General features: G+C 72.5%; 53 protein-coding genes (2 of these 53 cut by a window edge). 37 read left to right on the forward strand and 16 right to left on the reverse strand.

Annotated features, from left to right (window positions below):
- The 11 genes in view from J2S63_RS14065 to J2S63_RS14115 are tightly spaced (at most 55 nt apart) and all read left to right on the forward strand, a layout consistent with a single transcriptional unit that may run on beyond the window.
- Positions 1-1,109: the 3' portion of a thiolase C-terminal domain-containing protein gene (locus J2S63_RS14065; protein ID WP_310303413.1), read on the forward strand. Its footprint begins 73 nt before the window's first position; 1,109 of the gene's 1,182 nt are visible here — the last part of the coding sequence; its start codon lies beyond the left edge, outside the window; its stop codon occupies positions 1,107-1,109.
- Positions 1,106-1,525 (forward strand): Zn-ribbon domain-containing OB-fold protein, encoded by a 420-nt coding sequence (locus tag J2S63_RS14070; RefSeq protein ID WP_310303416.1) that lies wholly within the window; start codon positions 1,106-1,108, stop codon positions 1,523-1,525. The genes J2S63_RS14065 and J2S63_RS14070 overlap by 4 nt, the downstream gene beginning before the upstream one ends.
- Positions 1,522-1,938 carry a Zn-ribbon domain-containing OB-fold protein gene (locus J2S63_RS14075; protein ID WP_310303418.1) on the forward strand — a complete coding sequence of 139 codons (417 nt, stop codon included), beginning with the start codon at positions 1,522-1,524 and terminating at the stop codon, positions 1,936-1,938. Before J2S63_RS14070 ends, J2S63_RS14075 begins: the two co-directional genes overlap by 4 nt.
- Positions 1,935-3,083: a thiolase family protein gene (locus J2S63_RS14080; protein ID WP_310303421.1), complete on the forward strand. Its 1,149-nt coding sequence runs from the start codon at positions 1,935-1,937 to the stop codon at positions 3,081-3,083. Before J2S63_RS14075 ends, J2S63_RS14080 begins: the two co-directional genes overlap by 4 nt.
- A gap of 16 nt (positions 3,084-3,099) precedes the next feature.
- Positions 3,100-4,401, forward strand: coding sequence for an acyl-CoA dehydrogenase family protein (locus J2S63_RS14085; RefSeq protein ID WP_310303424.1), 1,302 nt, complete (start codon positions 3,100-3,102; stop codon positions 4,399-4,401).
- The gene (locus tag J2S63_RS14090) at positions 4,398-5,474 is read left to right on the forward strand and encodes a phosphotransferase family protein (RefSeq protein WP_310303429.1); all 1,077 of its coding nucleotides are present in this window, start codon (positions 4,398-4,400) and stop codon (positions 5,472-5,474) included. Before J2S63_RS14085 ends, J2S63_RS14090 begins: the two co-directional genes overlap by 4 nt.
- Positions 5,475-5,518: 44 nt before the next feature.
- Positions 5,519-5,818, forward strand: a complete 300-nt coding sequence (locus J2S63_RS14095) for a hypothetical protein (RefSeq protein WP_310303432.1) — start codon at positions 5,519-5,521, stop codon at positions 5,816-5,818.
- A 25-nt stretch (positions 5,819-5,843) separates the two neighbouring features.
- Positions 5,844-6,911, forward strand: a complete 1,068-nt coding sequence (locus J2S63_RS14100; protein WP_310303435.1) for an acyl-CoA dehydrogenase family protein — start codon at positions 5,844-5,846, stop codon at positions 6,909-6,911.
- Positions 6,908-7,951: an alcohol dehydrogenase catalytic domain-containing protein gene (locus J2S63_RS14105; RefSeq protein WP_310303438.1), complete on the forward strand. Its 1,044-nt coding sequence runs from the start codon at positions 6,908-6,910 to the stop codon at positions 7,949-7,951. The genes J2S63_RS14100 and J2S63_RS14105 overlap by 4 nt, the downstream gene beginning before the upstream one ends.
- Before the next feature lie 55 nt (positions 7,952-8,006).
- Positions 8,007-8,789 (forward strand): SDR family oxidoreductase, encoded by a 783-nt coding sequence (locus tag J2S63_RS14110; RefSeq protein ID WP_310303440.1) that lies wholly within the window; start codon positions 8,007-8,009, stop codon positions 8,787-8,789.
- Positions 8,790-8,798: 9 nt separating this feature from the next.
- The gene (locus J2S63_RS14115; protein WP_310303443.1) at positions 8,799-9,263 is read left to right on the forward strand and encodes a nuclear transport factor 2 family protein; all 465 of its coding nucleotides are present in this window, start codon (positions 8,799-8,801) and stop codon (positions 9,261-9,263) included.
- Positions 9,264-9,269: 6 nt separating this feature from the next.
- On the opposite strand, the gene pntB is transcribed toward J2S63_RS14115, so the two are convergent.
- Genes pntB through J2S63_RS14135 form a run of 4 tightly spaced genes read right to left on the reverse strand, consistent with a single transcriptional unit; the run spans position 9,270 to position 14,040 of the window.
- Positions 9,270-10,697, reverse strand: coding sequence for a Re/Si-specific NAD(P)(+) transhydrogenase subunit beta (gene pntB / locus J2S63_RS14120; RefSeq protein ID WP_310306707.1), 1,428 nt, complete (start codon positions 10,695-10,697; stop codon positions 9,270-9,272).
- Between the two features lie 15 nt (positions 10,698-10,712).
- Entirely contained in the window at positions 10,713-12,263 is a 1,551-nt protein-coding gene (locus J2S63_RS14125; RefSeq protein WP_310303446.1) for a Re/Si-specific NAD(P)(+) transhydrogenase subunit alpha, read from the reverse strand.
- A gap of 32 nt (positions 12,264-12,295) precedes the next feature.
- Positions 12,296-13,069: an SDR family NAD(P)-dependent oxidoreductase gene (locus tag J2S63_RS14130; RefSeq protein WP_310303448.1), complete on the reverse strand. Its 774-nt coding sequence runs from the start codon at positions 13,067-13,069 to the stop codon at positions 12,296-12,298.
- On the reverse strand, positions 13,069-14,040 hold the full coding sequence (locus tag J2S63_RS14135) for a quinone oxidoreductase family protein (protein WP_310303450.1): 972 nt from the start codon (positions 14,038-14,040) through the stop codon (positions 13,069-13,071). Before J2S63_RS14135 ends, J2S63_RS14130 begins: the two co-directional genes overlap by 1 nt.
- A 78-nt stretch (positions 14,041-14,118) precedes the next feature.
- On the opposite strand from J2S63_RS14135, the gene J2S63_RS14140 reads away from it, so the two are divergent.
- The 11 genes from J2S63_RS14140 (at position 14,119) to J2S63_RS14190 (ending at position 25,181) form a co-directional block, all read left to right on the forward strand.
- Complete coding sequence (locus tag J2S63_RS14140; RefSeq protein WP_310303453.1) at positions 14,119-14,469, forward strand: helix-turn-helix domain-containing protein; 351 nt, start codon at positions 14,119-14,121, stop codon at positions 14,467-14,469.
- A 72-nt stretch (positions 14,470-14,541) separates the two neighbouring features.
- Positions 14,542-15,345: an alpha/beta fold hydrolase gene (locus tag J2S63_RS14145; protein ID WP_310303457.1), complete on the forward strand. Its 804-nt coding sequence runs from the start codon at positions 14,542-14,544 to the stop codon at positions 15,343-15,345.
- 127 nt (positions 15,346-15,472) lie between these two features.
- Complete coding sequence (locus J2S63_RS14150) at positions 15,473-16,252, forward strand: SDR family NAD(P)-dependent oxidoreductase (protein ID WP_310303460.1); 780 nt, start codon at positions 15,473-15,475, stop codon at positions 16,250-16,252.
- 70 nt (positions 16,253-16,322) lie between these two features.
- Positions 16,323-17,822 (forward strand): aldehyde dehydrogenase family protein, encoded by a 1,500-nt coding sequence (locus tag J2S63_RS14155; RefSeq protein WP_310303464.1) that lies wholly within the window; start codon positions 16,323-16,325, stop codon positions 17,820-17,822.
- 29 nt (positions 17,823-17,851) lie between these two features.
- The gene (locus J2S63_RS14160) at positions 17,852-18,349 is read left to right on the forward strand and encodes a nuclear transport factor 2 family protein (RefSeq protein WP_310303467.1); all 498 of its coding nucleotides are present in this window, start codon (positions 17,852-17,854) and stop codon (positions 18,347-18,349) included.
- Complete coding sequence (locus J2S63_RS14165) at positions 18,346-19,584, forward strand: cytochrome P450 (RefSeq protein ID WP_310303469.1); 1,239 nt, start codon at positions 18,346-18,348, stop codon at positions 19,582-19,584. The genes J2S63_RS14160 and J2S63_RS14165 overlap by 4 nt, the downstream gene beginning before the upstream one ends.
- A 1-nt stretch (position 19,585) precedes the next feature.
- The gene (locus J2S63_RS14170) at positions 19,586-19,837 is read left to right on the forward strand and encodes a ferredoxin (protein WP_310303471.1); all 252 of its coding nucleotides are present in this window, start codon (positions 19,586-19,588) and stop codon (positions 19,835-19,837) included.
- Positions 19,838-19,925: 88 nt separating this feature from the next.
- Complete coding sequence (locus tag J2S63_RS14175) at positions 19,926-21,401, forward strand: class I adenylate-forming enzyme family protein (protein WP_310303473.1); 1,476 nt, start codon at positions 19,926-19,928, stop codon at positions 21,399-21,401.
- Positions 21,402-21,517: 116 nt separating this feature from the next.
- Complete coding sequence (locus J2S63_RS14180; protein WP_310303476.1) at positions 21,518-22,222, forward strand: FadR/GntR family transcriptional regulator; 705 nt, start codon at positions 21,518-21,520, stop codon at positions 22,220-22,222.
- Positions 22,219-23,712: a long-chain-fatty-acid--CoA ligase gene (locus tag J2S63_RS14185; RefSeq protein WP_310303479.1), complete on the forward strand. Its 1,494-nt coding sequence runs from the start codon at positions 22,219-22,221 to the stop codon at positions 23,710-23,712. Before J2S63_RS14180 ends, J2S63_RS14185 begins: the two co-directional genes overlap by 4 nt.
- Positions 23,709-25,181: an AMP-binding protein gene (locus J2S63_RS14190; protein WP_310303482.1), complete on the forward strand. Its 1,473-nt coding sequence runs from the start codon at positions 23,709-23,711 to the stop codon at positions 25,179-25,181. Before J2S63_RS14185 ends, J2S63_RS14190 begins: the two co-directional genes overlap by 4 nt.
- A 250-nt stretch (positions 25,182-25,431) precedes the next feature.
- Here the strand turns inward: J2S63_RS14190 and J2S63_RS14195 are convergent, their stop codons facing one another.
- Positions 25,432-26,205, reverse strand: a complete 774-nt coding sequence (locus tag J2S63_RS14195) for an esterase/lipase family protein (RefSeq protein ID WP_310303484.1) — start codon at positions 26,203-26,205, stop codon at positions 25,432-25,434.
- A 74-nt stretch (positions 26,206-26,279) separates the two neighbouring features.
- On the reverse strand, positions 26,280-26,585 hold the full coding sequence (locus J2S63_RS14200; protein ID WP_310303486.1) for a hypothetical protein: 306 nt from the start codon (positions 26,583-26,585) through the stop codon (positions 26,280-26,282).
- A 207-nt stretch (positions 26,586-26,792) separates the two neighbouring features.
- On the opposite strand from J2S63_RS14200, the gene J2S63_RS14205 reads away from it, so the two are divergent.
- The 5 genes from J2S63_RS14205 (at position 26,793) to J2S63_RS14225 (ending at position 30,407) form a co-directional block, all read left to right on the forward strand.
- On the forward strand, positions 26,793-27,110 hold the full coding sequence (locus tag J2S63_RS14205) for a hypothetical protein (protein WP_310303488.1): 318 nt from the start codon (positions 26,793-26,795) through the stop codon (positions 27,108-27,110).
- Positions 27,103-28,224: an alpha/beta fold hydrolase gene (locus tag J2S63_RS14210; RefSeq protein ID WP_310303491.1), complete on the forward strand. Its 1,122-nt coding sequence runs from the start codon at positions 27,103-27,105 to the stop codon at positions 28,222-28,224. Before J2S63_RS14205 ends, J2S63_RS14210 begins: the two co-directional genes overlap by 8 nt.
- Positions 28,221-28,748, forward strand: coding sequence for a GNAT family N-acetyltransferase (locus tag J2S63_RS14215; protein ID WP_310303494.1), 528 nt, complete (start codon positions 28,221-28,223; stop codon positions 28,746-28,748). Before J2S63_RS14210 ends, J2S63_RS14215 begins: the two co-directional genes overlap by 4 nt.
- Before the next feature lie 94 nt (positions 28,749-28,842).
- Positions 28,843-29,178: a 2Fe-2S iron-sulfur cluster-binding protein gene (locus J2S63_RS14220; RefSeq protein ID WP_310303497.1), complete on the forward strand. Its 336-nt coding sequence runs from the start codon at positions 28,843-28,845 to the stop codon at positions 29,176-29,178.
- Positions 29,178-30,407, forward strand: coding sequence for an NAD(P)/FAD-dependent oxidoreductase (locus J2S63_RS14225; RefSeq protein WP_310303500.1), 1,230 nt, complete (start codon positions 29,178-29,180; stop codon positions 30,405-30,407). The genes J2S63_RS14220 and J2S63_RS14225 overlap by 1 nt, the downstream gene beginning before the upstream one ends.
- Positions 30,408-30,432: 25 nt before the next feature.
- Here J2S63_RS14225 and J2S63_RS14230 read toward each other — a convergent pair whose 3' ends face one another.
- The gene (locus J2S63_RS14230; protein ID WP_310303503.1) at positions 30,433-31,257 is read right to left on the reverse strand and encodes a FadR/GntR family transcriptional regulator; all 825 of its coding nucleotides are present in this window, start codon (positions 31,255-31,257) and stop codon (positions 30,433-30,435) included.
- 63 nt (positions 31,258-31,320) lie between these two features.
- Here J2S63_RS14230 and J2S63_RS14235 point away from each other — a divergent pair, with 63 nt between their 5' ends.
- From J2S63_RS14235 to J2S63_RS14260, 6 genes are all read left to right on the forward strand, one after another.
- A complete protein-coding gene (locus J2S63_RS14235; protein WP_310303505.1) occupies positions 31,321-32,352 on the forward strand; it encodes an enoyl-CoA hydratase/isomerase family protein in 1,032 nt (343 codons plus the stop codon).
- Positions 32,339-33,523 (forward strand): CoA transferase, encoded by a 1,185-nt coding sequence (locus J2S63_RS14240; protein WP_310303507.1) that lies wholly within the window; start codon positions 32,339-32,341, stop codon positions 33,521-33,523. Before J2S63_RS14235 ends, J2S63_RS14240 begins: the two co-directional genes overlap by 14 nt.
- On the forward strand, positions 33,520-34,923 hold the full coding sequence (locus J2S63_RS14245; RefSeq protein WP_310303510.1) for an amidohydrolase family protein: 1,404 nt from the start codon (positions 33,520-33,522) through the stop codon (positions 34,921-34,923). Before J2S63_RS14240 ends, J2S63_RS14245 begins: the two co-directional genes overlap by 4 nt.
- Before the next feature lies 1 nt (position 34,924).
- Complete coding sequence (locus tag J2S63_RS14250; protein WP_310303512.1) at positions 34,925-36,130, forward strand: acyl-CoA dehydrogenase family protein; 1,206 nt, start codon at positions 34,925-34,927, stop codon at positions 36,128-36,130.
- A gap of 110 nt (positions 36,131-36,240) precedes the next feature.
- Entirely contained in the window at positions 36,241-36,579 is a 339-nt protein-coding gene (locus J2S63_RS14255; protein ID WP_310303515.1) for a DUF6907 domain-containing protein, read from the forward strand.
- Positions 36,580-36,622: 43 nt separating this feature from the next.
- Positions 36,623-37,087 (forward strand): acyl-CoA thioesterase, encoded by a 465-nt coding sequence (locus tag J2S63_RS14260; protein ID WP_310303517.1) that lies wholly within the window; start codon positions 36,623-36,625, stop codon positions 37,085-37,087.
- A gap of 74 nt (positions 37,088-37,161) precedes the next feature.
- On the opposite strand, the gene J2S63_RS14265 is transcribed toward J2S63_RS14260, so the two are convergent.
- Positions 37,162-37,332, reverse strand: coding sequence for a hypothetical protein (locus tag J2S63_RS14265; protein ID WP_310303520.1), 171 nt, complete (start codon positions 37,330-37,332; stop codon positions 37,162-37,164).
- Between the two features lie 230 nt (positions 37,333-37,562).
- On the opposite strand from J2S63_RS14265, the gene J2S63_RS14270 reads away from it, so the two are divergent.
- Positions 37,563-38,807, forward strand: coding sequence for a DUF1206 domain-containing protein (locus J2S63_RS14270; protein ID WP_310303522.1), 1,245 nt, complete (start codon positions 37,563-37,565; stop codon positions 38,805-38,807).
- Here J2S63_RS14270 and J2S63_RS14275 read toward each other — a convergent pair whose 3' ends face one another.
- Positions 38,808-42,305: a fibronectin type III domain-containing protein gene (locus J2S63_RS14275; protein WP_310303524.1), complete on the reverse strand. Its 3,498-nt coding sequence runs from the start codon at positions 42,303-42,305 to the stop codon at positions 38,808-38,810.
- Positions 42,306-42,481: 176 nt separating this feature from the next.
- Between J2S63_RS14275 and J2S63_RS14280 the strand changes: the two genes are divergently transcribed.
- Positions 42,482-43,561, forward strand: a complete 1,080-nt coding sequence (locus J2S63_RS14280; RefSeq protein ID WP_310303526.1) for a hypothetical protein — start codon at positions 42,482-42,484, stop codon at positions 43,559-43,561.
- An 18-nt stretch (positions 43,562-43,579) separates the two neighbouring features.
- Here J2S63_RS14280 and J2S63_RS14285 read toward each other — a convergent pair whose 3' ends face one another.
- Both J2S63_RS14285 and J2S63_RS14290 read right to left on the reverse strand, forming a co-directional pair.
- A complete protein-coding gene (locus J2S63_RS14285; RefSeq protein ID WP_310303528.1) occupies positions 43,580-43,963 on the reverse strand; it encodes a hypothetical protein in 384 nt (127 codons plus the stop codon).
- Entirely contained in the window at positions 43,960-46,218 is a 2,259-nt protein-coding gene (locus tag J2S63_RS14290; protein WP_310303530.1) for a GH25 family lysozyme, read from the reverse strand. The genes J2S63_RS14285 and J2S63_RS14290 overlap by 4 nt, the downstream gene beginning before the upstream one ends.
- A 157-nt stretch (positions 46,219-46,375) precedes the next feature.
- On the opposite strand from J2S63_RS14290, the gene J2S63_RS14295 reads away from it, so the two are divergent.
- Positions 46,376-47,116: an SDR family NAD(P)-dependent oxidoreductase gene (locus J2S63_RS14295; protein ID WP_310303531.1), complete on the forward strand. Its 741-nt coding sequence runs from the start codon at positions 46,376-46,378 to the stop codon at positions 47,114-47,116.
- Positions 47,117-47,153: 37 nt separating this feature from the next.
- On the opposite strand, the gene J2S63_RS14300 is transcribed toward J2S63_RS14295, so the two are convergent.
- Positions 47,154-49,256 carry a GAF domain-containing SpoIIE family protein phosphatase gene (locus tag J2S63_RS14300; RefSeq protein WP_310303533.1) on the reverse strand — a complete coding sequence of 701 codons (2,103 nt, stop codon included), beginning with the start codon at positions 49,254-49,256 and terminating at the stop codon, positions 47,154-47,156.
- Between the two features lie 223 nt (positions 49,257-49,479).
- Between J2S63_RS14300 and J2S63_RS14305 the strand changes: the two genes are divergently transcribed.
- The gene (locus tag J2S63_RS14305) at positions 49,480-50,778 is read left to right on the forward strand and encodes an ATP-binding protein (RefSeq protein ID WP_310303535.1); all 1,299 of its coding nucleotides are present in this window, start codon (positions 49,480-49,482) and stop codon (positions 50,776-50,778) included.
- A gap of 10 nt (positions 50,779-50,788) precedes the next feature.
- On the opposite strand, the gene J2S63_RS14310 is transcribed toward J2S63_RS14305, so the two are convergent.
- The 4 genes from J2S63_RS14310 to J2S63_RS14325 all read right to left on the reverse strand — a co-directional run.
- Positions 50,789-52,573 (reverse strand): serine hydrolase, encoded by a 1,785-nt coding sequence (locus J2S63_RS14310; protein ID WP_310303537.1) that lies wholly within the window; start codon positions 52,571-52,573, stop codon positions 50,789-50,791.
- Positions 52,574-52,688: 115 nt separating this feature from the next.
- Entirely contained in the window at positions 52,689-54,242 is a 1,554-nt protein-coding gene (locus J2S63_RS14315) for a SpoIIE family protein phosphatase (protein ID WP_310303539.1), read from the reverse strand.
- A complete protein-coding gene (locus tag J2S63_RS14320) occupies positions 54,239-55,621 on the reverse strand; it encodes a sensor histidine kinase (protein ID WP_310303541.1) in 1,383 nt (460 codons plus the stop codon). Before J2S63_RS14320 ends, J2S63_RS14315 begins: the two co-directional genes overlap by 4 nt.
- Positions 55,618-55,845, reverse strand: partial view of an ATP-binding protein gene (locus J2S63_RS14325; protein WP_310303543.1) — the 3' end only. Its footprint extends 831 nt past the window's final position; the window shows 228 of its 1,059 coding nt (coding positions 832-1,059); the start codon falls outside the window, past its right edge; it ends in the stop codon at positions 55,618-55,620. Before J2S63_RS14325 ends, J2S63_RS14320 begins: the two co-directional genes overlap by 4 nt.

Consider the following 55,845-nt stretch of genomic DNA (forward strand, 5'->3'; position numbering starts at 1 on the left):
CGCCGCTCACCCTCGCCGCGCAGGCGGCGCACGCCGCGCTCGCCGACGCGGGGCTGACCGCGGCCGACGTCGACGGCATCGTCCGCTGCGACATGGACACGATCTACCCCGCTGCCCTGGCCGAGGCACTCGGCGTGCCGGACCTGGGCTACTGGGGTGACGCCGGGCCCGGCGGCTCGGGCCCCGCTGCCATGGTCGGGCAGGCGGTCGCCGCGATCGAGGCCGGCCTGGCCACGACCGTCGTGGTCTTCCGCGCCCTCAACGGCCGCAGCGGCCTGCGCTACGGCAAGGGCGCCGCGACCGACGTGCGCGCCGGCGGCGAGGCGTCCTACGAGGACCTCTACCTGCCCTACGGCATGCAGACCGCCGGACAGTTCTTCGCCCTGCTGGCGCAGGACCACATGAACCGCTACGGCAAGACCCAGGAGGGTCTCGCCGAGATCGCGCTGGCCTGCCGCGAGCACGCCAACGCCAACCCGGCCGCACAGTTCCACGACCGCACGATGACCGAGGAGTCCTACTACGCCTCCCGCATGCTGTCGACGCCGCTGCGGCTCTTCGACTACTGCCTCGAGAGCGACGGCGCCGCCGCAGTCGTGGTCACCTCGGCGGAGCGGGCCGCGGACCTGCGCCAGAAGCCGGCGTACGTCGCGTCCGTCGCGCAGGCGGCCGGTCCCGAGCCCCAGCCGGGGTTGATGTTCCCGATGCTGACCCGCACCGAGATGCTGACCACCCCCGCGGTGGACTGCGCCCGCCGGCTCTTCGGCCGCGCCGGGCTGACGGCCGCCGACGTGGACGTCGCCCAGATCTACGACTGCTTCACGATCACGGTGCTCCTCCAGCTCGAGGACTACGGCTTCTGCGGCCGCGGGGAGGGTGGGGAGTTCGCGGCCGCAGGACACCTCAGGCTGTCCGGCGACCTGCCGATCAACACCAGCGGCGGCCACATGTCGGAGGCCTACATCCACGGCATGAACCACGTGGTCGAGGGAGTCCGCCAGGTCCGCGGGACCTCGACGGCCCAGGTCCCCGGGGCCCAGGTCTCGCTCGTGACCAGCGCCCCGCCGCCCGGCGCCAGCGCCCTGCTGCTCACCGCGGAGGCGTCATGACCGAGCGTGTCCTGCCCGTCCTCGACGACCCGGAGACCGCGGGCTTCTGGGCCGCCGCCGCCGAGCACCGCCTCGTGGTCCGCGCGTGCGCGGCCTGCGGCAAGGAGCATCACCTGCCGCGCGCGTTCTGCGCCGACTGCGGCACGGTGAGCGACCACTGGGTCGACGTGCCCCCGCGCGGCCGGCTGGTCTCGTGGACCACGGTGCAGCACCAGGTGCACCCGGGCTACCCGACGCCCTACACCGTGCTGCTGGTCGAGCTCGAGGACCGTCCCGGCATGCGCATGGTCGGGCAGCTGCCCGGTCAGCCGGTCACGCCGCTCACGGCCGGTCAGCCGGTCGAGGCGTGGTTCGAGCACGTCGACGACACCGTGCTGCCGCAGTGGCGACCGACCGAGGGGGAGTGGTCGTCATGAGCGCCACCCGTCTGATCGACCCGACCCTGTTCAGCGAGGACGGCAGCGCGCTGGTCGGCAGCGTCTGCGCGGACTGCGGCACCACCGCCTTCCCCGCCCAGCGCAGCTGCTCGCGCTGCAGCGGTGACGACGTCTCGGAGACGGTGCTGCCCCGCGAGGGCACGCTCTGGGCCTACACCGTCCAGGCCTTCGAGCCCAAGCGGCCGTTCCGCCACGACGGTGAGTTCGCGCCCTTCGGCCTCGCCTACGTCGACCTGGGCCCGGTCCTCGTCGAGTCCCGGCTGACCGTGGCCGACGTCGCGGCGCTCAGCCCCGGGCTGCCGGTCCAGCTGGTCACCGAACCGCTGTTCACCGACGACGACGGCACCGTCGTGCACGGCTTCGCCTTCGCACCGCTGGAGGACGCACGATGAGCGACGACGTGGTGATCATCGGTCTGGGCATGCACCGCTTCGGCCGCACCGACGGGACGAGCGGTCGCCAGATGGGCGTGCACGCGACGCGGGCCGCCCTTGCGGACGCCGGCATCACCTGGCCCGACGTGCAGTTCGCCTTCGGCGGCAGCTATGCCTCCGGCGACGCCGACACCCTGGTCTCCGACCTCGGCCTGACCGGACTGCCGTTCGTCAACGTGCGCAACGGCTGCGGCACCGGCGGCTCCGCCCTGATCAGCGCACGCAACGCGATCGCCTCTGGGGTCCACGACCTCGGCCTCGTCGTCGGGTTCGACAAGCACCCGCGCGGCGCCTTCACCGAGGACCCCGCCAACCTCGGCCTCGGCCGGTGGTACGGCGAGAGCGGCCTCATGGTGACCACGCAGTTCTTCGCGATGAAGATCCAGCGCTACATGGCCGAGCACGGCATCACCGACCGCACGCTGGCGAAGGTGGCGGCCAAGGCGTTCCGCAACGCGGAGCACAACGAGCACGCCTGGCGCCGGACCCCGATGACCGAGGAGCAGATCCTCGCCGCGCCGATGGTCAACCCGCCGCTGACGCAGTACATGTTCTGCTCGCCCGGCGAGGGCGCGGTGGCGCTGGTCCTGGCCAGTGCCGAGAGGGCGCGCTCGCTCGGCGTCACCGGCGTACGCCTCGACGCGGTGGAGCTGCGCACCCGCCGCTTCGGGTCGTTCGAGGTCTACAGCCCGTGGCTGTCGCCCGAGCGCGCGGACGGACCGACCAGCCAGGCGGCCCGCGCTGCCTTCGAGTCGGCGGGCATCGGGCCCGACGACGTCGACGTCGCGCAGGTCCAGGACACCGAGTCGGGCGCGGAGATCATGCACCTCGCCGAGACCGGGCTGTGCAAGGACGGCGAGCAGGAGCGGCTCTACGCCACCGGCGCGCTCGAGATCGGCGGCGTGCTGCCGGTCAACACCGACGGCGGCGTGATCGCCAACGGCGAGCCCATCGGCGCCACCGGTCTGCGTCAGGTCCACGAGGTGGTCCTGCAGCTGCGCGGCGGCGCCGGTGTCCGGCAGGTCCCCGACTCGCCCAAGGTCGGTTTCACCCACGTGTACGGCGCACCGGGCCTGAGTGCCTGCGCCGTGCTGAGCGTCTGAGAGAGAAGAGAGCACCATGAGCTGGGGATTCGAGACCGACCCGGAGTACGCCGCACAGCTGGACTGGGTGAGCGAGTTCGTCACCGCCGAGGTCGAGCCGCTGGACCAGGTGATCGACCACGCCTGGAACACCCGCGACCCTCAGCGCAACAAGCTGATCCGGCCGCTCCAGCAGCGGGTCCGCGAGCAGAAGCTGTGGGCCTGCCACCTCGGCCCCGAGCTCGGCGGCCCGGGCTACGGCCAGCTCAAGCTCGCGCTGCTCAACGAGCGCATCGGCCACACGCACTCGGGTCCGGTGGTCTTCGGCAACCAGGCGCCGGACAGCGGCAACGCCGAGATCCTGGCCCACTTCGGCACCGACGACCTCAAGAAGCGCTACCTCGAGCCGCTGCTGGAGAACGAGATCGCCTCGAGCTACTCGATGACCGAGCCGACCGGCGGCTCCGACCCGACCGACTTCCGCACGCGCGCCGTCCTCGAGGGCGACGAGTGGGTGCTCAACGGGGAGAAGTGGTTCTCCTCGCACGCCAACTTCGCGGAGTTCCTCATCGTGATGGCGGTCACCGACCCCGACGCGCCGCCGCACCAGCGGCTGTCGATGTTCGTCGTGCCGACCGACACCCCCGGCGTCGAGATCGTGCGCCCGGTGGGCGTCTTCGGCCACGACGAGGAGGAGGGCACCCACCCCTACCTGCGCTACACCGACGTCCGCATCCCCGCCGACCACATGCTCGGGGGGCGCGGCGAGGGCTTCCAGGTCGCGCAGACCCGTCTCGGCGGAGGCCGCATCCACCACGCGATGCGCACGGTCGGTCTGGTCCGCAAGTCGCTCGACATGATGCTCGAGCGCGCGGTCTCGCGGACCTCCGGCGGCCGCCCGCTCGGCGAGCGCCAGCTGGTCGCCGAGATGATCGCCGACTCCCACATCCAGCTCGAGCAGTTCCGGCTGCTGGTGCTGCAGACCGCGTGGCGCATCGACCGCTACCAGGACTACCGCAAGGTGATCGTGGACATCGCCTCGGTCAAGGCGGCGATGCCCAAGGTGCTCCTCGACGTGGCCGGCCGCGCGATCCAGATCCACGGCTCGCTGGGCATCTCCGAGGAGATGCCGTTCGGCAAGTGGGCACTGGAGAGCTACCACATGGGCCTCGCCGACGGCGCCACCGAGCTGCACAAGCTGCAGATCGCCAAGCGGCTGATGCGCGGCGTCCAGCCCACGACGGGGCTGTTCCCCAGCACGCACCTCCCGACGATGCGCGCCGCCGCCGAGCTGAAGTACGGCGACCTGCTGCTCGCCGACGACCCGGTGGACGCATGAGCGGCGAGGTGCGCGAGGAGCTCGCGCCCGTCCGGCCGGGGGAGGACCTCGACTGGGTGGCCCTCGAGGCCCACCTGCGGTCCCACCTGCCCGAGGACCTCGCCCACGTCGCGGAGGCCGAGGGGTTCGAGGTGCTGCAGTTCCCCAACGGCTCGGCCAACCTCACCTACCGCGTCGTGCTCGGCGACACGCCCCTGGTCGTACGACGGCCGCCGTTCGGGCAGATCGCGGTCGGCGCCCACGACATGGGCCGTGAGTACCGCGTGCTGTCGCGTCTGCACGCGAAGTACCCCCGCGCACCCCGCGGACTGCTGTTCTGCGAGGACACCGAGGTCGTGGGCGCACCCTTCCTGGTCTCGGAGTACCGCTCCGGGCTGGTCGTGTGGGACTCCGTCCCCGACGCGCTGCGCACCGTCGACGAGCCCGGCCGCGCGATCGGCCTCGCCGTCGCCGAGGCGCTGGCCGACCTGCACGAGGTCGACCCCGACGACGTCGGCCTGGCCGACCTCGGCCGCCCCGAGGGCTACCTCGGACGGCAGGTGGCCGGGTGGACCAAGCGCTGGGCGGCCGTGGCCTCGCAGCCCGAGGGCCCGGTCTGGGAGGTCGGCGAGAAGCTGGCCGCCACCCTTCCCGAGACCCGCGTCACCGGCTTCGTGCACAACGACTTCAAGATCGACAACTGCCAGTTCGCGCCCGGCGACCCCGGCACGGTGGTCTCGGTCTTCGACTGGGACATGACCACCCTGGGCGACCCGCTGGCCGACCTCGGCACCCTGCTGAACTACTGGCCCGGCGAGCCCGGCCAGGCCAACGCCGTGCCCGGGCTGGACGGCTTGGGACTGCCGACGCGGGACGAGGTCGTCGAGCGCTACCTCGCCCGCCGCGGGCTCGACGTCGACCCCGCCGTCATGGACTGGTACGAGGCTTTCGGCTGCTGGAAGACCGCGGTCATCCTGCAGCAGCTCTACGCCCGCTTCGTCCGCGGCGAGACCACCGACCAGCGCATGGGCGAGCGCGGCGCCCAGGTCGACCCGCTCGGCCTCCGCGCGCTCGGCCTGCTCCACGCGAGCTGACGCACCACACCGACGAGCCACTCACGAACCGAAAGGCAACACCCATGGACCTCAAGGCCGGCCAACGCCTGCACAGCACCGTCTGCGACACCAGTGTCGTCGTCGTCAAGGGAGCGACCGGGGTGGACCTCACCTGCGGTGGGGCTCCGCTCTCCGACTCCGCCGGAGGCGTCGCCGGCGCCCCCGCGTCCGGTCACGACGAGGGCTCCCTGCTCGGCAAGCGCTACGAGGACGCCACCACGGGGATCGAGGTGCTGTGCGTGAAGCCCGGCGCCGGCAGCATCGCCGTCGACGGCCGTCTGCTCACGCTCAAGGCCGCCAAGGCCCTGCCGTCCAGCGACTGACCGGCCGGACGAGGGAGGCACCGTCATGATCCTCACCGACACCGAGGACCTCGAGGCCCTGCGCAAGGTCACCCGGGACTTCGAGTCCACGGTCTCGGCGCACGACGTCATCGAGCGGGAGGCGCGGGTCGACCGCGCCCTGTGGGAGCGCGCGTGCCGGGAGCTCGGCGTGGCCGCGGTCGGCGTCCCCGAGGCGTACGGCGGCCTCGGGCTCGGTCCCGCGGGCATCGCCGTCGTGCTCGAGGAGGGGGGACGCGTCCTGGTCCCGCTGCCCCTGCTCGGGTCGATGGTGCACGCGCAGGAGCTGCTCGTCGCCAGCGGTGACCACGCCCTGCTCGAGGAGGTCGTGCCCGGGCTGCTCTCCGGGCAGGTCGTCGCGGCGGTGGCGGACCGGGAGGGCCTGACGCCCGCGTCGGCGGTGCGGTCCGGTGAGGGCTGGCTCCTCTCGGGCACCAAGGCAGCGGTGCTCGACGGCATGAGCGCCGACCTGCTCCTCGTCGTCGCGGCGACGGACGCGGGGCCCTCGCTGTTCCTCGTCGACGCCGCGGACGTGTCCCGCGAGGCGGCCGAGTCCCTCGACCTGACCCGTGACTTCGCCCGCGTGTCGCTCGACGCGGCACCGGGACGGCTGGTGGGCGACTGGGCGTCGCTGTCGACCGCGGTCGCACCGACGCTGACGCTCGCCGTCGCCGCCGAGGCGGTCGGCTCGGCCGAGGCGTGCCTGGAGGCCTCGGTCTCCTACGCCAAGACCCGCGTGCAGTTCGGGCGCGAGATCGGCAGCTTCCAGGCCGTGAAGCACCTCCTCGCCGAGGTCGCCGTCCGCATCGACGACGCCCGCAGCGCGCTCGACCACGCGATGTGGGCCGCGACCCACCACCCGGAGGAGGCTGCGCTCACCGCCTCGATGGCCGCTGTGACCGCGACGACGGCGCAGCTCCGCGCCACGGCCGACAACATCCAGGTGCACGGCGGCATCGGCTTCACCTGGGAGCACACGGCGCACCTCCACTTCCGTCGCGCGCGCAGCAACGCGGCGCTCTTCGGCGACGTCCGCCACCACCACGAGAACGTGCTGAGCGCACTCGGCCTGTGAAGGCCTTCCAGATCGTCGCGCCCCGGGAGACGTCGCTGCGCGACGTCCCGGTGCCGTCGCCCGGACCCTCCGACGTGCTCGTCGAGGTCGCGGCCGCCGGGGTGTGCCACTCCGACCTCCACCTCGCGCACGCGCGCGCCCTGCCCTACGAGCTGCCGCTGACGCTCGGTCACGAGCTCGCCGGACGCGTCGTCGCGGTCGGCGACGCGGTGACCGACAGGACCGTGGGGGAGCAGGTGGTCGTCTACCTCTGCTGGGGCTGCGGCGAGTGCCGGGCCTGCCTCGGCGGCGCCGAGAACTACTGCCTGGCCCACCACGACGACTCGGTCCCGGGTCCGGGCATGGGGCGCCACGGCGGCATGGCGGACTACGCCGTCGTCCCGGCGCGCCACGCCGTGCCCCTGGGCGACCTCGACCCCGTGGCGGCCGCTCCCCTCGCGGACGCCGCGCTCACGCCGTACCACGCCGTCGACCGGGCCCGCCCTCACCTGGGGGAGGGCTCGACCGCGCTCGTGATCGGCGTCGGCGGGCTGGGCAACCTCGCGGTGCAGATCCTCGCCGCGACCACGGGGGCGCGCGTCCTCGCGGTCGACACCGACCGCTCGCGGCTCGAGCTCGCCGCGACGCACGGCGCGCACGAGGCGCTGGTGAGCTCCGAGGACACCGCTGCCGACGTGGCCGAGCTGACCGCCGGGCTCGGCGTCGACGTCGTCCTCGACTTCGTCGGCGCGCAGGCCACCCTCGACCTCGCCGCTGCTGCGGTCACCACGGGCGGGCGGATCAGCATCTCGGGCCTCGCCGCCGGCCGACTGCCGCTGCTCGCCGGTCCACCGCCGTACGGCCTGCCCTGGGGTGTGTCGGTGGTCAAGCCCTACGCGGGCTCGAGGGCCGACCTGGAGGCCGTCCTCGACCTCGCGCACGCCGGCGCGATCCAGGTGCCGGTCGAGGTGCACGCCCTCCCCGATGCCGCCGCGGTGCTGGAGCGGCTCGAGGCCGGTCTCGTGCAGGGGCGCGCCGTCCTCGTCCCCGACCGGCCCTGACCCCCGAAGCCCATCGTCCGGGACCAGCCCGGCACGTCACACGAAGGAGACCCACATGAACCGCTTCGTCGACAAGGTCGTCCTCATCACCGGGGCCGGCTCCGGTCTCGGCCGTGCCGCGGCCGCCCGGGTCGCGAGCGAGGGCGCGAAGGTGTCGCTCGTCGACCGCGACGCAGCCTCGCTGGCCGACACGCGGGAGCTGATCGAGAAGGAGAACCCCGGTGTCGAGACCCTTGTCGTCACTGCCGACGTCGCCGACGAGGCGCAGGTCGAGCACTATGTCGCCGCGACCCTCGAGGCCTTCGGGAAGATCGACGGGTTCTTCAACAACGCGGGCGTCGAGGGCCGGCAGAACCTGACCGAGGACTACGCGTCGGCGGAGTTCGAGAAGGTCATCGGCATCAACCTCACCGGCGCCTTCTACGGGCTCCAGCACGTGCTCCGAGTGATGCGGCTCCAGGGCCACGGCGCGATCGTCAACACGGCGTCGGTGGGTGGCATTCGCGGGATCGGCAACCAGTCGGGCTACTCCGCGAGCAAGCACGGTCTCGTCGGCCTGACCCGCAACTCCGGTGTGGAGTACGGCCAGTACGGGATCCAGGTCAACGCGATCGCGCCCGGCGCGATCATGACGCCGATGGTCGAGGGCTCACTCCGCCAGATCGATCCCGACAACTGGGAGGAGATCGGGCAGCAGTTCGTCCAGCCGAACCCCATGAGGCGCTTCGGCGAGGCCGAGGAGGTCGCGGCGCTGGTCGCGTTCCTGCTCTCCGGCGAGGCCGGTTTCATCAACGCCGCGGTCGTCCCGATCGACGGCGGGCAGTCCTACAAGTACTAGGAGAGCAGCATGACGAATGACACGATGCGCGCGGACACCGTGACTCGACAGGCCCTGGCGGCGTACGTCGCCAAGGCCCAGGTCGGGGAGGTCCTGCAGGCCTACGCCTTCGGCTGCGACGAGAAGGACCGGGAGGCGCTGCTCGGCGTCTTCACCGAGGACGCTCGGGCGACGTACGACGGCCAGACCTGGCTCGAGGCTGGGACGACCATCGTCGACTGGCTGCTCGAGGCGCTCGGGGGGCTCTCCTACAGCCAGCACATGATCACGACCCCGCGGACCACCATCGACGGGGGCACGGCCCACGCCGTGGGCTACCTCAACGCCCACCAGCTCGCGGGCACGGACCCGGCGACCCTGATCCGGATGAACGCCCGTTACGACTGCGACCTGCGCCCGGTCGACGGCAGGTGGCGCATCAGCAGCCTCACCCTGACGGTCGGGTGGTTCGACAGCGGAGCGCCCGCGAGCTGAGCCCGGTCAGAGCGCGTGGAGGATGTCCTCCACGCGGTCCTTGGCGTCGCCGAAGAGCATGGCCGAGTTCTCGCGGAAGAAGAGCGGGTTCTGCACGCCGGCGTAGCCGGATGCCATGGAGCGCTTGAAGACGATGACGTTGTCGGCGTTCCAGACGGTCAGCACCGGCATGCCCGCGATCGGGGAGGTGGGGTCGTCCATGGCGGCGGGGTTGACGGTGTCGTTGGCGCCGATCACGAGGACGACGGCGGTGTCGTCGAAGTCGTCGTTGATCTCGTCCATCTCCAGGACGATGTCGTAGGGGACCTTGGCCTCGGCGAGCAGCACGTTCATGTGCCCGGGCAGGCGCCCGGCGACGGGGTGGATGCCGAACCGGACGTCGACTCCGCGGTCGCGCAGCTTGCGGGTGAGCTCGGCGACGCCGTGCTGGGCCTGGGCGACAGCCATGCCGTAGCCCGGGGTGATGATCACCGAGTCCGCGGCGCCGAGGAGCTCGGCGACCTCCTGTGCGGTGACCTCGCGGTGCTCGCCGTAGTCGGTGTCGGAGGCGGGTCCCGCCTCGATGCCGAAGCCGCCGGCGATGACGGAGATGAAGGACCGGTTCATCGCCTTGCACATGATGTAGGACAGGTAGGCACCCGAGGAGCCGACGAGGGCGCCGGTGATGATCAGCAGGTCGTTCTCGAGCAGGAAGCCGGACGCGGCCGCGGCCCAGCCGGAGTAGGAGTTCAGCATCGAGACGACCACCGGCATGTCACCGCCGCCGATGGAGGCGACCAGGTGCCAGCCCAGCGCCAGGGCGAGGATCGTGACCACGACCAGCAGCCACAGCTGCGGGTGGATCACGAACCACACGGTGAGCGCCGCGAAGGCGCCGAGCGCGCCCAGGTTGAGCAGGTTCTTGCCCGGCAGCACCAGCGGGCTGGACTTGATCCGCGCCGACAGCTTGAGGTTGGCCACGATCGAGCCGGTGAAGGTCACCGCGCCGATGAAGACGCCGATGAAGACCTCGGCGGAGTGGATGCCGAGCAGGTCCTGCAGCGCCAGCACCTGCGCCTCGTCGCCGCCGGGGTGACGCTCGACGTGGAGGTAGCCGTTCCAGCCCACCAGGACGGCGGCCAGGCCCACGAACGAGTGCAGCAGCGCGATCAGCTCGGGCATGCCGGTCATCTCCACGACCCGCGCGCGCCACAGACCGATGGAGGCGCCGATCGCGGTGGCCACCAGCAGCAGCACCAGGCCCAGGACCTCGACGTCACGCTCGATCGCGAGCGCGACGGTCGCCACCAGCGCCACGGCCATGCCGGCGATGCCGAAGTAGTTGCCCACCTTGGCGGTCTCGTGCTTCGACAGCCCGGCCAGCGCCAGGATGAACAGCAGCGCGGCGACGATGTACGCCGCGGACGCGGCCGTCTCGACGGAGAACACAGTCAGCTCCACTCTTTCCGGTCAGGACCTGGAGAACATGGCGAGCATGCGGCGGGTCACCGCGAAGCCGCCGAAGACGTTGATGGAGGCCAGGAGAATGGCCACGAACGACAGCACGGTGATGACGTTGTCGTCCTGCCCGATCTGCAGCAGTGCCCCGACCACGATGATCCCGGAGATCGCGTTGGTCACCGACATCAGCGGCGTGTGGAGGGCGTGGTGCACGTGCCCGATGACGTAGTAGCCGATCACGATCGCCAGGGCGAAGACGGTGAGGTGCACCTGCAGGGCGGCCGGGCTGCTCGCGATCAGGGCGAACAGCACCGCGGCTGCGGTGAACACGGTCGCCATGCGGCCTGCTGGAGTCAGCTTCGTCCTCGCCTTCGACTCCTGCGCGGGAGCGGTCGGGGCCGTGGTGGCGGGCGCGGCGGAGACCTGCACCGGTGGTGGGGGCCAGGTGCTCTCGGTGACCCCGTCGTGGTGCCGCACGACGGTGATGCCGCGCTGGACGACGTCGTCGAGGTCCAGGACCAGCCGGCCGTCCTTCACCCCGTCGACGCCGGGCGTCATCAGCGTGAGCAGGTTGACCAGGTTGGTGCCGTAGAGCTGGGAGGCCTGCGTGGGCAGGCGACCGGCGAGGTCGGTGTAGCCGATGATCGTGACGCCGTTGTCGGTCACGACGGCCTGGTCCTTGACCGTGCCCTCGACGTTGCCGCCGTTCTGGGCGGCCATGTCGACGATGACGCTGCCGGGCTTCATGGAGGCGACCATCTCGGCGGTGATGATCCGCGGCGCCGGGCGGCCCGGGATGAGCGCGGTGGTGATGACGATGTCGACGTCGGCGGCCTGGTCGGCGTAGAGCTCGGCCTCACGCGCCTTGTAGTCCTCGCCCATCTCCTTGGCGTAGCCGGTCGCGGAGACCTCGACCTCGGGCGACTCGATGGAGAGGTACTCCCCGCCCAGCGACCTCACCTGGTCGGCCACCTCCGGTCGGGGGTCGGTCGCGCGGACGATCGCACCGAGCGACCCGGCGGCGCCGATCGCGGCGAGCCCGGCGACACCAGCGCCCACGACGAGGACCTTGGCCGGCGGCACCTTGCCCGCGGCGGTGACCTGGCCGGTGAAGAAGCGGCCGAAGGCGTGGGCGGCCTCGATGACGGCGCGGTAGCCCGCGATGTTGGCCATCGAGGACAGCACGTCGAGCGACTGCGCCCGCGAGATGCGGGGGACGGCGTCCATGGCGAGTGCCGTGATGGGTCGCCGGGCGAGGTCCTCGACCAGGTCGGGGTTCAGCGCAGGGGAGAGGATCGCGACCACCGTCGCGCCCGGCTTCACCGCGTCGAGCTGTGCGGACGTCGGTGCGTTGACCCCGAGGACGATGTCGGCCTCCGACGTCGACCCGATGCTCGCGCCGGCCTCGGCGTACGCCTCGTCGGTGAAGCTCGCGGCCGCGCCGGCACCGGGCTCGACCACGACGTCGTACCCGAGCTTGAGCAGCCGGGCGACCGTCGTGGGCGTGGCCGCGACACGCGTCTCGCCTGGGCGTGCCTCCAGGAGGACTCCGATGAGCATGGGCGCTCCGTTCGTGAGGGTGGGCAGGCTGCTCAGCGGGCGGTCCAGCCGCCATCGACGACGAGCGTCTGGCCCGTCATGTAGGACGAGGCGTCCGATCCTAGGAAGAGCAGTGCGCCGTCGAGCTCGGCCACCTGTCCGGGACGTCGGAGCATAGTGCTGCGATCGACCCAGCGGGCGCTCGTCTCGTCGGCGAAGAGCGCGTCGTTCATCTCCGTGCGGAACCACCCGGGGACCAGCGCGTTGACCCGGACGCCGTGGCGGCCCCACTGACCGGCGAGCTCGCGGGTCATCGCGACGACCGCACCCTTGGACGCGGCATAGCCGACGCCGCCGACGGGGGCGGCCGAGACCAGCGCCAGGATCGAGGCCACGTTGACGATCGAGCCGGAACCCGCTGCGCACATCGCCTCGCCGGCGTGCTTGGCGAGGAGGAACGGCCCGCGCAGGTTGATCGCGAGGACGCGCTCGAGGTCGTCCTCGGTCTCGTCCTCGACGCGCGCCGGTCCCGACGCGCCGGCGTTGTTGACCAGCACGTCCACGCGCCCGGTCTCGGCGAGCACGCGAGCGACGAGGGCCTTGCAGTCGGCGGGGTCGGCGACGTCGCACGCGACCGGTCGGATCGCGCCCGAGGTCCGCGGGGAGGCGGCGAGGGCCTCGAGGCGGTCGAGGCGGCGCGCGGCGGCGTAGACCGTCGCGCCCGCGTCGGCGAGCACCTCGGCGAAGCGGCTGCCGAGCCCCGACGAGGCCCCGGTCACGACGGCCGTGCGGCCGGTCAGGTCGGTCAGGTCGGTCAGGGCATTCATCAGGGGATCATGAGGACGCGACCGAACGCGACGCCCGTCTCGACGTAGCGGTGCGCCTCGGCGGCATCGGACAGCGCGAAGCTGCGGTCGAGCACGGCCTTCAGCTCGCCGGTGCCGACCCGAGCGATGAGGTCGGCGATCAGGTCGTAGGTGCGCTGGGGCTGGCGCGACTGCTCCATGGCGAAGAAGACCGCCGTGAGGGCGCCGTTCTTCTCCATCAGCGGCCACACCTTGGGCGGGTCGACGTCGCGGCCGGCGTTGCCGATCCAGCTGATCCGGCCGCGGTAGGCGAGCGCGGCGATGCTGCCCTCGAGCGTGCGGCCACCGATCGGGTCGACGACCAGGTCGGCGCCCCTGCCGTCGGTCAGGCGGAGCACCTCGGCGACCACGTCGACCTGGGTGTAGTCGACGACGTGGTCGGCCCCGAGGGCGAGCAGCCGCTCCTCCCGACCGTCGGCGGCGACCGAGGTGGTGAGCACGGTCGCGCCGGCGGCCTTCGCGAGCTGGATGGCGGCCAGGCCGACCCCGCCGCTGCCGGCCTGGACCAGCACGGTCTCGCCCGGGGAGAGGTGACCGAACTCGAACAGGCAGTCGCTGGCCGTGCCGAACTCCACGGGCAGCGCGGCGGCGTCCTCGAACGACACCGTGTCGGGCAGGGCCCAGACCTTGCGCGCGGTGACGCTGGCGAGCTCGGCGTGCGAGCCCTTCATCATCATCGCCACGACGCGCTGGCCCGGACTCACCGAGGTCACGCCCTCGCCGACCTCGCGCACCACGCCGCTGGCCTGGTAGCCCACGACGTGGGGGCGGTCGAGCCCCTGGCCCTCGCGGCGGTTGATCAGGTCACCGCCCTGGATGCCGATGGCGCGGACCTCCAGGAGCACGCCGCCAGGGCGTACGGCGGGGTCCGCGATCTCGTCGTAGCGCAGGACCTCGGGTCCACCGGTCGTGTTGAACATGGCTGCCTTCATGGGGAGGACGCTACCCCAGGATCGGCCTATTTACCATGAGGAATTATTGGGAAGCCGGTCGAGGACTAGGCTGCCGCCGTGGTGGGAGACAAGGACGACTGGGCCACGCTGGCGCCGTTCCTGCGTGCCCAGCGGCAGATGGCCCGGCTCTCGCTGCGTGCCCTGTCCCAGATGACCGGCGTGTCCGACAGCTACCTGAGCCAGGTCGAGCGGGGCCTCCACCAGCCCTCGCCCGAGGTGCTCAAGGCGATGGCCGGCGCCCTGGGCGTCTCCGCCACGACCCTCTACGAGCGCATGGGCTGGATCGAGGCCGACGAGCCGGAGGCCCGCGAAGGGGTCGAGCTGGCGATCGAGCGCGACCCTCGCCTGACCGAGGCCAAGAAGGCCGCGCTGCTCACGATGTACCGGGTCCTGGTCGCTGACGACTAGGCCCGTCGAGTCTCGCTTGACTCACCAAGCTCTGCTTGGTCTACTTCGGACTCCCCGAGCGAAGGACCTGAGATGCCGACCGTGACCCGCGACGACGGAGCCGAGATCTGGTGGGAGGCGACGGGCCCCGAGGGGGCCCCGGCGGTGGTGCTCGTCATGGGGCTGGGCTACCCGGCGGCCATGTGGTGGCGCCAGGTGCCGGCCCTCGCCGACCGCTGCCGTGTCATCGTGCTGGACAACCGTGGGGCTGGCCGGACCGGCGACGTCGTCGGGGCGCCGTACTCCGTGCCGATGATGGCGGCCGACGTCCTCGCCGTGCTCGACGCCGCAGGGGAGCGCCGAGCGCACGTCGTGGGGATCTCCATGGGCGGGATGATCGCCCAGGAGGTCGCTCTCGCCCACCCCGAGAGGGTCGCCTCGGTCGTGCTGCTGGCCACCCACCCGGGTGCGGCCCACGCGACGTTCCGCCCGGAGGCGACCGCCCTGCTGTCGTCCCGCGCGAGCTGGACGCCGCAGGAGGCTGCCGAGGCGTCGATCCCCTTCAACTACGCCGCCACCACCCCGCGTGAGGCGATGGAGGACGACTGGGCCGTGCGCCTGCCCCTCGCGACGACGCCCGCGGGCTACCTCGCCCAGCTCGCGGGGACGACGCCCTGGACGTCCCTGGACCGGTTGTCCGGTCTGCAGCCGCCGGCGCTGGTGGTGCACGGTGCCGACGACGCGCTCATCCCGGTGGAGAACGGGCGGCTGGTGGCGCGCTCGATCCCTGGCTCCGAGCTCGTCGTGCTGGCGGACGCCAACCACGTCCTGACGACGGACCAGACGGCCGCGGTCAACGCGCTGATCCTCGACTGGGTTGCCCGGCACAGCGCCTAATCATCCTGAGCATTAAAATAATTCATCCGAAGGATTGACGAACCCGGCCCTCGTCGGATTCCATAGGCCCTGTGGCCGTCCTCACAGTCGTGAGACGACGGATCCAGGACTTGGAGGACAGGGACGGATGAAGCTCGAGGGCAAGGTGGCCGTGGTCACGGGAGGCACCCGTGGGATCGGCCGGGGCGTGACCGAGGCGTTCCTCGCCGAGGGTGCGACGGTCGTGATGGCCGGCCGGTCGGAGGAGAAGGGCAAGCAGGCCCTCGAGGAGCTCGACGCCGGCGACCGTGCCGCGTTCCGCAGCTGCGACGTCCGTTCGCGCGAGGGTGTCAAGGCCCTCATCGACTCCACGGTCGAGGAGTTCGGCCGCATCGACATCCTGGTCAACAACGCCGGCGGCAGTGACGGCTTCGCGCCGATCCACGAGCTGGCCGACGAAGCCTGGGACAAGGCGATGGACCTCAACGTCAACTCGGCCTTCTGGGCCACCCGGGCCGCCGTGGCGCACATGCTCCCGCAGTCCTTCGGCCGCATCATCAACATGTCGTCGGTCGAGAGCAAGCTCGGCAACAAGGCCTCGGTGAGCCACTACATCACCAGCAAGCACGCCCTCAACGGCCTCACGAAGGCCACGGCGTTCGAGTACGGCACCAACGGGATCACGTGCAACGCGCTGTGCCCCGGGGCGATCGAGACCGACCTCATGACCGAGGTCGGCCCCGGCTACGCGGCCGAGAACGGGATGACCTACGAGGAGTACAAGAACGTCTACGCCGCCGAGTCGGCGATCAAGCGGCTGAACACGGTCGAGGAGGTCGGCGCGATGGCCGTCCTGCTCGCCAGTGACGTCGGCGGCGGGATCACCGGCGCCCTCATCAACATCGACGGCGGCACCGCGCCGTACTGACGGACCTGACGGACCTGACGGCCCCTGACGACTCTCGACCACCACCTGCACCGCAGCGGAAGGACCCTCCATGACAGCCACCGACCAGCTCGCCGACTACGGCCTGAGCCAGGGCGCCCTCGACCTCCTCGACGGCGGCGTCGTCGGGCACGTGATCGACGGCGAGATCGGCCAGTCCGCCTCCGGCGAGACGATCCCCGTCTTCGACCCGTCCAGCGGCAAGCAGATCGCCGTGGCCGCCGACGGTGGCCAGGCCGAGGTGGACCGGGCCGTCGCCGCGGCCCGCCAGTCCTTCGACGACGGCCGGTGGCGCAACTTGACGGCCCAGCAGCGCGAGCAGAAGCTGCGCCGCCTGGCCGACCTGATCGACCAGAACCGCAGGACGCTCGGCGACCTCGACAGCCTCGACGCGGGCATCCTCCACGCCTATGCCGGCTTCATCGTCGACTTCGCGGTCGGTGGCGTGAACTACTACGCCGGCTGGCCGACCAAGCTGCGCGGCTCGGTGCCCGACGTGGCCAACGGCCTCAACGTCGTGGTCAGCCGCGAGCCCATCGGCGTCGTGGGCATCATCGTCCCCTGGAACGGCCCGAGCGCCGTCATCGCCTTCGTCGCCGCCGCGCTCGCCGCGGGCAACTCGGTGGTCCTCAAGCCCGCACCGCAGACACCGCTGTCGGCGCACGTGCTCGGCCGCCTGTGTCTCGAGGCCGGGATCCCCGACGGCGTCGTCAACGTGCTCCAGGGCGCCGGCGCCGCGGGTGCCGGACTGGTCACGCACCCCGACGTCGACAAGATCTCGTTCACCGGCTCGGTGCGCACCGGCAAGGCGATCGCCGCCTCCGCCGCGGCCCAGCTCAAGAAGGTCAGCCTCGAGCTCGGCGGCAAGAGCCCGTTCATCGTCTTCCAGGACGCCGACCTCGAGGCCGCCGCTGCCGGCGCGATGAGCGCAGTCTGGAGCAACTCCGGCCAGGTCTGCACCGCCGGCACGCGGACGTTGGTGCACCGCAGCATCTACGACTCGTTCGTGGAGGCCGTGGTCAGCCGGTCCAAGGAGATCCGCGTCGGGTCTGCGTTCGACGACAAGACGGAGATGGGCCCGCTGATCTCCGCCGACCAGCTCGCGGTGGTCGAGGAGTACGTCGGCATCGGGGTCGCGGAGGGGGCGTCCCTGGTGCTGGGCGGGTCGCGCGGCCTGGGGGAGGGCTACTTCCACGAGCCGACCGTCTTCACCGAGGTCCGCCCGGACATGCGCATCGCCCAGGAGGAGATCTTCGGCCCGGTCATGTCGCTGTTCCCGTTCGAGACCGAGGCCGAGGCCTACGCGCTCGCCAACGACGTCGAGTTCGGCCTCGCCGCCGGCGTCTGGACCAAGGACCTCGACCGGGCCCACCGGGCCACGCGGGCTCTCCACACCGGCACGGTGTGGGTCAACAGCTTCCAGCTCGCCGACGCCGGCGTGCCCTACGGCGGCGTCAAGCAGTCCGGCTACGGACGGGTGCTGGGCGGCGAGGGCCTCGACGACTTCCTCGTCACCAAGTCCGTCTGGACCGCCTACGACCCGGTCGTCTGAGCAGAGCACGAACCAGGAGGGACACACCCATGGACGAGGCAACCCTGCAGCGGCTGGTCGACCGGCTCGCCATCCAGGACACGATGACGACGTACGCCGCGTCGATCGACGAGGGCGACTACGCCACGCTGCGCACGGTCTTCGCCGACGACGCGACCGCCGTCTACGACAAGGACAGCGACCTGCTCCGAGGTGCCGACGAGATCCTGGCGTGGCTGAAGGACGCGACAGCCGACCTGGACTGGCAGCACCACATGATCTCGGTCTACGGCGTCGAGATCGACGGCGACGAGGCGACGGCGCTGATCTACCTGCTGTCGCACCAGACCGTCGTGGGCGCGCCCCACCAGACCCGCATGATGACCAGCAAGTACCGCAACCGGCTCCGGCGCGTCGGGGACCGCTGGCGGATCTCGGACCTCCGGCTCCAGGTCGGCTGGTACGAGCAGCGTGACTTCCCCCAACCAGTGACCGACCAAGCGTCGGTGGACCCGAGCACGACCACGAACGAGGAGATCCCAGCATGACCACCACACCTGACGGCGAGGTCACGACGACCTCCGAGGAGACCGCCCGGGGCTGCCCGGTCATCGACTTCGACTTCACCGTGGAGCGTCCCGCCCTGGAGTACTTCACCTTCCTCGACGGACTGCGCGAGGAGGCCCCGATCGCCTGGAACACCTACGGCGGTGGCTTCTGGATGCTCAACCGCAACGCGCTGGTCGGCGAGGCCTTCCAGACTCCCGAGGTCTTCAGCAGCTCGGCGACGGTCCCCACCCTCCCGAACCCCGACTACCACTTCATCCCGACCATGGAGAACGGCGCGGAGCACCGGAAGTACCGCGCGGTGCTCAACCCGCAGTTCTCGCCCAAGGTGGTCGCGACGCTCGAGCCGTCCATCCGTCGTGACTGCATCGACCTGATCGAGTCCCTGGTCGAGAAGGGCTCGGTCGACCTCGTGGCGGACTTCGCGATGGTCTTCCCGACCAAGGTCTTCCTGCAGATCGTGGACCTGCCCGCCGAGGACACCGACACCTTCGTCACGTGGGTCGAGGACGTGTTCGCCGGCCTGGGCAACGCGGCGAAGGCCGAGGGCATGGCTGCGGCCATGGAGGGGATCCGGGTCTACTTCACCACCTTCATGGAGGAGTGGCGGGCCAACCCGGGCGACCCGGAGACGAGCTTCTTCGGGCGCCTGCTGAACTCCAACATCGGCGACCGTCCGATCCGGGACGACGAGTTCCTCAACATGTCGCTGGTGCTGCTGCTGGCCGGCCTGGACACGGTGAAGAGCCAGATGGGCTACATGTTCTACCACCTGGCGACGCACCCGGAGGACCGCCAGCGGATCATCGACGAGCCGGAGATCGCCGCCAACGCCGTCGAGGAGTTCCTGCGGGCGAACGCGATCGTGATGGACGGTCGCAAGCTCGCCCAGGACGTCGACTTCCACGGCTGCCCGATGAAGAAGGACGACATGGTCATGCTCACGCTGGCCGCGGCGTCACGCGACACCACGGAGTTCGACCACGCCGACCAGATCGACTTCGACCGCAAGGCGGTCACCCACTTCTCGTTCGGCAGTGGACCCCACCGCTGCCTCGGGTCCCACCTGGCCCGGCTGGAGCTCAGGGTCGTGCTGGAGGAGTGGCACAAGCGCATCCCGCACTACCGGCTCGACCCGGCCGTGGCGCGGGAGGACATCGTCGAGAGCGGACCGCAGCTCGGGCTGAGCTCGCTGCCGCTGGTGTGGGAGGTCTGAGATGACGGATACGACGGACACGACGACCGACACGACCGAGCCGGACGGCCCCTTCCGCGTCGTCATCGACCGCGACAAGTGTGTCGGCCACGGTCGCTGCTACAGCCTGGCGCCGGAGGTGTACGTCGACGACGAGGAGGGCTTCAGCGAGCTCGCCGACGGCGACACGCCGGCGACCCCGGAGCTCAGGGACAAGGCTCGCCTCGGCGCGGTCACCTGCCCCGAGGGAGCCATCAGCCTGGTCCCGCTCTGACCGAGCGCGCCCGCGGCCTCCCGATGGGGAGGCCGCGGCGACGTGTCGGCAATCGTATTCATCATGATAAAAGAGGGAAGTGGACGAGATGGAACTCTCGATGCTGCTGGAGATGGCGGCCGAAGGCTGCCCCGACCGGGTCGCCGTCGGCCGGCGCGCCGACGGCCTGACCTACGCCCAGCTGCTCGCCCGCGCACGCAGCCTGGGCGCGCGGCTCGCGGGGCAGGACCTCCAGCACGTCGGGATGGTCGACACCAACTCCGAGGCCGTCCCCCTGCTCGTCTACGCCGCGTCCTACGCCGGCCTGCCGTTCGTGCCGCTCAACTACCGGCTGGCCGACGCCCAGCTCCAGGCCGCCGTACGCCGCATCGCGCCGGCCGTGGTCGTGGCCTCGCCCGAGCAGGCGGCTCGCTTCCCCGGCATCGAGGGCATCACCGTGGTGTCGCCGGACGACCTGGCCAGGGTGGACGCCCACGACGCGGAGGAGCCTCCGAGCGGCGGGGACATCGCGATCCTGCTGTTCACCAGCGGCACCAGCGGTGAGCCCAAGGGGGCCGTGCTGCGACCGAGCCACCTGGTCTCCTACGTGCTGTCGACCGTCGAGTTCCTCGGTGCGGAGGAGGACGAGGCCATCCTGGTCAGCGTCCCGCCCTACCACATCGCCGGCATCTCGACCGTCCTCACGTCGGTCTACAACGGGCGCCGCATGGTGCAGCTGCCGGCCTTCAGCCCCGAGGGCTGGGTCGAGCTGGCCCGGGCCGAGCGGATCACCCACGCGATGGTCGTGCCCACGATGCTGGGCCGCATCCTCGACGTCGTCGAGGCGGACGGCGAGGGACTGCCCGCGCTGCGGCACCTGTCGTACGGCGGCGGGCGGATGCCCGGCACCGTGGTGGAGCGGGCGCTGCGCCTGCTCCCCGACGTCGACCTGGTCAATGCCTACGGGCTGACCGAGACCAGCTCGACGATCAGCGTCCTCGGGCCCGAGGACCACCGCGAGGCGGCGGCCAGCACCGATCCCGACGTGCGGAGGCGCCTGGGCTCGGTGGGCCGCCCCCTCCCGTCGGTCGAGATCGAGATCCGCGACCACGACGGCACGGTCGTCGGCCCCGGCGAGCAGGGCGAGATCTTCGTCCGAGGCGAGCAGGTGTCGGGGGAGTACCTGTCCCACAAGGCGATCGACGACGAGGGCTGGTTCCCGACGAGGGACCGCGGCCTGCTCGACGCGGCCGGCTTCCTCTACGTCGACGGCCGCGCGGACGACGTGATCGTGCGGGGCGCGGAGAACCTCTCCCCGGGCGAGATCGAGGACGTCCTGGTCCAGCACGAGGCCGTCGCCGAGGTGGCCGTCGTCGGGCTGCCCGACACCGAGTGGGGCGAGCGCGTCGTCGCAGCCGTCGTCCTGCACGCGGGCAAGGACGCGTCCGAGAAGGAGCTGCAGGACTGGGTGCGCGCCCGGCTGCGCTCCTCCAAGACGCCGTCGGAGGTGCACTTCGTCGAGGTGCTGCCCCACAACGAGACCGGCAAGCTGCTCAGACGGGTGCTTCGCGAGCAGCTGGCGTGAACATGGCTGCGGACCCGCCGCCGCCGCGCCGCATCGCGCCGCGCCGCGGCCTGCCGGTGGTCCATGGACGAGTCGAGGGGGATGACGAGGTGGGCTCCGAGGTGCCGCCACGGCGCATGCCCAAGCTGTCCGAGGCGATCGCGGGCGAGCTGGTGCGTGACATCGTCGCCAGCGGCATGCGGATCGGCGACCACCTGGCGCCGGAGGCCACGATGCTCGTGGACTACGGCGTGGGCCGGGAGTCCCTGCGGGAAGCCCTGCGGCTGCTGGAGTCCCAGGGCCTCATCACGATCAAGCGCGGACCGGGCGGGGGCCCGGTCGTCGCCGGGGTCGACCCGCTCTACCTGGCCCGCACCACCTCGCTGTTCTTCCACGTGGGTGGCGCGACGTACGACGAGGTGCTCGAGGCCTGGCAGGTGCTGGAGCCCGCGCTGGCCGCGCAGATCGCCCGACGGCCCGGCCGCGCCGACGTCGCCCGTGCGCTGGGCCCCTACCTCTACCCCCAGGACGACACCGGCCAGGTGCAGGAGGCCAAGGACACCGGCTTCCACACGGCGGTGGCCGAGCTCAGCGGCAGCCGCGTGATGATCCTGCTCCTGCAGTCACTGGGCCACATGCTGGTCGACCACGTGGCCGAGGCGTTGAGCCGGGTCGAGGACTGGGAGGGCGTCGAGCGGGAGCACGCCGAGATCGCCGAGGCGATCCTCAACGGGCGGCCGGCGAAGGCGCAGCACCTGATGGACCTGCACATCGCCGGCGTCCGCGCCAGCTGTGCGACGCGCTGGCCGGAGCGGATGCTCGACCCGGTGGTGTGGCAGTGAGCCTCAACATCGCCACCGTGCTGCGCGAGGCCGCGGCCGCCCAGCCCGACCGGACCTGCCTGGTGCTCGGCCCGCGGACGGTCAGCTACGCCGAGGTGGACACCGAGTCGGCCCGCCTGGCCGCCGGCGTGCTCTCCCTGGGGCTCGAGCGGGGCGACGCCGTCGCCGTCCAGCTGGCCAACTCGGCCGACTTCGTCTTCGCCTACTTCGGGCTGATGCGGGCGGGCCTGGTGATGGTGCCGATGAACCCGCTGCTGCGCGAGCGGGAGGTCGCCCACCTGCTGGCCGACTCCGGTGCCAGGGCCCTGCTCACCGGCAGCCCCCACCTCGACGAGGTCGCCGCGGCGGCCGGGGACCTCCCGGTCTTCGTCGCCGGCAGCGGACCGGTGCCGGAGGGGTGCCGCTCGCTCACGGAGCTGTACGCCGACGAGCCGTTCCGCGACGTCGTGCCGACGAGCTCGGAGGACACCGCGGTGCTGCTCTACACCAGCGGCACGACCGGACGGCCCAAGGGAGCGGAGCTGACCCACCTCCAGCTGGTGTTCAACTCGATCAACTCCGGCGCGCTCTTCGGCTTCGGCCCCGACGACGTCTCCCTGGCCGTGGTGCCGTTCTTCCACGTCTACGGGCTGAGCCTGATCGGCGTCGCGGTCCGCTACGTCAGCACGATCACCGTGATGGAACGCTTCGACGCGGCCGCGGCGGTCGAGGCGATGGAGCGCGACGGCGTCAGCATCATGTTCGGCGTCCCGACGATGTACCACGCGCTCCTCCAGCAGGACACGAGCGGTCGCGACCTCTCGCGCTTCCGGCTCGCCGTCTCCGGCGGGGCGGCGATCCCCGGCGAGATCCTGCGCGAGGTCGAGGAGCGCTACGGCGTGCTGCTGCTCGAGGGCTACGGCCTGTCGGAGTCCTGCGCGACCGCGACGTTCAACCGCTCCTTCGAGGACCGTCGGTTCCTCTCGATCGGCAAGCCCATCTGGGGGGTCGAGGTCGTCGTCGTCGACGGTGACGGCCGCCGGCTGCCCCGCGGGGCGGAGCACGTGGGTGAGCTCGTCGTGCGCGGCCACAACGTGATGAAGGGCTACCGCAACAACCCGGAGGCGACCGCCGAGGCGCTGCGCGACGGCTGGCTGCACACCGGGGACCTCGGCTACGAGGACGAGGACGGCTACCTCTTCGTCGTCGACCGGCTCAAGGACCTGGTCATCCGCGGCGGCTACAACGTCTACCCCCGCGAGATCGAGGAGGTGCTCTACGCGCACCCGGCGATCAGCGAGGCCGCCGTCATCGGTCGGCCCGACGACCGGCTCGGCGAGGAGGTCGTCGCCGTGGTCGTCCTGCGTCCGGGGGCGGAGGCCACCGAAGCGGACGTGATCGCGTTCTGCAAGGCCCGGCTCGCGGCGTACAAGTACCCCCGCGAGGTCCGGCTCGTCCCCGACCTGCCCAAGGGATCCACGGGCAAGATCCTCAAGAAGGAGCTGCGTTGACCGCCTCGCTGACCGCTTCCCTGACCGACGGCACCACCACGCTCGACCGCGACCAGGCCGAGGCCCGCCTCTACGGCGCGGTGGTCGCCCTGCGCGAGCTGACCGACGGCACGTCGGGGCGGGTCGCGGTGATGGCGCACAACTCCGTCGAGACCGTCCTCACCCACGCCGCGGTGATCCTGGCCGGGCTCTCCGCGGTGCCGGTGAGCTTCCACCTCACCGCCGGCGAGGTCGCCTACCTGCTCGAGACCTCCGGGGCGGCGCTCCTGGTCGCCGACGCCCAGACCGCAGCGGTGGCGGCCGAGGCCGCCGCCCGCGCCGGGGGAGTGCGCGTGGTGGACACCTCGCTGCTGGCCGTCGAGGCCCAGGCGCCCGAGGACCTGAGGTCCCTGCGGCCGCGTCCGCCGATGCTCTTCACCTCGGGCACCACCGGTCGCCCCAAGCCGGTCGAGCAGCCGCCCACGATGTTCCCGCGCGTGGACAGCGTGGCCGAGCTGCTCACCGTCTTCGCGGAGAACCCGCTGGCGCAGCACCGGCCGCACCTCGTGGTCGGCCCGCTCTACCACACGGGTCCGCTCACGGCCGTGCGTCTGCTGCTCGCGGGGACGCCCCTGGTGGTGATGCCGCGCTTCGACGCCGAGGGCGTGCTGCGCGCCATCCAGGAGCACCGGATCCAAGGATCGGTGATGGTGCCGACCCACTTCTCCCGACTGCTGGCGCTGCCCGAGGACCTGCGCGCGTCGTACGACGTCAGCTCGCTGCGCGAGGTCGTGCACACCGGCTCGGCCTGCCCTGTCGACGTCAAGCGGAAGATGATCGAGTGGTGGGGGCCTGTGCTCGTCGAGGCCTACGGCGGCACCGAGGTCGGGACCACCACCAGCCTCGACAGCACGGAGTGGCTGGCCCATCCCGGATCGGTCGGACGGGCGGTGCCGCCGTTCGAGGTGCTGGTGCTCGACGAGGACGGTCGCGAGGTGCCCACCGGCGAACCCGGCCAGCTCTGCTTCCGCGACGCGACCGGCCGAGGGCTGGTCTACGCCGTCGACGGGCTCACCGGCACGACCTACGGCCCGGGTGTGTTCACGCTCGGCGAGGTCGGCCGTGTCGACGAGGACGGCTTCGTCTGGATCACCGACCGCACGGCCGACCTGGTCGTCTCGGGCGGGGTGAACATCTATCCCGCCGAGGTCGAGCGCGTGCTGCTCGCCCACCCCGACGTCGAGGACGTCGCGGTGTTCGGGGTCCCGGTCGAGGACCTGGGCGAGGAGCTGCGGGCACTCGTGGTCGTGACGGGCGACGTCACCCCCGAGGACCTGATGGCGCTGTGCCGCTCGGAGCTGGCGGGCTTCAAGTGCCCGCGCCGGCTGGACCTGGTGGACGGGCTGCCCCGCACGACGATGGGCAAGCTGGACAAGCGCGTCCTGCGGGAGCGCTACGGCGCCGGGGTGTCGACGAGCGACCGCTCCTAGGCCCGCTCTCGTGGACCGGCCGCCGTCAGGTTCGTTCGAGCTCGGCGGACGCCGACGTCGATCCGGCCAGGAAGCATGTCCCGATCCGCCGAACAGCTGGTTCTCGCCACGAGCAGCCGCAAGGCGAACTAACACGCCGTGATCGGGGGGCGGCGCCATGGGGTCGTTCGCCGGCACCCCATGACTGCATCCGAACCCAGAAGCACCAGCGACACCACAGGTCCGTCCTAGCGCCGGGGCAGGTGAGGGCTCAGGCGCCGAGGAAGAACGCCCGCCAGACAGGGGCAGGGTGGAACCTGGGGAGGTCCCGGGCCGGCAGGGCCAGCCGGTCGGCGACGACGTACATGGCCTGCGGGTTGTGGCCCAGCCCGTTGTGGCTGGAGAAGACCCCTACGTTCTCGGCGAGGTCGGACTCCTCCTCGGTGCACGACCACCACGGCACGACGCCGTCGGTGCGCGAGTAGATCGAGGTGGTCGGCACGCCCAGGGGGCGCGAGGTCGGGCCGCCGGGGGACAGGTCGTCGGCGGCGTCGTGGAGCGGGGCGTAGAGGTCGTACACCCACGCGGCGTGGCTGTTGTGGTGGTCCAGGAGCCGGTAGGGGCTGCCGAGCGTGATCACGCGGCGCACCAGATGGGGATGGCGCACGGCGACGTGGCGGGCATAGATGCCGCCGAGTGACCACCCGACGAGCTGGACCGGCTGCTGGTGCTCGTCGGCGAGGCGTTGGACCAGGTCGTCGATCCCGTCGAGGATCTTGCGCGACGGACCGATGTTGCGACCGAGCCCCCAGGCCACCGGCCGATGACCCACGCGCCCGAGGAACTTCCTCAGGACCATCGTGGAGCCATCGGTGCCGGTGAAGCCCGGGAGCACGACGACGGGTCCGCCGTCGCCCTTGGGCGCGAGGGCGAGCAGCCCCGCGCTCCCCACCAGCGCGGCGTACTCCCCCCAGGCCCGTGGAAGCTCCGCGGCCTGCAGCAGCAGGCTCGGGCGCGACTCCTGGCCGGTCTTCGATGCGTGCATGACGTTCTCCTCAGTGGTGATGCCGTGGTCCGTCACGCGGCGTCGAAGGGTGGGTGCTGCTCCGGGGGTCCGGGTCAGCTCTTGGTCGAGGACTTGGCCTTGGACGACCCCTGCGGGCCGGACTGGCTGGCCTCGGTGGCCTCGCCGGCCAGCTTGAGGGCGAAGTCCTTCTGCGCGCCGAGCAGCTTCTCGGCGAACGCGAAGTGGGCCGAGACGACCTCGAGCGCGGTCGGGACGCCCTCGGGGCGGGGGAGCGTCGGCAGCTTGCCGGCGGTCTCGGAGGCCTTGCCGGCCAACTTCTGGGTCAGGTCGTTGAGGGGCTTGACCGCCTCGAGCAGCTGGTCGGCGGCCTTCTCGGTGAGCTCGGTGTAGGTCGTCATGGGGTTCTCCTCGGGTGTGTGGGTCGATCGGATGCACGAAGTACACCAAGCAATGCGTTATAAGTCAAGCATTAGACCACGGGCACACCGTCACGCGTGAAGTGTCTCCTATTCATCCCCACGAATCCAAGATTTATGGCCTATTCCTCTGGATAAATAACGCGAGATGCGGCACAGTGATGCGCATCAGACGAAGGAGGAGGACTCGTGGGTGCACCGTGGTGGCTCCAGGCGTTCAACGCCGTCGAGGGAGCCGTCGGCCCCCGCGTGGAGGAGTTCGTGCACGGGCCGACGTTCTCCACCTCGCTCGTGGTCGTGCAGAAGGTCAAGCGCGGGATGAAGGGCCAGGTCGAGCGCCGCACCAGCCAGGTCTGGCACCTGGTCAACCTGCCGGCCGGCACCGACGTACGCCGGCTCCGCGGGCAGATCGGCGATCTGGACCACGAGGTCCGGGCGCTGCGCAGCGCTCTGGAGCGCGAGAAGCGCGCGCGGGCGCGCAAGGAACGGAGCCGGGACGATGGCTGAGACCGCCTCCGGCGCCACCACGAGCGTGCTGCGCACGCCCGCGGAGCTCGTCGACCGGATCCGACGCGACGTCGCGCGCAACGCGCTGCGGGCGCGCAACGGCATCCGCGTGGTCACCGGCGCCGGGCGCCCCGAGACGGGGCTGACCCCCAAGGACACCGTCTGGGAGCAGGGCAGCGCGACCATGTGGCGCTACCGCAGCGACCGGGTCACGCAGGGGCCGCCGCTGCTCATCGTGTTCAGCCTGGTGTCGCAGAGCTACATCCTGGACCTCGTGCCGGGCAACAGCTTCGTCGAGCACCTGCGGGACGACGGGTTCGACGTCTTCCTCGTCGACTGGGGGACCGCGGGCGAGCGCGAGTCGCGCAACGGCCTGGAGGACTACGCCGAGCGCCTCATCCCCGAGGTCCTCGACCGGGTCTGCGACCTGACCGGGAGCCCCGACGTCGCGCTGGTCGGCTACTGCTTCGGTGGCCTGCTCACCCTCATGGCCGCCGCTGCCGACCCGGAGCTGCCGCTGGCCAGCCTCACCACGATCGCCACCCCGGTGGACTTCACCGACGCCGGCGTCCTGACCGATGCGCTCGGGAGCGGCGACCTGTCGGTCGACGAGGCGCTGGACGAGGAGGGCAACGTGCCGCCCCACGTCCTGCTGCAGTACTTCCGGCTGATGAAGCCGACCGCCGAGCTCGCGCAGTACGCCAACATCCTCGACCGGCTCCTGGACGACGACAAGGTGGCCGCGCACCAGCTGATGACGGGCTGGGCCACGGACCACGTGCCCTTCCCGGGCCGGACCGCTCGACAGGTGGTCGACCTGCTCGTGGGCGACAACTCCCTGCTCGAGGACACCTTCCGGCTCGACGGTCGGCCGGTGTCGCTGCGCGACATCCGCGTGCCCTACCTCAACGTCGTCGCCGCTCGCGACCACATCGTGCCTCCGGCCTCGGCGCGCCCCGCGCTCGACCTGGTCGGGTCGGAGGACAAGCAGGAGCTCCTGCTCGACGCCGGCCACATCGGCCTGGCCGTCGGCCGCAAGGCCCACCAGGTCACCATCCCGCAGATCTCCGAGTTCCTGCGTGCGCGCAGCCGACCGGTGGAGGAGACCCGATGAGCACCATCACGACCCTGGAGCCGACCCACGCGTCCGCGCTGCGCCGCTTCTTCGACGAGCTCCCCGACGAGGACGTCACCTCGGTCAAGGAGGACGTGCGCGACCCCCACGGTGTGGAGATCGCGGTCGCCGACGAGCACAACACCCGCTGGGTCGCCCTGGTCGACGACGAGGTCGCGGCCTACGCCTCCCTCTACCCGGGCGTCGGCCTGTCCTCCCACGTGGGCGAGGTGCGCCTGGTCGTCGGCAGCCGACACCGCCGCCGCGGCCTCGGTCGTGCCATGGCCCGCACGGTGCTCATGACCGCCCTGCGCGACGGGCTGTCCAAGCTGACCGTCGAGGTGCCCGCCGACGAGGAGTCCACCGCCGAGATCTTCCGCCGGCTCGGCTTCGAGGGCGAGGCGCTGCTGCGCGACCACGTGCAGCACCCGGACGGACGGCTGACCGACCTGCTCGTCCTCGCCCACTTCGCCGACGAGCAGTCGTCGGTGCTGACCGGACTGGGGGTCGGCGATGACGACTGACCAGCTCGCCCCCACGACCTCTCTCCCGACCACTCTCATCCCCGCGACCACGACCACGACCGACGCCGATCGGCAGAACCCAGGAGGAACGGCGATGCCGACCATCACCTACATCGACCCTGACGGGGTCAAGCACGAGATCGACGCCCACGTCGGTGCCACCGTCATGGACACCGCGGTCAAGAACGGCGTGCCCGGCGTCGTCGCCGAGTGCGGCGGCTTCCTGTCCTGCGCCTCGTGCCACGTGCACGTGGACGACGCGTGGATCGACAAGGTCGGCCGGGCCGAGGACAGCGACGACGAGGTCGAGTGCGAGCTCCTCGACGGCGCCATGGCCGAGCGCACGCCGGGCAGCCGCCTGTCGTGCCAGATCACCGTCACCGACGAGCTCGACGGCCTCCTGGTCCGCGTCGCGCCGGAGCAGTTCTGATGAGCGCGATCGTCATCGTCGGCGCCGCGCAGGCCGGCCTGCAGATCGCCGTCTCGCTGCGGGAGAAGGGCTACGCCGGCAAGGTCCAGCTCGTCGGCGCCGAGCCGCACCCGCCGTACGCCCGCCCGCCGCTGTCCAAGGCCTACCTCTCCGGCGCGGCGACCCTCGAGTCCCTGGCCCTGCGCAACGAGGCGTTCTACACCGACCACGCGATCGAGCTGATCTGCGGCGACCGGGTGACCGACGTCGAGCTCGACGAGGGCATCGTCAGGCTGGCCAGCGGCCGCGAGCTGCCGTTCGACCAGCTCGCGCTGACCACGGGCGCCCGCGTCGCCCGGCTCCCCGTGCCGGGCGCTGAGCTCGACGGTGTGCTCTACCTCCGTGACCTCGCCGACGCCGACCGCCTTGCGGAGCGCCTGCCGGACGCGACGAACGTCGTGGTCGTCGGAGGCGGCTTCATCGGCCTCGAGGCCGCTGCCGTCTGCCGCAACAAGGGCAAGGAGGTGACCGTCGTCGAGATGGGCTCACGCCTCGTGATGCGCGCGGTCGCGCCGGTGGTCTCGGAGTTCTACCGCGCGGCCCACGAGCGCCGGGGCACGACGATCAAGCTCGGCCAGACCGTGACCGCGGTCGAGGGCCAGGACGGTGCGGTGACCGGCGTGCGGCTGGACGACGGCACGCTGCTCCCCGCGGACCTGGTCCTCGTCGGCATCGGCGTGCACGCGCGCGGCGAGCTCGCCGAGCACATGGGCCTGGAGATCCAGAACGGAGCCGTCGTCGTCGACCGGCACGCGCGCACCAGCCACCCGCGGGTCGTCGCGGCCGGCGACGTCACACTGCTGCCGCACCCGTTGACCCAGGACGTGATGGTGCGGCTGGAGTCGGTGCAGAACGCCGTCGACCAGGCCAAGGTGGCAGCCGCCACGCTGATGGGCGAGGAGAAGGAGTACTCCTCCGTGCCGTGGTTCTGGACCGACCAGGACACGATCAAGCTGCAGATCGCCGGGCTCTCGACCGGGTACGACGACGTGGTGGTGCGCGGCGAGCCGGACGAGGAGAAGTTCTCGGTCCTGTACTACCGCCACGGCCGGCTGATCGCGATCGACAGCGTCAACCGGACCCCGGAGTACCTCGCCGTGCGCCAAGGCCTAGCCAAGGGGCTCACCGTCCCGCAGGACCGGGCCGCCGACGTCGGCGTGCCGCTCAAGTCGCTCCTTGTCGAGGCGTGAGGCGGCGGCGGTGGGCGGGCACGCGTCACCGCCAGGCGATCGGCGTCTCCATGTGGTCGGGGTGCTGGGTGCGGTAGTGCTCCACGATCGCCGCGATGTGGTCGTGCATGAGGTCGCGCGCCTTGCGCGCCCGGCCGTCGATGACGGCCACCGCGATCGCGTGGTGGTCGCTGTCGAGGTGCGGGATCTCCAGCGGGTCCATGTCCTCCACGACGTGGTCGACCACGATGTGCGTGACCGACTGCACCAGCAGGGTGGTCACCCGGTTGCCGGCGAGCGCGGCGAGCACGGAGTGGAAGGTGTTGAGCTCCTCGAAGTGCTCGTGCTCGTCGGCGGGCTGGTGGTCGTCGAGGAACGGCGCCAGCGCGGCCGTCTTGCGTCGGCGGTCGGCGATGCGGGCCACCTTGGCCGCGATGAGGGGCTCGAGGTCGAGCCAGGTGTCGAAGACCTCGCTGTAGGTCGCGCCACTGAGGGTGTAGTACATGCTCGCCGTCCGGGCGAGGTAGCTGGCGTTGACCGGGGCGACGTAGGGCCCGCCGCCGGGCCCGCGGCGGATCGAGATGAGGCCCTGCACCTCGAGCAGCCGGAGACCCTCGCGCAGGGACTCGCGGCTGACGGAGTACTGCGTGAGCATGTCGGACTCGGCCGGCAGCCGGTCGCCCACCTTGAGGTCGGCCGAGATGATGTCGCGCACGACCGAGGCCGCCACCAGCTCCGACGCCTTGGGCGGTGCGATGCTCGCCGCCGCCTCCGCGTCACGCACGGGCCGCAGGTTGCCCCCCGGCTTGTAGATGATCGGGAGCCCCTTGCGGGGGCCCGGCAGGTCCGGCCTGTCGGTGGTCGTGGTCATCTCGTCACCTCTCCCGTCGGCGTGCGGTCGTCAGTCTAGGTGGGAATCGGTATGAGGAATGGGTTGGCGGACCACGGAGCGGCAGGAATCTCGCCGGATCCGGCGGAGGATCCCGCCTTCGCCCTCGCCGCGATCGCCGAGGACGGCGTGCCCTCGCGTCCCCTCACCGTGGTCGACCTCGACGCCGTCGACGGACCCGGGTCGTGGTTCGCCGGTGCCGGCGCCACGCTCGGCCGGGCGACCCGCCCGCTGAGCGGGTCCGCTCGCGAGGTGGCACGGACGCTCACGACCTCGGTGGTCCCGCCCGGGCTGGCCGACGAGCCGACCCTGGTGGCGGTCGACGACGTCGACGCCACGGTCGCGGCGATCGTGGCGCGCACCTCGCTCGCTCCCCGCACGACGATCGCGCTCGACGGGCTGCTGAGGCTCACCGAGGGGGTCGACGCGGAGACCGGTGTGGTCGCCGAGTCCTTCGCCTACTCGATGCTGCTGGCCTCGCCGGAGTTCGCGGCCTGGCGCGCGAGCCGCGCACCCCGGCAGCGGACGACGACCGCGGACCCGGTGCAACTGCGCCGGGAGGGCGACCGGCTCGACGTCGTGCTCGACCGCCCGGCCCGCGGCAACGCCTTCTCGGCCGACCTCCGGCAGGCCCTGGTCGAGGCGCTGCGGTTCGCCGCCCTCGACCCGTCGCTGACGCTGGTGCGCCTGTCCGGCGAGGGCCGGCACTTCTCGACCGGCGGGGACCTCGACGAGTTCGGCACCGCCCCCGACCCGGGCGCGGCCCACGCCGTCCGCCTCGACCAGAGCGCCGGTCTCGCCGTCCACAGGATCCGGGACCGCGTCGAGGCCCGCGTGCACGGACGGTGCATCGGCGCCGGCATCGAGGTCCCGGCCTTCGCCGGACGCCTGGTCGCCGCCCCGGGGACGACGTTCCAGCTCCCGGAGCTCGAGCTCGGCCTGGTGCCCGGCGCCGGCGGGACGGTGAGCATCCCCGCGCGCATCGGTCGCTGGCGCACGGCGTACCTCGTGCTCACCGGCGTCGCGCTCGGCGCCGCGACCGCGCGGGACTGGGGGCTGGTCGATGCTGTCGAGTGAGGTCGACGTCGCGCGCGCCTGGGCGGAGTCCGGGGGGTCGTGGCTGACCGGCGAGCGCACCGGGTCACCGTCGGCCGCGGGCGCCGGCGCCGCGGGCGTCGCCGAGCACCTGCTCCGCGACGTCGCGGGCCTGGTGGGCGAGGTGCCGGGACTGCCGACGGTGGCGGTCCTGGGGGAGCGCGCCGCCCTCGCCGGGCTGCAGCGCGACGGCGCGCGCTCGTGCGGCGGCGCGAGCCGGATCGTGCCCACCGCCGACGGCCATCTCGTGCTCACCCTGGCCCGCTCGGACGACCTCGCCCTGGTCCCCGCCCTCGTCGAGAGCCCTTGCCTGTCTGGGGATCCGTGGCTCGACGTCGCCGCCTGGGCCCTGCGCTCCACGAGCCGGGAGGCCGCGGCCCGGCTGCACCTGCTCGGCCTTCCCGGCGGGGCGGTCGGAGGCGCGGTGGGCGGCTCGCCGGTCCGGGTGCGGGACGGGGGAGCACGCGTGGCCCGCGAACGCCCGCGCGTGCTCGACCTGAGCTCGCTGTGGGCGGGCCCCCTGTGCGCCCACGTCCTCGGACTCGCCGGCGCTGACGTGGTCAAGGTCGAGAGCACCACGAGGTACGACGGCGCGCGGCGCGGCCACGCGGCCTTCTACGACCTGCTGCACGCCGGCCACCGCAGTGTCGTCCTGGACTTCGCCGACCCCGCCGACCGCGACCGGCTCCAGCGGCTCGCCGCCTCGGCCGACGTGGTCGTCGAGGCCTCGCGGCCGCACGCCCTGGCCCGGCTCGGGCTCGACGCCGACGCCCTGGTCACGGCCGGTGTGACGTGGGTGTCGATCACCGCCCACGGGCGGGGCGAGCCGCAGCGCGTCGGGTTCGGCGACGACGTGGCCGCGACTGCCGGCCTGGTCGGCCCCGGGCCGGTCTTCGTCGCCGACGCGGTGGCCGACCCGCTCACCGGGCTCGCCGCCGCGGCCGCGGCGCTCCGCAGCCTGCGCGGGCCGCGGGCCCAGCTGCTCGACGTCTCCATGGCCGGCGTCGCCGCGTGGGCGGCCGCGGTCCCGGTCCCGGACGGCCCGCCGTGCCCGGCGTCGCGCCCGTCCGCGCGCCGGCCCTCGGGCACCGCTCCCGGGCCGGGTGCGGACACGGGGGCCGTGCTGCACGACTGGCTGGGTGAGCTGCGATGAGGACGCTGCTGCGCGACGTGGAGGTCGAGGGCGAACGGGTGGACGTCGAGCTGGTCGACGGGCTGGTCGCGCGGGTCGGGTCCGACCTGGAGGTCGGGACGTCGCCGGACGAGGTCGTCGACGCCGGTGGGGGCGCGCTGCTCCCCGGGCTGCACGACCACCACCTGCACCTCTTCGCCCTCGCCGCGGAGCGGTCGTCGGTGCGCTGCGGCCCGCCGTGGGTGCGCAGCCCCGGCGCCCTCGCGGCCGCGCTCCTCGAGGCCGGTCGCGACGCCGCGCCGGGGGCCTGGCTCCGGGGGACCGGCTACCACGAGTCGGTCGCCGGCGACCTCGACCGGCACCGGCTCGATGCCATCGTCGGCGACCGAGCGGTGCGGGTGCAGCACCGCAGCGGTGCGCTGTGGATGCTGAGCTCGCGGGCGCTCGAGCTGGTCGGGGACCGGCTGCCCCACACCCCCGACGTCGAGCGCGACGCTGCGGGCCGGCCCAACGGCCGGTTGTGGCGCCTCGACACCGTCCTGCGCGACTGCGCGCCCGGCCCGGCCCCCTCGCTGGCCGGGGTGGAAGAAGAGCTCGCCGCCTGCGGCATCACCGGGGTCACCGACGCCACACCCGACCTGGACGAGAAGACCACCCGCCTGCTCGAGGACGCCGCGATCGACGGCGTCCTGCGCGCCAACGTCCTGCTGCTGGGCGCGTCCCGTCCGCTGAGGACCGGGCGCTTCGCCCTCGGCCCGGTCAAGCTGCTGCTGCACGACCACGACCTGCCGACCCTCGACGAGCTGGTCGACCGGATCCGGGCCGCTCGAGCCGCGGGCCGTCCCGTCGCGGTGCACGTGGTCACCCGGCTCTCCCTGGTCCTCACGCTCGCCGCGCTCGACGTGGTCGGGGTCGTGCCCGGCGACCGCCTGGAGCACGCGGCCGTCGTACCTCCGGAGCTGCGGGGGGAGCTGGCCCGCCGCGGGCTCGTCGTGGTCACCCAGCCGGGGTTCCTGCGCACGCGGGGCGAGGCCTACCGCACCGACGTCGACCCCGAGGACCTCGCCTGTCTCTACCCGTACGCCGGTCTGCTCGCCGAGGGCGTGCAGGTCGCGGCCTCCTCCGACGCGCCCTACGGCGAGCTCGACCCGTGGCACGTCATGGCCGACGCGGCGGCGCGGACCACGGATGAGGGACACGTGGTGGGGCCCGACGAGCGCGTGCCGGCACGGACCGTGCTCGCCTCCTACCTCTCGGACCCGGCCTCGCCCGGCGGACCCGTCCGTCGCGTCGCTCCCGGGGCCCCGGCCGACCTCTGCCTGCTCGGCGAGCCCCTCGCGGCTGCGCTGAGAGCGCCCCGGCGAACCCTCGTCCGGCGCACCTTCCACGCCACCACGCACGCCACCACGAAAGAGGACTGAGATGGACTTCGAGCTGTCCCCCCGCGCCACCGAGCACTGCGACCGGATGTGGGACTTCATGCGCGAGAGCGTGTTCCCGGCCGAGGCGGCCTGGAAGGCGCACCTGCGTGAGCACGGCGACCACTCCTACCCGCCGGTGATGGACGAGCTCAAGGCGGAGGCGCGGCGCCGCGGGCTGTGGAACCTCTTCCTGCCCTCGGTCTCCGGGCTGTCCGTCCTGGAGTACGCCGCCGTGGCCGAGATCTCCGGCTGGTCGCCGGTGATCGCTCCCGAGGCGATCAACTGCCAGGCCCCCGACACCGGCAACATGGAGACGCTCGAGCTCTTCGCCACCGACGAGCAGAGGAAGCGCTGGCTCGAGCCGCTGCTGGAGGGCGAGATCCGGTCGGCCTTCGCGATGACCGAGCCCGCCGTCGCCTCCTCCGACGCGACCAACATCGAGACCAGGATCGAGCGCGACGGCGACGACTACGTCGTCAACGGGCACAAGTGGTGGATCACCGGCGTCGCCGATGAGCGCTGCGAGATCTTCATCGTGATGGGCAAGACCGACCCGTCGGCCGACCCGCACCGCCAGCAGTCGATGGTGCTCGTCCCTCGCGACACCCCGGGTGTGGAGATCGTGCGCAGCCTGCCGATCTTCGGCTACCAGGACCAGCACGGGCACTGCGAGATCCGGTTCACCGACGCCCGCGTGCCGGTCGCCAACCTTCTGGCCGAGGAGGGGGACGGCTTCCGGATCGCCCAGGCCCGGCTGGGGCCCGGCCGCATCCACCACGCGATGCGGGCGATCGGCATGGCCGAGCGCGCGCTCGCGCTGATGGTCGAGCGGGCGAGGTCGCGCACGGCGTTCGGCCGGACGCTGGCCGAGCAGGGCGTGGTCGGCGACCTGATCGCCCAGTCGCGCATCGACATCGACGCCGCCCGCTTGTCGGTCTACCGCACCGCCTGGCTGATCGACCACGTCGGTGCCAAGGGCGCGAGGACCGAGATCGCGGCGATCAAGGTGCTGGCTCCGCACGTCGCGACGACCGTCATCGACCGCGCGATCGAGGTCTTCGGGGGCGCCGGGGTCAGCGACGACACCCCGCTGGCCTACTTCTACGCCTGGGCCAGGGTCCTGCGGATCGTCGACGGCCCGGACGCCGTTCACCGGCGCTCGATCGCCCGCGAGGAGCTGCGCCGCGAGCGGCCCTACGCCGGCTGAGTGGTTGACGCCCCGGTCACCCCGGAGTGGAATGGGGAGGTCGGGCCCGGCCCCCGCGCGACGCCGCTCCAACGTCTCTCCAGGACCCCGTCGCTCGAAGGTCGGCACCCATGAACGCATCCCAGTCCTCCGAGCGGGCGCTCGCGCCGCCCGCCCCCCTCTGTCCGCCCTGGTGCGAGCACGAGCACCTCGGTGTGGCCGACGACCCGTGCGGGTTCCACCACGATGGAGCGGTGACCGCGGTCGGCCTCGAGTTCCCGTCCGGCCCAGGCCGTGGCGACTACCTGTTCGTCAACGTCTCCCAGGTCGAGCAGCACGGCGAGCTCGGCCGGGCCTTCGTGGAGGTGCAGGACGAGCGCCGCACGATCGCGCTGCTCACCCCGGCGGAGTGCGTGCAGCTCGCCCACGCCCTGCTGGACGGGGCGCGCCAGCTCCGCAACGAGCGCTGACCCCGGCGGACCCTCCGCCTGCCGTGCGCGGCACACTGCGCCCATGCCCGTCTTCGACTGCGAGATCCAGGCCCGCCTGCGCGACGTCAACCTCGGCGGCCACGTCGACAACGTCGAGGCGCTGCGCGTGGTCGACGAGGCCCGCATCCTGTTCCTGCGCCACGCGCGGCTCGACGACCGCGACGGCGGGGCGCTGCGCGACGTTCCGGCTCACGTGTCCGAGCTCGTCGGGAGCCAGCGCGTGGACTACCACTCCGAGATGCGCTTCGTCGCCTTCCAGCCGTTCCTGCTCCGCCTGTGGGTCAGTCACGTCGGGCGGTCGTCCTTCGCGGTGTCCGCCGAGCTGCGCGTCGAGGCCGGCCACCCGCCCGCGCTGTCGTCCGAGTCGGGCCTCGTGCTCTGGGACCGCGAGACCGCGGCGCCCTGGCCGGTGAGCGACGACGTACGCCGGGTGCTCTCGTCCTTCGACGGGCCGCCGGTCGCGCTGCGTGAGCGTCCCGGCGGCTGAGCCGGCCTCGGCACCACCGACGTGACCGCCCGGGCCTGACGCCTCGAGGACCACGAGCCCGCACCGGGCGCGCGTCAGGTCGTGAGCACCATCCGGAAGCGCGCGTCACCCGCCATCATGCGGTCGTAGGCCTCCGCGGCCTGCTCCAGCGGCATCGTCTCGACCCTGGCCTCGACACCGGTGAGCGCCGAGAAGCGCCTGGTGTCCTCGGAGTCCGCGGCCGTGCCGTTGGCGTGACCGAGCACCCGGCCGGTGGTGCCGACGAGCGCGAAGGCCGGGACCTGGATCGGGTCCTCCGCCGCACCGACGACCCGAGGGCAACGGCGACCCGGCGCTGGCGCAGTTCGGCGAGGACGTCACCCCGCGGTGCAGGCGGCCGGCGCCACGGTCAGGAACGACGGCCCATGACGTTCGTGAACAGCCGCTCGGCGCGACCCGGCACCGCTCTACGACCCGAGCATCGGCGCGGTCCGACGTGGTCGGCGGCGACCTCGCCCTGGGCAAGATCGTCGACACGATCTCGCACAGCAGGTGGTGGAAGGACTCCGCGATCTTCGTGGTCCAGGACGACAGCCAGAACGGTCCCGACCACGTCGACGGCCACCGCGCAACGATCCAGGTGATCAGCCCCTCCGCCGTGCACGGCAGGACGGTCTCGACGTACTACTCGCAGATCTCCATGGTCCGCACGATCGAGCAGATCCTCGGTGCCGAGCCGCTCGACCAGAAGGTGGCGGCCGCGACGCCGATGTACGGCGCGTTCCAGGCCGAGCCCGACCTCACGCCGTACGACGCGAGGCCCTGCGACGGCCCGCCGGGGAGCTCCCCGGTGGGTCGTCGCCGTCCCACCGCTCGGGGTGGCGTGCGCCGTGACCTCGCCGGGTACCCCCTGGACGTGAGCGCCGAGACCGTGGACGACCGGGCCCGGCGCTCCGACGCGCTCGCCTGGTCGGTGCGCGCGGGTCTCGTGGGCTACGCGGTCGTGCACCTGCTCCTCGCGTTCATCGCGCTCCGCCTCGTGCTGGCGGGCGGTGGCGGGCAGGCGACGGGCCAGGGCGCGCTGGCGCTGCTCGCCGGCGACGGGGTCGGCCGGTGGACCCTCGCGGCGATCGCCGTGGGGTTCTGGGCCCTCGTGCTGTGGCAGGTCGTCGCGGCCGCCGTGGGCTACCAGGACCGGGAGGGGCGCTCCCGGCACCTGATGCGGTTCGGCGCCGCCTGCCGGGTGGTGACCTACGGCTACCTCGGCTACGCCTGCGCGGGCTTCGCGCTGGCCGGCCGCTCCGCCGCCAAGGGCTCGCCCGAGACCACCACCGCTCACCTCCTGTCGCTCTCCTACGGCCCGTGGCTGGTGGCCGCGGTCGGGCTCGTCACGGCCGGGATCGGCGTCGGGCTCGGGGTCTTCGGCTGGCGGGCCGGGTTCGTCGGCCAGCTCGACGAGGAGGCGCGATCCTCCGACCGGCGTGTGCCGATCGTGCTGGTGGGGAGGTTCGGCTATCTCGCCAAGGCCCTGGCGATGGTGGTGATCGGCGGCCTGCTGGTGTGGGCCGCGTGGTCGCACGACCCGCACAAGTCCGGCGGTCTCGACGAGTCGCTCTACGAGCTGCTCGGGCACACGCTCGGCACCGTCGCCGTGCTCGTCGTCGGGGCCGGCATCGGGTCCTTCGGGGTCTACCTCCTGGCGCGGGCGCGGCACCTCGACCGGTCGGGGATCACGTCCTGATCAGCGGGCCGTCACGAGGTTGGACCGCGCGGAGAAGGCGCTGGTCCCGATCGCGTTGACCGCGCGCACGGCGAAGCGGTAGCGCCCCCTGCGCAGCGTCATCGAGAACGACCGGGCGCTCGCCGGGCGCAGGCTCGAGGTCGTCTGCGACACGACCGCTCCGGTGCTGCTGATCCGGTAGGCCGTGACGCGGTAGCCGGTGATCGCCGACCCGCCGTTGGTGAGCGGTGCGGCCCACACCGCCTTGGCCGTGACCGTGCCGCCCGTCACGCCGGAGGCGGCCGTCCCGATGCGTGGTGCGCCGGGCCTCGCGACGGGTCGGACGAGCCCGGTCCGGGCCTCGGTGCCGGCCCCTGCCGCGCTGACCGCCCGCACCCCGAACCGGTAGGAGCGGCCGTTGACCAGCCCGGTCACGGTCCGTGTCCGTGTGCTCGCCGCCTGGGTGTACGTCGCCACGGTGGCGCCCTGGCCGTCGTACACCTTGACGGCGTACTGCGTGACCGCTGACGTGCCCGCCGCTGCCGGGGCCGACCAGGACAGGGCGACCCGCCGGTCGCCGGGCTTGGCGGTGAGGCTCTGCGGGGCGGACGGCGCCACCGGAGCGACCGGCGTGACGAGACCGGACCTGGCCTCGGCGCCGTCGCCCACAGCCGTCACGGCGCGCACGGCGACGCGGTAGGCCGTGCCGTTGACCAGGCCGGACACCGTGGAGGCGCGCGCTGACGCGGCGAGGAGGGCGGACGTCCGGAGCAGCTGTCCGCCGCTGGAGTAGGTACGCACGCGATAGCCGCTGACCGGGAACGTGCCCGAGGACGAGGGCGCCGCCCAGGTCACCTTGACCTGCTGGTCGCCCGCACTCGCGGAGATGCTCTGCGGGGCGCTCGCGGGTGTGCCGGCGGTCACCGGTGCGGACGTCGCCTCCGGGCTGACCCCCGCGTCGGAGACGGCCTGGACGCCGATCGTGTAGGTCGAGCCGTTGTCGAGCCCGGTCACGGTGACCGACGTGGTGTCGGTCTGGGTGCCGCTGACGTAGAGCCTCTGCGTGTCGTAGACGTTGACCACGTAGGTCGTCACAAGGTCCGAGCCGGAGTTCGACGGAGGGGTCCAGCTCACCGTCGCGCTGCTGTCGCCGGGGGTCGCGGTGACGGCGCGGGGGGCGGTCGGGGCGACGGGGGCCCTGGGAGTCACCGATCCGGTGCTGGCCTCCGGGCCGGTCCCGGCCTGGCTGATCGCGGCGATCCCGAACGTGTACGCCGTGCCGGCGGTGAGGCCCGTGACCGTGGTGGTGAGCGGCTGGTCGGCGTAGGAGAGCTGGTCGCCGACCTTGGCGTCGTCGTCGTCGTAGGTCGTCACCCGGTAGGCCGTGACGGGCTCGGTGCCCTCGTCCAGCGGCGCGGACCAGCTGACCGTGGCCTTCTCGGTGCCCGCCGACGCGGACTGGTTGCGAGGAGCGCTCGGGAGGCGAGGCTGCACCAGCGTCACGCTCGCGACCGACTGCTGGCTGCGCCCCGCGCTGCTGATCGCCGTCACGCCGAGCTGGTAGGTGGTGCCGTAGGCCAGGTCCGAGAACCCCCAGCTCGTCGTCCAGGGGTCGACGGTGGTGGGGGTGAAGGGCTGGCCGTGGGTGTCGAGGCCGCTGCGGGTGACCTCGTAGCCACTGACCGGTGCGTCTCCGTCGACCTCCGGCGGGTCCCAGGTGAGCCCGGCGTACTGGGTGTTGTCGTCGGGTTGGACGCTGACATGGGCCGGGGCGGACGGAGGAACGTCGGCGTTGACGAAGTCACGCGACACCGCGGACCCCGTGCCGGCATCCGTCGTCGCGGCGACGCCGACGGTGTAGGACGCCCCGGGCGCCAGGCCGGTGAACGCCTGGCTCCGGGTGGACGAGGACACCCCGACGGTGCTGCCGTCGGGCCGTGTCACCACGTAGCCGGTCACCGGCAGGCCGCCCGCCGGAGGCGGCTGCCAGGCGATCGTGGCCGAGCTGGTCGCCGGGTCCTTGGTCAGCGTCACCTCGGTGGGCGCGGCAGGCTTGCCGCAGCCGGTGACCGAGATCGAGTAGGCGCCCACGCTGGCGTAGTCGGTGTAACCGGTGTCCGCGGTCCCTCTCCCGACCCCGTCGACCTCCAGGTAGTAGGTCGTGCCCAGGTCGAGGGAGCCGGTCCACACCGCGTCCATCCCGCTCGCGTGCTCCGGGTCGACCTCCGCCGAGGTCGGGTCGACCGCCGCGAGCTCCGTGCCGTTGCTGCCGAGCAGGCGCAGCCTGATGTCGAGGTCCGGGCCCGGCGGGGCAGGGGTGGCCGCGATCGTGGCGGGACCGGTGCAGGTCCGCGAGAAGGCGAACGTGTCCTTGTCGGTCGCCGTCGTGATCACGCCGGCCCCCGTGAGCAGGTCACCCGTGGCCAGGGCCGTCGCGCCGGTGCGGGTGTCGGCGTGGTCGTCGGGGCGCAGCGCCGCGCCGTGGCTCGCGATGACCGCGAAGTCGTCCTGCTGGTTGGACGCGCCGGTGTACTCGCCCTTGCTCCACTGGGTGATCGGGTGGTTGCCGGACCCCATGATCGGGGCCCACCCGTTGTGGCCGCTGTAGTAGTCGCCCGTCACCCCGCCGTCGTGCTCGAGCCCCAGGTTGTGCCCCACCTCGTGCGAGACGGTCTCGGCGATCTGCGCGGTGGTGTAGGTCATCTGCGGGAAGATCCAGGCCGGTTCGTAGGCGTCGCCGCTGCCGACCAGGTCGAAGGACCCGACGTACGCGATGCCGGAGCAGCCGCCCGCGCACGTGGCGGTGAGCGCCTGCTCGCTGGGGGTGATGAGAGCCCGCACGCCGTAGGTCGTGTCGCTGTCGGTGCTGCGCACCAGGGCTGCGGCCCCCGGGTCGGCCGTCGTCACGTCCACGTCGAACGGGGCGTAGTCGTCGGCCACCCGCTGCCAGACCTCCTGCACCACCGCGCGCTCGTGCCGGCTGAACACGGCAGGGTCACCGTCGGTGTCGAACGCGGGCTGGGCGACGGTGCCGTCGACGCCGCCCTCGTTCCAGGCCGTGCCGGTGACGAGCTGGCCGTCGAAGTCGAGGTAGATCGTCCGGCTGGAGCCCGGCTTGCTGTGCAGCGCGAACGTCTGGTCGTAGGGGTACGGCGCCACGTCGGCCGCCGCGCTGGGTCCGGTCGTGTCCGTGGAGGCCTGGGCGGTGTCGCGGGCAGGAGCTCGGTCGACGAAGTACACCCGCCCGGCGGTGTCGACCCAGGCCGTGCCGTCGGACCGCAGCAGGTCGGCGAGGTGCTGCGCGGACATCTCGTTGCGCCGCGCTGCCTCGGGGAGGCGAGCACCCAGGGCCTTGATCGCGGCCGCGCCGTGCGTGCGGTGCCCGACCAGCCGGCCGGGCGTCGGTGCGGCAGGCGCCGCCTGGGCCGGGGTCGGGGCCAGCACGGCGGCCGGTCCCACCAGTGCGGTCGCCAGCACTGCTGCGACCGCTCGTCGCCGCGTCCTGACGCTCGCAGCCATCCCAGGTCCCCCGTCCGCGTGCGCACCCGCGCACACCCCAGCTCGGACGGTACGTCGGGAGGGCCGTCCGCGGGTGAGGATTCCGTCCCGAGATCCCTGCCGGCCCCGAACGGGGGACGCGCGGTCGAGCCGTTCGTCCCTCCCGGACCCGGGCGTGTGGCCCTAGCGTCCGTCCCATGACCAGGCTTCTCGGGCGCCGGTCCGCGCCCTCGTCCGTCCCCGCCCTCGTGGCCGTGCTGCTCGCCACCTTCTGCCTCGTCCCCGGGACGAGCCCGGAGGCGAGGGCGTCGACGCCGGCGCCCACCCGGCTGTCGCGGCTCCTGGACGGGCCCACCCCCGTCCCGGCCTCGTGCGGCCATGCCGCCGCCAAGGTGTACGGCGGCCACCGCAGCTTCGGCACCTACCACGGGGACGTGTGGCTCGGTCTGGACCAGAGCTCGTCGTTCGCCCGGCCCCTCATGACCGACGTGAACCGCGACGGCGTGCAGGACGGGGTCGTGTCGATGACCTGCACCGCGGGTGGCGTCAGCTGGCCGGACTGGGTGCTGGTCTACACGGGCCGCGCGCGGCTGGTCGGCGCGATCAACCTGGGCAGTCGGTCCGACACCCAGGAGCACGCCAGCATCACCCGCATCGTCAGGCGCGACGGACGGGTCCGCGTGCACTGGATCAGCTACGAGGGCGCGGCCTTCAACCCGCGTTACCGCGTCGGGACCCTCGGCAAGGTCGACGGTCGTTGGCGCCTGGTCCACGTGCACCTCGACCCGCCCCGGTGGACCGCGGCCCCCGGACGCATCGGACCGTTCCGGGTCGGCCGGTCCGCGCAGTCCTTGCGCGACCTCGGCCTGGTGAAGCGCTCGACGAGCGAGTACTGCTCGATGAAGTGGGACACCCGCAACACCCCCAGCACCTTCTGGGCGGAGTTCCGCGAGGGCGACCCGGACGACCTCGACGGCGCCTGGGCGGCGCAGACCCAACGGATCGACCGCGCTTACGTGCGGACGGCTGCCGGCATCGGCCCCGGCAGCTACGTCCGCGACCTGAGGAACGCCTACGGGTCCCGACTGGTCAAGGTCGACGACGTCATGGTCGAGGGCGGCCCGATCGACTTCTTCGCGGTGTTCGGGCCCGGAGGTGCGCTGCTCTTCAAGGTGCCCGACGTCCAGTCGCCCAACGCATGGGACGCCGTCGAGGGGATCGAGGTGGCCAAGGGCCACGACCGGTCGAGCCTCCGCGTGGTCGGCGGCGGTTGTTGAGGCCCACGCGGGCCGGGCTCAGCTGAACGAGCCCTCGTCGACCAGCTCGGCGTCGTCGGCGTCGAACGACCCGGCATGGAGCTCGAAGTCGGCGTCGTCGTCCTCGTCTCCGTCCGGCCCGTCGAACCCGCGGAAGCCCTCGAACCCCGCGAGCCCCTCGGACCAGCCCGCATCGCCGTCCTTCGGCTTCACGTTGGCCAGGGCGAGGACGCCGGTGGGGGAGGAGATCAGGGCGTAGGTCTTCAGGGCCGTGTCGAGGTCGGTGAAGCCGAGGTCCTTCCAGCCGGCCAGCTGGGCCACGGCGAGGAAGGCCCCGGCCGCGGTGACGATCGTGTAGAGCGTGCGGCGCACCGAGGGAGGCAGCGCCTGCAGGGCGGAGGCGAGGGTCGTCCAGGGGTTCATCGTTGCTTCCTCTCCGGGAGCCGCTCGAGGACGGCGTCGATGTGCTGTCGCGCGACGAGCAGCTCGCGGCGCAGGTCGTCGACGCCGTTGCCCGTGCTGTGCACCCGCTTGACCCGCAGGGCGTTGAGGGGCAGGTCGGGATGCAGGGCGTTGACGTCGACGTGGCCGAAGCCGGGCACGTCGAGGATCGGTCCGACCCTGCCGTCGGAGTGCTGCCAGATCGCCGCCCGCCTCCACGGCGCCGGGATGCGCGGCTCGCGGAAGTCGTTGCTGTAGCGGGCGACCCAGAGCTTGCACCCGAAGGCGTCGTCGAGGTCCATCGAGGTGTAGATGATCGGGGTGGCCGACAGGCCCTTGGCGGCCAGCGCCTGCCGGACGGTGCTCACCCAGACCCCCACCCACCGGGTGAGCTGGTCGCGCTGCAGCACGACGTGTCCCTCGAGGTCGAGCATCGGCACCATGTCGCCGAGCCGGATGTCGGAGCTGCGGAGGAAGTGCACGGCCTCCTTCTGGGCGTCACCGCCGTCCGGCCGGGCGAAGTGGTAGGCCCCGACCGGCACCCCCGCCTTGCGCGCCTCCCGCACGCGCTTCTTGTACGTCGGGTCGACGGTCGTCTCGCCGTCGGTGGTCTTGACGTACCAGAACCGCAGCCCGGCGGCCTGCGCGCGGCGCAGGTCGAGCCTGCCGGGCTGGTGGTGGCTGGTGTCGACCCCGTCGAGGGTCCGGCGGGGCGGGAACGCCGCCCCCGTCGGCGTACGACGGGCAGGTGCGGCCGGCCTCGCCTCGCCGGCGCGGTGCCTCCCCGCCGCAGGGCGTCCCTCCGGCTGCGGGGTGAGGGGCTCGAGCCGCTCCGCGGGCGGGTAGTGGAAGACCGGGATCGGGCTCGGCCGCGGCGTCGGGTCCTTGGCGTGCCCCACCAGCCCGTCGGTGCCGTTGCGGTACTGCACGACCTGGTCGGCGGCCTGGGGGTGGAGCTTGCCGTGGTCGATCATGACGGCGTGGATGTGGGGGTCCCACGAGCGCGACCTGGGCCGGTACCACGCGGCGAACCCGAGCTCGCGCAGCACGCGGACCTTGTTCTCGTGGTCGTAGGGGGCGAGGTCGACGACGCCACCGCCCCAGTGGGTCTTGGCCGACGCCTTGACGGTCGTGTTGTAGGAGCCCTGGTAGATCGTGAGCGTGTAGCCGAGCCGGCGCTCGGCCTCCTCGAGCGCTGCCCTGGTCTTCCAGTCGACGACCTTCTTGTTGGTGTCACCAAAAGTGGTCTTCTCGAAGGGAGGCGGCCAGTGCTCGCGCAGGGGAGCGGTCCCGACGGGCTTCTTCGCCTTCACCGTCTTCTTGGTCGGCTTCTTCGCGGCCTTCCTGGGCCGTCTCACCGCCTCGCTCCCGTCGGCCTGCTGCGGGATGCGGGCGACGGTGAGGAACGGGATGGCCTCGTCCGCCTCGCCGCGGCCGAGCTGCACGTGGGCGAGCCGCGCCGCGTGGTCGCTGTGCCGCTGGGGGCGCTTGCCGTCGCGGCCCTGGAACACCTGGCGCTCCAGCAGGCTCCACCGGAGCGTGTCGCCGTCGACGCACCACAACAGGTCGATCGACTTCTGGTCGACGGCGTACTTCACCGGGCGGTCGTCGATCTCGGACCCCATCGCCGGGTGGATGCCCAGGCGCCGGTTGTAGTCGCCGCCCCCGATCACGGGCTCGCCGGCCGCGGCGAAGGAGAACACCTGGTTGAGGTGCTTGGCCATCCCGGTGTTCCACTCACGCACCCGCAGCTCGCGGTTGGCGTGCGGGGGGTGGCTGAAGGCGCCGGCGACCAGGTGCAGGTTGGTGACGTGGAAGACCGCCCCGCTGGCGTCGTGCCGCAGGTGCAGGTGGGTGATGTGGCGACGGAAGTGCACCTTGGCGACCGGCGGGTGCAGCACGATCGCCTTCTTGTCGAGCACGGTGAAGAGGTCCTTGCGGAACGCGACCGGCTCGCTGTTGTCGTCGGCGCCGTAGAAGACCTCCCACTCGGCGGCCGGGAACGCCTGCGCGACGAGCGGCCGGTAGCGGGCCGCGATCTCCTGCAGGAGCACGATGTCGGCGGCCTCGGCGTTCTCCCGCAGGTCCTCGAGGGCCTGGTCGTCGGTGAGCGCTCCCTCGGGGAACGACTGGATGTTGGCGGTGATCACGCGGAAGTCCGCGACGTCGGTCTGGGCGGGGGCGTGCGTGCCGTTGAGGGCGAGTGCCTCCGCCGGTCGGTGAGCTGTGCTGGTCATGGCCACCTCGGTTCGCCGGAGGGGCATCCCGCGGGGGACGTGACGGGAGTGGCCCCTTTCCTCCCATGAGGGCAGAGTGCAGCGGGGTGATACCAGGGAGAAGGCCCGAGGTCTGGACCGACCTTCGTCCCGTTCCCGGTGTGGTTGGCTGACCGGCGTGACTGGCGTGGCGGACAGCGGACCGGGGTCGGGCGGCGCTCTCGTCGTCGGCGGCAGCGGAGGGATCGGGCGCGTGGTCGCCGCGGCACTGCGGGCCGACGGCGTGCCGACCGGGGTCACCTTCCGCTCCACCGCCACCGAGTGGGACCCGGCGTGGCGGCTCGACCTGACCGACGCGGCCGCGTGTCGCGAGGTCGTCGCGGCCGCGGCCGAGGCGCTCGGCGGCCTGCGCACGCTGGTGTACGCCGCCGGCCCGCACGTGCCGATGCGGCACCTCAGCCGGGTCGACCCCGAGGAGCTGGCCGCCCAGCTCGACGGCGACGCGGCTGCGTTCTTCCGGGTCGCGCACGCCGCTCTGCCCGCCCTGCGCGAGACCCGTGGCTCGGTCGTCGCGGTGACCACCGCCGCGGTCGCGCGCCACCCCGTCCGCGACGGGCTGTCGACGGTGCCCAAGGCCGCGGTCGAGGCGACCGCGCGGGCCCTGGCGGTGGAGGAGGGGCGGTTCGGCGTCCGGGTCAACTGCGTGGCGCCCGGCATGCTCACCGACGGCATGGCCCAGCGGCTGATGGCCTCGGGCGAGCTGGACGACCACGCGCTCGCGGTGACCCGCGCCAACATCCCGCTGCGCCGCTTCGGCACCGCCGAGGACGTGGCCCAGGCGGTCGTCTTCCTGGCCTCCGACCGGGCCGGGTTCGTGACCGGACAGGTGCTGCGCGTCGACGGCGGCTACTCCGCGTGAGCGCGCGCCACCCGGCCCGTCGGCGTACGACGGAGGCTCACTCCGGGTCGTAGCAGGCCAGGAGCAGCGCGAGGTCGTCGTCGAGCGCGTGGCCGGCGGCCCGCTGCAGGGCGGTGAGGAGGCCGTCGAGCGCCGTGGGGAAGTCGGCTCGGGCCAGGTCGGAGAGCAGGGGCATCGGGTCGATGAAGTCGCCGGTCGGCGACCGGGCCTCGATCAGCCCGTCGGTGAAGAGCAGCAGCCGGTCGCCGCGTCGCAGGGTCCCGGTCGTGGCGACCGGCTCGCAGCCGAGGCCGAAGGGTGGCGCGGCGTCGAGCACGAGCGGGCAGGGCTCGCCGTCGAAGGGGAGCAGCACCGGTGCGGGGTGGCCGCAGGTCACCACGGTGAAGTGGCCGGCGTGGTCGATGTCGACGATGACTCCGGTGACGAAGTCCTCGGGGTCGGGGAGGTAGGGCTGGATGCGGCGGTCGACCTCGCGGGCCACGTGGCACACGTCGCCGGTGTCGGCGGCAGCGGCACGGAACTCGCCGATGACGACCGTGGCCGTGCGGACCGCCGAGAGCCCCTTGCCCCGCACGTCGCCGACGAGCAGACGCACCGACGTCGTGCCCGGCACGATCTCGTAGAGGTCCCCGCCGACCTGGGCCTCGACCGCCGCGGAGAGGTAGCGCGCGGAGAGCCTGAGCGGCCCCGTCCGGGGCGGGGGCGGGGCGAGGATGGCGCGCTGCGCGACCTCGGCCACCTGCATCACCCCGGCCAGTCGCTCGGACTGCTGCTCGAAGCTCGCGGCGGTGTCGAGCGCGACGGCGATGCGGTCGGCCATCTCCTCGAGGAAGGCCAGGTCCTCCTCGCCGTAGCTGCGGCCCGACTCGGCCTGGATCAGCGTGACCGCTCCGAGTACGCCCTGGCGACCCACCAGCGGGGCGATGATCGCGCTGGTGAAGCCGAGCCGCCGGAGCAGGGCGAGGTGGTCCTCGTCCCGGGCGGCACGCTCCACCACCTCGGCGGGGATGAAGGGGTAGAGCTCGCTCCGGCCGCTGCGGACGACCTGGGGCGCACCGGTGGGGGCGTCCATGTCGACCGGGAAGGCACCTCGCATGCCACGGGCCCACTCGGTCGTGGCGGGGTCGCGGTGCTGCACCAGCACGGTCTCGAGCGCGTGGTCCCGCAGGAGCTGGACGGTCACCCAGTCCGCGAAGCGGGGCACGAGCAGTCGCCCGACCTCGCCCAGGGTGGTCTCGAGGTCGAGGCTGCGCGACAGGGTCATCGACGCCTCGTCGAGCAGGGCGGTGCGCTGCGTGGCGGCGTCGGCGGCCTGCAGCTCCCCGGCCCGGCGTACGGCGCTGGACAGTGCGCCTGCCAGCGAGTGCAGGAAGCCGTCCTCGGCCGCGGTGAACAGGTCGGGCGGGAAGGTGAGGGCCAGCAGGCCGTACGTCGTGCCCTCGCGTCGCAGCGGCAGCAGGTGGAGGCTGCGGTCGCTGGGGTAGTAGCCGGCGAGCACCGGCATGACGGCCTCGATCTCCTTCACCGAGCGGTAGTGCAGGTCGGCCCCCTGGCGGACCGCGACCGCGCCGGGCAGGTCGCTGTCGACCGGGATCTCCTGGTACTGGTCGGCCCCGTCGCCGGTGCGCCCGTGCCAGGTCACCGACCGCAGCATCCCGTCGCCGTCCAACGACATCACCATCGCCGAGCTCGCGCCCAGGACGCCGACGGCGTGGCCGACGAAGCCCTCCGCGACCTCCCTGACCGTGCGGGCGCCCGTGAGCTCGACGGCGAGCGCGTCGAGCACGCGCTGGGCCAGCTGCGTGGTGTGCTCCAGCCGCCGGCGGCGGCGCGTGGTGAGGTCGGCGGCCACGACGGCGATGAGGCTCAGCAGCACGCAGCTGAGGAAGCGGATCGTCCAGTCGCCGTGACCCAGGTTGTGGTTCCACACCCCGGACGCGGCGGCGGCGACCACGGCCAGCGCGGCGACGACCGCCGTCCGGCCCGGGCCGGTGTCGATCGCGACGAGGACCGCGGCCGCGGCGTACACCCCGTTGATCTGGTGGCCGGAGGCCCGGTCGAGCGCCACGAGCACGACCAGCAGCAGGACGCCGACCGCCCACGCGCGGCGTTCGAGGCTCGCAGAGAACGCGGGGGTCACGGCGCCTCCAGTCCACGGGACGGCGAGGGCCGTCGTGCCGAGGATAGTGGCGCATGGGGGGCGGCCTTCGTGGGAACGGGGAAGTCCTCCGCAGACGGTGGGGGCACCCCACCCGGAAGGGTGGGTGACGAGATTTTCCTTGTCCCGCAGCCGTTCCGGTGGACGCCGGTCCACCGGCGGCGCGAGGATGAAGGGCTCTGGAGTCGTGGCGAAGGAGGACCTCGTGCACTCGCCGGCTGCCGTCCTCCGGCTCGACGTGGATCCGCGCAGCGTGCGGGAGGCCCGGCTCCACCTGCATGCCGTGCTGGAGACGGCGGGTCTCGAGGAGCTGGTCGACGACGCCACGCTCGCGGTCTCCGAGGTCGTCACCAACGCGATCGTCCACGCCGGCACGGAGGTGCTGGTCCGGGTCCGCACCGCGGGCCGGGCCGTGCGGGTCGAGGTGGAGGACCGCGGGCTGCAGGCGCCCTCCCGCCGCTCCTACTCCGACTCCTCCGGCACGGGCCGGGGCCTGGCGATGGTCGAGGACACCGTCCGCTCGTGGGGGGTCGAGGAGCTCGAGGACGGCAAGGTCGTCTGGTTCGAGGTGGGCGACCCCGAGGGACACGAGACCACCGACGGCACGGCCGTCCACGAGGTCCCCGACGGCACGAGCGTCCAGTCGACGCGGACCCAGGACGTGGTGCGCGTGCGCCTCCAGCGGGTCCCGCTGCTGATGCACGTCGCCTGGCAGGAGCACGCCGCCGCCCTCCTGAGGGAGCACCTCCTGCACTCCCTCGGCGACGACGGGGGTGACGTGCTGTCCGAGCACGCGCACGCCAGCGAGGCGATGAGCCTGCTCTACTCCCAGCTCCCGGTCCCGGTCCTCGGCGCGGCGCCCGAGGAGCTCATGGCCGGTGCGACCGAGCCGTTGGTCACCGCCGAGGACGTCGTGCTCGAGGTGCCGCTGTCGACCGTCGCGCACTTCGCCACCCTCGACCGTCTGCTGCGACGCAGCCTCGAGGAGGCCCGGGCCGGGCACTTCCTCTGCCCGCCCACCCAGCCCGAGATCGAGGAGATGCGCCGGTGGCTCTGCTCCGAGGTGGCGCGACAGGCGGCCGGCGACACGACGGAGGTGCCGTGGGTGGCACGCAGCGACGTCCGGGTCGCGGTGGTCGACCGTGTGGACGGCGCCGTGGTGCACGAGCTCCACGCGGAGGACGGTGAGGCCCTGGTGGCCACCGACGAGAGCAGCGTGGTCGTCGCGGTCTCCCCGGCCGCCGTGGAGCTGCTCGGCTACGCCTCCGCCGAGGACCTGCTCGGCAGACGCGTCATCGCGATCGTGCCGGAGCGCTTCCGGCAGGCCCACATCGCCGGGACGACGCTGCACGCCACCAACGGCCGGGACAACCTGCTCGGGGTCCCCGTCCGGGTGCCCATGGTGCGTGCGGACGGGTCGGAGGTCGACGTGGAGCTGCGGGTCGACCCGGAGGCGCACGACGAGGGCCCGGTGGCCTTCGTCGCACGCTTCCGCGCCGTGTGACCGCCCGTCCTCACCAGGTGGCGAGCGCCGCCCGGATGTAGGGCCGCAGGGCCTCCGGGTAGAGCTTGCCCCTGGCGGTGTCGACCGAGGTGCTCTCCGCGGAGGTGTTGATCGTGGTGCCGTCGACGTACTCACCGAAGACGAAGTACCGCGGTGAGACCACCCCCGAGCGCTTGTAGGGCACACCGGTGAGCGAGACGTTGTCCCGGGAGACCTGGTAGGGCAGGGAGCTGCCGTACTGGTAGCTGCCGCCCTTGGCGATCCACGTCATCGCGTTGCAGAAGCTCGTGGCCGTCGCGCTCGACCTGCCCAGCGCCGTCGCCTCGGCGTTGACCACCGGGCAGATCGCGTTCTTGAACCCGGAGAAGTTGGACTGGTTGAGCATCCGGGAGCGGAACTGCGTCTTCCACGTGCTGCTGCCCGTCACGGTGCCCTTCTGGAAGGCCTCGTAGACCTTGCCGAGGTCGGACAGCGTGGTGCGGTTGTGCGTCGTGTCCGTCGGGCAGCCGATGTTGTGGTTGATGGCCGTGGACGTCAGCCCCAGCGACGTCCCGTAGCTCAGCACCGAGGCCTTGGTGTACCTCTCCAGGATGGCGCGGGTCATCCGGTTGTCGGAGACCTGCATCATCAACGTGTCGGCGTTCTTCAGGTTCGTGGTGGTCGTCGTCGAATAATTGTCAGGACAGATGTTTCCGTCCTTGCTGTCCGACAGGTTCTTGTAGTGGTAGGTGACCACCGTCGAGTCGGTGGTGTTGCCCAGGGACTCCTCCCGGATCGACTTGGCGTGGTAGAGCACCTTGAGCGCACTCGCGGGTTCGTACTGCTTGCTCTGCTGGAGCCCGGCGAGGACCGAGCCGCCGACCTGCTTGAGGTAGAAGCCGTAGGCCCCGGAGTCGACCTCGGGGCCGATGAGGTTCCACAGCTTCTCGTTGGTGGCGGTGGTGTTCCGCGTCATCACGACCGCGACGCTGCTGCCGTAGCGCGTCACGTCGATGATCCGCTCGCCGAGCTGGTCGGCCCGGCTGACGGCGGAGCCGAGCGACAGCCCGTAGTACCAGTACCACCGCGGTCCGGTGCTCTTGTACATCACCGCGTTCCAGGTGCCGTCGCTGTTGCGGCTCAGGTCGACCAGCCGGGCGCTGTTCGTGGACAGCGCGCTGGAGATCGAGGACGTCGTCGTGTGGTGGTACCACCACCAGCCGGTGTTGTCCGTGCCCGTGTTGCTCACCATGACGGCCGTGAAGTTGCTGGTGCCGGGGTACTGCGTGAGGTGCACCAGGCGCGCGTTCCTGCTCGACAGCTGCGAGGCCAGGCTGCTCGCGCTGATGTTGTAGAACCACCACCAGGCCTTCTGGTTGGCGCCGCTGTTGGGGACCATGACGACGGCGAAGCGGGTGCCGGCCGAGGTCGGGTAGGCCTGGGCGGTGATGAGCCGGGCGTTGTTCGACGACAGGGCCGAGCTCACCTGTGCGGCGGTCTGGCCGTAGTACCACCAGTAGCCGCTCGCGTAGGCCCCGGTGTTCCTGACCATGGTGACGTTGAACGTCGGCGTCGCGGGGTCGACCACCGACAGGTCGGTGATCCGCGCGTTGTTGGACGACAGCAGGCTGCTCACCTGCGACCCGGTGACCCCGGTGTAGGTCCACCAGCCGGTGCTCGTCGTCAGCTGCCGGTCGTCGGCGCTGCCGACGGCGGCGCTCGCCGGGTCCCTGACCAGGGCGACCAGGAACAGCTGGACGACCAGGACCAGGACGAGCACGGAGGCTCGGGTTCTCAAGGTGGAGATGCTGGACATGGGACTCCTCCTTCGGGCCCTCCCTGCCGACCGACGGTAGGAACGACCCACCCCGAGGGGTAGGGACGATGGTCCGGAGGCGACTGACGCGTCCGGGTCTTGTGTGTGTGGGGGGTCAGGGGAGCAGGTCGACCACGAGGAGCGCGATGTCGTCCTCGCCGCCACTCCACGTGCGCAGCAGCTCGTCGGCCAGCTCGTCGGCCGAGGCCCACGAGGCGCTCTCGACCTGGCGGACCAGGTGGTCGGTGGTGAGCTCGAGCAGGAGGGCGCGCCGCTCGACGAGCCCGTCGGTGTAGAGGACGAGCCGGTCCCCGGGGTCCAGGTCGATCCGGGTCCGGGGCCGGTCGTGCAGCCCGAGCCCGAGGAGGGGGCCCTCGACCTGCAGGTGGGTGACCTCGCCGCGGCGCGCGCGCAGCGGCGGGAGGTGTCCGGCCGAGACGACCTCGGCCGACCGGCGGTCCGCGTCGACCACGACGACGCAGGCGGTGGCGGTGAGGTCGGGGCTGGTGCGGGCGAGCAGGGCGTCGAGCCGCGCGAGCGCCTCGGTGGGCGAATGGCCCTCGTGGGCATAGGCGCGCAGCGAGTAGCGCAGCTCGGCCATCACGACAGCGGCCTCGAGCGAGTGGCCCTGGACGTCGCCGATGACCAGCCAGCAGCGGCCCTCGACCTCGAAGGCGTCGTAGAAGTCGCCGCCGACCTCCATCCGCTGCTGCGAGGCGCGGTAGCGCGCCGCCAGGCTCAGCCCGGTGGGCTCGGGCAGGACGCTGGGCAGCAGGCTGCGCTGCAGGGTGACGGCGGTGCGGTGCTCGAACTCCAGCGCGCGCTGGTTGTCCAGCGCCACGGCCACGGCCTGGGCGAGTCGCTCGAGCAGGAGGACCGAGCGACCCTCGTCGCCGGTCGGCGGGAGCGGCGCCGCGACGACTCCCTCGACCCGGCCCTCGACCCGGACCGGGCACCCGGTCCAGCGGCCGGCGGCGACCGGCAGGTGCTCGGCCCACCCCGTGCCGGTGGCCAGGGGCGCGGGGTCCGGCGTCAGGTCGTCCAGCAGCCGGCGCGCGGTCTCCGACGGCACCGTGGCAGCGGCGTTGCCGACGTTGCCGGTGGCCGCGGCCCGCCAGCCCTCGCCCTGGTCGTCGAGGACGAGCGCCGCCGCGGGGGTGCCGAGCACCTGCGCGGCCGCCCGCGAGGCGCTCTCCACCAGGCGGGGCACGCTCACCGCGACGTTGAGGCGTACGGCGGCTCGGCTGAGCCGGGCGAGGCGGGTCGCGAGCTGCTCGGCGTCGCGGCGGGCCCCCGAGGAGCGCAGCAGTGCCCGGACCGTGGACAGCAGCTCCTCCGGGTCGATCGGGTCGATCAGGTAGGCGTCGGCGCCCTCGTCGAGGGCGGTGACCTTGTCGGAGGTCTCGCGGGCGACCGCCGAGACGTGGATGACCGGGGTGGGGGCCAGGCGCTCGTCCGCGCGGATGACCCGGGTGACGTCGAGGCCGCTGCCGTCGGGCAGGTGCACGTCGAGGACCGCCAGGTCGATCGGCTCGGTGTGCATCAGCTCGGTCGCCTCGGCCGCCGTCCCGCTCTCGACCACCTCGAACCCGCCGCGGCGCAGCCAGCTGGCGAGGACGTACCGCTTGGCCGGGGTGTCGTCGCAGACCAGGATCAGCGGCGCGCTCACGCGGCACCCCCGGCGGGCAGGCGCAGCGTGAACGAGCTGCCCTCGCCGGGGGCGCTCTCGACGTCGATGTCACCACCGAGCACCTGGGCGACGCTGCGGGCGAAGGGCAGGCCGAGCCCGGTGCCGCGGGCGGTCGCGTGCAGCGGTGTCCTGACCTGGAAGAACTCCTCGAACACCAGGGCCTGCTCCTCCTCGGTCATCCCGATGCCGGTGTCGCGGACCCGGACCTCGACGCCCTCGGCCGCGTCGGCCCCGTCGGCCCCGTCGACGCCGTCGACCCCGTCGACCCCGTGGACCCCGTCGACCTGGGTGACCTCGAGGGTCACGGTGCCCGCGGTGGTGAACTTGGCGGCGTTGCTGAGCAGGTTGCGCAGGACGTGCCGCACGAGGTCGGGGTCGGTGCGCAGCACGAGTCCGGGCGGGCCGGGGTCGACCTCCAGCCGCACGCCCTCGCGCAGCAGGGCCCTCGTCGTGCCCGCGAGCTCGCCGCACAGCGCGGCGAGGTCGACGTCCTGCCAGGCGGGCTCGAGGCGGCCGGACTCCGCCTTGGCGAGGTCCATCAGCTCGTTGACCAGCGACAGCAGCTCGGTGGCGCTCGCCCGGATGAACGCGACCTGCTCGCCCTGCTCCGGCGACAGGGGTGCCGCACCCGGGTCGGCGAGCAGCCCGGTGAGGCCGAGGACGGAGTTGACCGGGGTGCGCAGCTCGTGGCTGATGCTGCGCAGGAAGCGGCTCTTGGCCTCGCTGGCCGCGGTCAGCTGGAGGTTCTTCTCGTCGATCTCGGCGTAGAGCGCGACCACGCCCTGGTTGGTGCGCTCCAGCTCGCCGGACAGCTCGGAGTAGAGCGCCATCACGCCCCGGTTGGTCTCCTCGAGCTCGTGGTTGAGCGTCTCGAGGGCGGCGTTCTTCTCGCGCACCGCGTCGAGCAGGGTCAGCAGCTCGGCGTTCTGCTGCTGCAGCTCGTCGAGCGGGCTGGTGGGGGCGTGGGCGGCGACGATGCGCTGCACCCGGTGGCGCTCCGCGTCGGTGACGGGCCGCACCCCCCGCTGCTCCAGGCGTACGACGGCCAGGCCGTCGGCGACCTCGTGCGTCACGGTGTCGAGGAGACGGCGGGCCGAGACCATGCTGGGGGAGTCGTCCGGCAGGTGGGACGCGGTGAGGGTGGCGACGAGGTCGCCGCTGCCCTGGACCTCGAACGACAGCCGTCCGCCGGCCGCGGCCGCCTCCCGCGCGAGCTCGCTGATCGCGGTCGCGAGCCGGGTGGCGCCGATGCGGTCGAGGCCGACCACCTGGGCCAGCTCGCGGGCCAGCTGCCGTGCCGCGAACACGTCGGCGTCCTCCTCGAGGCGGAGGACGGCGACCTGGGGGGCGCTGCTCACGGCGAGGGGACGCGCCGCGGCACGGGGGCGGGGGAGGGCAGCCGGAGGGTCAGGACGCCCGCGTCGTCGCGACGGGTGCCGGCGTCGCGGACGAGGGCGGCCGCGCACACGTCCGGGCCGTGCACGTCGACGTCGGGGAGGGCGCTGCCGCTCCACTTGTCGGTGAGCCCGTCGGAGTGCAGGACCAGGAGCCGTGCGGTGTCGAGGGGATAGGCGTTCTCCCT

Origin of the sequence: Nocardioides marmoribigeumensis (genome assembly GCF_031458325.1) — a bacterium.
GTDB classification, from domain to species: domain Bacteria; phylum Actinomycetota; class Actinomycetes; order Propionibacteriales; family Nocardioidaceae; genus Marmoricola_A; species Marmoricola_A marmoribigeumensis.

Bases quoted from the DNA above. Each gene is read 5' to 3' on its own strand.
- J2S63_RS14115 (WP_310303443.1), top strand. From the start codon at position 8,799: ATGACGAATGACACGATGCGCGCGGACACCGTGACTCGACAGGCCCTG.
- J2S63_RS14285 (WP_310303528.1), bottom strand. From the start codon at position 43,963: ATGAACCCCTGGACGACCCTCGCCTCCGCCCTGCAGGCGCTGCCTCCC.
- J2S63_RS14110 (WP_310303440.1), top strand. From the start codon at position 8,007: ATGAACCGCTTCGTCGACAAGGTCGTCCTCATCACCGGGGCCGGCTCC.
- J2S63_RS14200 (WP_310303486.1), bottom strand. From the start codon at position 26,585: ATGACGACCTACACCGAGCTCACCGAGAAGGCCGCCGACCAGCTGCTC.
- J2S63_RS14155 (WP_310303464.1), top strand. From the start codon at position 16,323: ATGACAGCCACCGACCAGCTCGCCGACTACGGCCTGAGCCAGGGCGCC.
- J2S63_RS14100 (WP_310303435.1), top strand. From the start codon at position 5,844: ATGATCCTCACCGACACCGAGGACCTCGAGGCCCTGCGCAAGGTCACC.
- J2S63_RS14255 (WP_310303515.1), top strand. From the start codon at position 36,241: ATGAACGCATCCCAGTCCTCCGAGCGGGCGCTCGCGCCGCCCGCCCCC.
- J2S63_RS14125 (WP_310303446.1), bottom strand. From the start codon at position 12,263: ATGCTCATCGGAGTCCTCCTGGAGGCACGCCCAGGCGAGACGCGTGTC.
- J2S63_RS14170 (WP_310303471.1), top strand. From the start codon at position 19,586: ATGACGGATACGACGGACACGACGACCGACACGACCGAGCCGGACGGC.
- J2S63_RS14310 (WP_310303537.1), bottom strand. From the start codon at position 52,573: ATGTCCAGCATCTCCACCTTGAGAACCCGAGCCTCCGTGCTCGTCCTG.
- J2S63_RS14165 (WP_310303469.1), top strand. From the start codon at position 18,346: ATGACCACCACACCTGACGGCGAGGTCACGACGACCTCCGAGGAGACC.
- J2S63_RS14095 (WP_310303432.1), top strand. From the start codon at position 5,519: ATGGACCTCAAGGCCGGCCAACGCCTGCACAGCACCGTCTGCGACACC.
- J2S63_RS14280 (WP_310303526.1), top strand. From the start codon at position 42,482: ATGACCAGGCTTCTCGGGCGCCGGTCCGCGCCCTCGTCCGTCCCCGCC.
- J2S63_RS14245 (WP_310303510.1), top strand. From the start codon at position 33,520: ATGAGGACGCTGCTGCGCGACGTGGAGGTCGAGGGCGAACGGGTGGAC.
- J2S63_RS14195 (WP_310303484.1), bottom strand. From the start codon at position 26,205: ATGCACGCATCGAAGACCGGCCAGGAGTCGCGCCCGAGCCTGCTGCTG.
- J2S63_RS14260 (WP_310303517.1), top strand. From the start codon at position 36,623: ATGCCCGTCTTCGACTGCGAGATCCAGGCCCGCCTGCGCGACGTCAAC.
- J2S63_RS14135 (WP_310303450.1), bottom strand. From the start codon at position 14,040: ATGAAGGCAGCCATGTTCAACACGACCGGTGGACCCGAGGTCCTGCGC.
- J2S63_RS14145 (WP_310303457.1), top strand. From the start codon at position 14,542: ATGCCGACCGTGACCCGCGACGACGGAGCCGAGATCTGGTGGGAGGCG.
- J2S63_RS14210 (WP_310303491.1), top strand. From the start codon at position 27,103: ATGGCTGAGACCGCCTCCGGCGCCACCACGAGCGTGCTGCGCACGCCC.
- J2S63_RS14070 (WP_310303416.1), top strand. From the start codon at position 1,106: ATGACCGAGCGTGTCCTGCCCGTCCTCGACGACCCGGAGACCGCGGGC.
- J2S63_RS14180 (WP_310303476.1), top strand. From the start codon at position 21,518: ATGCCCAAGCTGTCCGAGGCGATCGCGGGCGAGCTGGTGCGTGACATC.
- J2S63_RS14225 (WP_310303500.1), top strand. From the start codon at position 29,178: ATGAGCGCGATCGTCATCGTCGGCGCCGCGCAGGCCGGCCTGCAGATC.
- J2S63_RS14130 (WP_310303448.1), bottom strand. From the start codon at position 13,069: ATGAATGCCCTGACCGACCTGACCGACCTGACCGGCCGCACGGCCGTC.
- J2S63_RS14175 (WP_310303473.1), top strand. From the start codon at position 19,926: ATGGAACTCTCGATGCTGCTGGAGATGGCGGCCGAAGGCTGCCCCGAC.
- J2S63_RS14075 (WP_310303418.1), top strand. From the start codon at position 1,522: ATGAGCGCCACCCGTCTGATCGACCCGACCCTGTTCAGCGAGGACGGC.
- J2S63_RS14150 (WP_310303460.1), top strand. From the start codon at position 15,473: ATGAAGCTCGAGGGCAAGGTGGCCGTGGTCACGGGAGGCACCCGTGGG.
- J2S63_RS14290 (WP_310303530.1), bottom strand. From the start codon at position 46,218: ATGACCAGCACAGCTCACCGACCGGCGGAGGCACTCGCCCTCAACGGC.
- J2S63_RS14160 (WP_310303467.1), top strand. From the start codon at position 17,852: ATGGACGAGGCAACCCTGCAGCGGCTGGTCGACCGGCTCGCCATCCAG.
- J2S63_RS14230 (WP_310303503.1), bottom strand. From the start codon at position 31,257: ATGACCACGACCACCGACAGGCCGGACCTGCCGGGCCCCCGCAAGGGG.
- J2S63_RS14090 (WP_310303429.1), top strand. From the start codon at position 4,398: ATGAGCGGCGAGGTGCGCGAGGAGCTCGCGCCCGTCCGGCCGGGGGAG.
- J2S63_RS14220 (WP_310303497.1), top strand. From the start codon at position 28,843: ATGCCGACCATCACCTACATCGACCCTGACGGGGTCAAGCACGAGATC.
- J2S63_RS14240 (WP_310303507.1), top strand. From the start codon at position 32,339: ATGCTGTCGAGTGAGGTCGACGTCGCGCGCGCCTGGGCGGAGTCCGGG.
- J2S63_RS14080 (WP_310303421.1), top strand. From the start codon at position 1,935: ATGAGCGACGACGTGGTGATCATCGGTCTGGGCATGCACCGCTTCGGC.
- J2S63_RS14085 (WP_310303424.1), top strand. From the start codon at position 3,100: ATGAGCTGGGGATTCGAGACCGACCCGGAGTACGCCGCACAGCTGGAC.
- J2S63_RS14275 (WP_310303524.1), bottom strand. From the start codon at position 42,305: ATGGCTGCGAGCGTCAGGACGCGGCGACGAGCGGTCGCAGCAGTGCTG.
- J2S63_RS14250 (WP_310303512.1), top strand. From the start codon at position 34,925: ATGGACTTCGAGCTGTCCCCCCGCGCCACCGAGCACTGCGACCGGATG.
- J2S63_RS14215 (WP_310303494.1), top strand. From the start codon at position 28,221: ATGAGCACCATCACGACCCTGGAGCCGACCCACGCGTCCGCGCTGCGC.